Source organism: Micromonospora sp. HK10 (genome assembly GCF_000982955.1).
Lineage (GTDB): Bacteria > Actinomycetota > Actinomycetes > Mycobacteriales > Micromonosporaceae > Micromonospora.
This window is the reverse complement of sequence record NZ_KQ058794.1, coordinates 1-55237: the sequence shown is the minus strand read 5'-3', so window position 1 is coordinate 55237 and position 55237 is coordinate 1. Positions and strand designations below refer to the sequence as shown.

The 55237-nt window shown below is 74.1% G+C and carries 53 protein-coding genes (1 of these 53 cut by a window edge); 20 read left to right on the top strand and 33 right to left on the bottom strand.

The window, feature by feature from the left end:
* On the top strand, positions 1 to 587 hold the final stretch of the coding sequence (locus LQ51_RS11905) for a class I adenylate-forming enzyme family protein (RefSeq protein ID WP_046565192.1). Its footprint begins 1027 nt before the window's first position; 587 of the gene's 1614 nt are visible here — the last part of the coding sequence; the start codon falls outside the window, past its left edge; it ends in the stop codon at positions 585 to 587.
* Entirely contained in the window at positions 584 to 1807 is a 1224-nt protein-coding gene (locus LQ51_RS11900) for an MFS transporter (protein ID WP_046565105.1), read from the top strand. Before LQ51_RS11905 ends, LQ51_RS11900 begins: the two co-directional genes overlap by 4 nt.
* A 34-nt stretch (positions 1808 to 1841) precedes the next feature.
* Here the strand turns inward: LQ51_RS11900 and LQ51_RS11895 are convergent, their stop codons facing one another.
* The gene (locus tag LQ51_RS11895) at positions 1842 to 2393 is read right to left on the bottom strand and encodes a dihydrofolate reductase family protein (RefSeq protein ID WP_046565102.1); all 552 of its coding nucleotides are present in this window, start codon (positions 2391 to 2393) and stop codon (positions 1842 to 1844) included.
* A gap of 80 nt (positions 2394 to 2473) precedes the next feature.
* On the opposite strand from LQ51_RS11895, the gene LQ51_RS11890 reads away from it, so the two are divergent.
* Positions 2474 to 2896 (top strand): MmcQ/YjbR family DNA-binding protein, encoded by a 423-nt coding sequence (locus tag LQ51_RS11890; RefSeq protein ID WP_046565101.1) that lies wholly within the window; start codon positions 2474 to 2476, stop codon positions 2894 to 2896.
* Positions 2897 to 3587: 691 nt separating this feature from the next.
* Here the strand turns inward: LQ51_RS11890 and LQ51_RS11885 are convergent.
* Together LQ51_RS11885 and LQ51_RS11880 are read right to left on the bottom strand one after the other, a co-directional pair.
* Positions 3588 to 4859, bottom strand: a complete 1272-nt coding sequence (locus LQ51_RS11885; protein ID WP_046565191.1) for a cupin domain-containing protein — start codon at positions 4857 to 4859, stop codon at positions 3588 to 3590.
* A gap of 9 nt (positions 4860 to 4868) precedes the next feature.
* On the bottom strand, positions 4869 to 5156 hold the full coding sequence (locus tag LQ51_RS11880; RefSeq protein ID WP_046565099.1) for a hypothetical protein: 288 nt from the start codon (positions 5154 to 5156) through the stop codon (positions 4869 to 4871).
* A gap of 221 nt (positions 5157 to 5377) precedes the next feature.
* Here LQ51_RS11880 and LQ51_RS11875 point away from each other — a divergent pair, with 221 nt between their 5' ends.
* Positions 5378 to 6214, top strand: a complete 837-nt coding sequence (locus tag LQ51_RS11875; RefSeq protein WP_046565098.1) for a DUF72 domain-containing protein — start codon at positions 5378 to 5380, stop codon at positions 6212 to 6214.
* Here the strand turns inward: LQ51_RS11875 and LQ51_RS11870 are convergent.
* The 9 genes from LQ51_RS11870 to LQ51_RS11830 all read right to left on the bottom strand — a co-directional run bounded on the left by LQ51_RS11870 (position 6171) and on the right by LQ51_RS11830 (position 12207).
* Positions 6171 to 6599 (bottom strand): DUF2267 domain-containing protein, encoded by a 429-nt coding sequence (locus LQ51_RS11870; protein ID WP_046565097.1) that lies wholly within the window; start codon positions 6597 to 6599, stop codon positions 6171 to 6173. The genes LQ51_RS11875 and LQ51_RS11870 overlap by 44 nt on opposite strands.
* Positions 6600 to 6894: 295 nt before the next feature.
* Complete coding sequence (locus LQ51_RS11865) at positions 6895 to 7767, bottom strand: DUF72 domain-containing protein (RefSeq protein ID WP_046565094.1); 873 nt, start codon at positions 7765 to 7767, stop codon at positions 6895 to 6897.
* A 48-nt stretch (positions 7768 to 7815) separates the two neighbouring features.
* The gene (locus tag LQ51_RS11860; RefSeq protein ID WP_046565093.1) at positions 7816 to 8214 is read right to left on the bottom strand and encodes a TraR/DksA family transcriptional regulator; all 399 of its coding nucleotides are present in this window, start codon (positions 8212 to 8214) and stop codon (positions 7816 to 7818) included.
* A 243-nt stretch (positions 8215 to 8457) separates the two neighbouring features.
* Positions 8458 to 9087, bottom strand: coding sequence for a nucleoside/nucleotide kinase family protein (locus LQ51_RS11855; RefSeq protein ID WP_046565090.1), 630 nt, complete (start codon positions 9085 to 9087; stop codon positions 8458 to 8460).
* Positions 9088 to 9133: 46 nt separating this feature from the next.
* Entirely contained in the window at positions 9134 to 9742 is a 609-nt protein-coding gene (locus LQ51_RS11850) for a winged helix-turn-helix domain-containing protein (protein WP_046565089.1), read from the bottom strand.
* A 290-nt stretch (positions 9743 to 10032) separates the two neighbouring features.
* The gene (locus LQ51_RS11845; RefSeq protein ID WP_046565087.1) at positions 10033 to 10605 is read right to left on the bottom strand and encodes a winged helix-turn-helix domain-containing protein; all 573 of its coding nucleotides are present in this window, start codon (positions 10603 to 10605) and stop codon (positions 10033 to 10035) included.
* A 104-nt stretch (positions 10606 to 10709) separates the two neighbouring features.
* The gene (locus LQ51_RS11840) at positions 10710 to 11198 is read right to left on the bottom strand and encodes a rhodanese-like domain-containing protein (RefSeq protein WP_046565085.1); all 489 of its coding nucleotides are present in this window, start codon (positions 11196 to 11198) and stop codon (positions 10710 to 10712) included.
* A gap of 62 nt (positions 11199 to 11260) precedes the next feature.
* Positions 11261 to 11713 carry a cysteine dioxygenase gene (locus LQ51_RS11835; RefSeq protein ID WP_046565084.1) on the bottom strand — a complete coding sequence of 151 codons (453 nt, stop codon included), beginning with the start codon at positions 11711 to 11713 and terminating at the stop codon, positions 11261 to 11263.
* 116 nt (positions 11714 to 11829) lie between these two features.
* Positions 11830 to 12207 (bottom strand): cupin domain-containing protein, encoded by a 378-nt coding sequence (locus tag LQ51_RS11830; RefSeq protein WP_046565082.1) that lies wholly within the window; start codon positions 12205 to 12207, stop codon positions 11830 to 11832.
* Between the two features lie 68 nt (positions 12208 to 12275).
* Here LQ51_RS11830 and LQ51_RS11825 point away from each other — a divergent pair, with 68 nt between their 5' ends.
* Both LQ51_RS11825 and LQ51_RS11820 read left to right on the top strand, forming a co-directional pair.
* A complete protein-coding gene (locus LQ51_RS11825) occupies positions 12276 to 12668 on the top strand; it encodes an ankyrin repeat domain-containing protein (RefSeq protein ID WP_046565080.1) in 393 nt (130 codons plus the stop codon).
* Positions 12669 to 12729: 61 nt separating this feature from the next.
* Positions 12730 to 13653: a DUF3500 domain-containing protein gene (locus tag LQ51_RS11820; RefSeq protein WP_082159379.1), complete on the top strand. Its 924-nt coding sequence runs from the start codon at positions 12730 to 12732 to the stop codon at positions 13651 to 13653.
* Between the two features lie 28 nt (positions 13654 to 13681).
* On the opposite strand, the gene LQ51_RS11815 is transcribed toward LQ51_RS11820, so the two are convergent.
* The 5 genes from LQ51_RS11815 to LQ51_RS11795 all read right to left on the bottom strand — a co-directional run bounded on the left by LQ51_RS11815 (position 13682) and on the right by LQ51_RS11795 (position 19718).
* The gene (locus tag LQ51_RS11815; RefSeq protein WP_046565076.1) at positions 13682 to 14185 is read right to left on the bottom strand and encodes a DUF2231 domain-containing protein; all 504 of its coding nucleotides are present in this window, start codon (positions 14183 to 14185) and stop codon (positions 13682 to 13684) included.
* Between the two features lie 76 nt (positions 14186 to 14261).
* On the bottom strand, positions 14262 to 14978 hold the full coding sequence (locus LQ51_RS11810) for a GAF and ANTAR domain-containing protein (RefSeq protein ID WP_197087668.1): 717 nt from the start codon (positions 14976 to 14978) through the stop codon (positions 14262 to 14264).
* Between the two features lie 215 nt (positions 14979 to 15193).
* Entirely contained in the window at positions 15194 to 17488 is a 2295-nt protein-coding gene (gene secA2 / locus LQ51_RS11805) for an accessory Sec system translocase SecA2 (protein WP_046565074.1), read from the bottom strand.
* A 108-nt stretch (positions 17489 to 17596) separates the two neighbouring features.
* Entirely contained in the window at positions 17597 to 18685 is a 1089-nt protein-coding gene (locus LQ51_RS11800) for a zinc-binding dehydrogenase (protein ID WP_046565073.1), read from the bottom strand.
* Positions 18678 to 19718 (bottom strand): Gfo/Idh/MocA family protein, encoded by a 1041-nt coding sequence (locus tag LQ51_RS11795; protein WP_046565072.1) that lies wholly within the window; start codon positions 19716 to 19718, stop codon positions 18678 to 18680. Before LQ51_RS11795 ends, LQ51_RS11800 begins: the two co-directional genes overlap by 8 nt.
* Before the next feature lie 246 nt (positions 19719 to 19964).
* Here LQ51_RS11795 and LQ51_RS11790 point away from each other — a divergent pair, with 246 nt between their 5' ends.
* From LQ51_RS11790 to ctaD, 5 genes are all read left to right on the top strand, one after another.
* Positions 19965 to 20945 carry a glucosyl-3-phosphoglycerate synthase gene (locus tag LQ51_RS11790; protein WP_231605709.1) on the top strand — a complete coding sequence of 327 codons (981 nt, stop codon included), beginning with the start codon at positions 19965 to 19967 and terminating at the stop codon, positions 20943 to 20945.
* 28 nt (positions 20946 to 20973) lie between these two features.
* Positions 20974 to 22128 (top strand): glycosyltransferase, encoded by a 1155-nt coding sequence (locus LQ51_RS11785; RefSeq protein WP_046565068.1) that lies wholly within the window; start codon positions 20974 to 20976, stop codon positions 22126 to 22128.
* Positions 22129 to 22364: 236 nt separating this feature from the next.
* Positions 22365 to 22829, top strand: coding sequence for a DUF4383 domain-containing protein (locus LQ51_RS11780; RefSeq protein WP_082159376.1), 465 nt, complete (start codon positions 22365 to 22367; stop codon positions 22827 to 22829).
* Between the two features lie 91 nt (positions 22830 to 22920).
* Positions 22921 to 23652, top strand: a complete 732-nt coding sequence (locus tag LQ51_RS11775; RefSeq protein WP_046565066.1) for an ATP-binding protein — start codon at positions 22921 to 22923, stop codon at positions 23650 to 23652.
* 89 nt (positions 23653 to 23741) lie between these two features.
* Positions 23742 to 25745 carry an aa3-type cytochrome oxidase subunit I gene (gene ctaD, locus LQ51_RS11770; protein ID WP_046565064.1) on the top strand — a complete coding sequence of 668 codons (2004 nt, stop codon included), beginning with the start codon at positions 23742 to 23744 and terminating at the stop codon, positions 25743 to 25745.
* A 137-nt stretch (positions 25746 to 25882) separates the two neighbouring features.
* Here the strand turns inward: ctaD and LQ51_RS11765 are convergent, their stop codons facing one another.
* The gene (locus LQ51_RS11765) at positions 25883 to 27022 is read right to left on the bottom strand and encodes a SigB/SigF/SigG family RNA polymerase sigma factor (protein ID WP_046565062.1); all 1140 of its coding nucleotides are present in this window, start codon (positions 27020 to 27022) and stop codon (positions 25883 to 25885) included.
* Positions 27023 to 27255: 233 nt separating this feature from the next.
* Positions 27256 to 28668, bottom strand: a complete 1413-nt coding sequence (locus LQ51_RS11760) for a hypothetical protein (protein WP_156313049.1) — start codon at positions 28666 to 28668, stop codon at positions 27256 to 27258.
* Between the two features lie 227 nt (positions 28669 to 28895).
* Between LQ51_RS11760 and LQ51_RS11755 the strand changes: the two genes are divergently transcribed.
* Positions 28896 to 29120: a CDGSH iron-sulfur domain-containing protein gene (locus LQ51_RS11755; RefSeq protein WP_046565061.1), complete on the top strand. Its 225-nt coding sequence runs from the start codon at positions 28896 to 28898 to the stop codon at positions 29118 to 29120.
* 10 nt (positions 29121 to 29130) lie between these two features.
* On the opposite strand, the gene LQ51_RS11750 is transcribed toward LQ51_RS11755, so the two are convergent.
* The 3 genes from LQ51_RS11750 to LQ51_RS11740 are packed head-to-tail and all read right to left on the bottom strand — an operon-like array spanning position 29131 to position 33105.
* Positions 29131 to 30180 (bottom strand): iron-containing redox enzyme family protein, encoded by a 1050-nt coding sequence (locus LQ51_RS11750; protein ID WP_046565059.1) that lies wholly within the window; start codon positions 30178 to 30180, stop codon positions 29131 to 29133.
* A 50-nt stretch (positions 30181 to 30230) separates the two neighbouring features.
* Positions 30231 to 31988, bottom strand: coding sequence for a thiamine pyrophosphate-binding protein (locus LQ51_RS11745; RefSeq protein ID WP_046565057.1), 1758 nt, complete (start codon positions 31986 to 31988; stop codon positions 30231 to 30233).
* Complete coding sequence (locus tag LQ51_RS11740) at positions 31981 to 33105, bottom strand: baeRF2 domain-containing protein (protein ID WP_046565056.1); 1125 nt, start codon at positions 33103 to 33105, stop codon at positions 31981 to 31983. Before LQ51_RS11740 ends, LQ51_RS11745 begins: the two co-directional genes overlap by 8 nt.
* A 140-nt stretch (positions 33106 to 33245) precedes the next feature.
* On the opposite strand from LQ51_RS11740, the gene LQ51_RS11735 reads away from it, so the two are divergent.
* The 3 genes from LQ51_RS11735 (at position 33246) to LQ51_RS11725 (ending at position 36330) form a co-directional block, all read left to right on the top strand.
* Positions 33246 to 33794 (top strand): hypothetical protein, encoded by a 549-nt coding sequence (locus tag LQ51_RS11735; protein ID WP_197087666.1) that lies wholly within the window; start codon positions 33246 to 33248, stop codon positions 33792 to 33794.
* A 35-nt stretch (positions 33795 to 33829) separates the two neighbouring features.
* Positions 33830 to 34690 carry an alpha/beta fold hydrolase gene (locus LQ51_RS11730; RefSeq protein ID WP_046565054.1) on the top strand — a complete coding sequence of 287 codons (861 nt, stop codon included), beginning with the start codon at positions 33830 to 33832 and terminating at the stop codon, positions 34688 to 34690.
* A 161-nt stretch (positions 34691 to 34851) separates the two neighbouring features.
* Complete coding sequence (locus tag LQ51_RS11725) at positions 34852 to 36330, top strand: glutamate-cysteine ligase family protein (protein WP_046565051.1); 1479 nt, start codon at positions 34852 to 34854, stop codon at positions 36328 to 36330.
* Between the two features lie 11 nt (positions 36331 to 36341).
* On the opposite strand, the gene LQ51_RS11720 is transcribed toward LQ51_RS11725, so the two are convergent.
* The 3 genes from LQ51_RS11720 to LQ51_RS32710 form a co-directional block, all read right to left on the bottom strand.
* The gene (locus LQ51_RS11720) at positions 36342 to 36917 is read right to left on the bottom strand and encodes a GNAT family N-acetyltransferase (protein WP_082159374.1); all 576 of its coding nucleotides are present in this window, start codon (positions 36915 to 36917) and stop codon (positions 36342 to 36344) included.
* Positions 36918 to 37033: 116 nt separating this feature from the next.
* A complete protein-coding gene (locus tag LQ51_RS11715) occupies positions 37034 to 38164 on the bottom strand; it encodes a helix-turn-helix domain-containing protein (RefSeq protein WP_046565048.1) in 1131 nt (376 codons plus the stop codon).
* Positions 38154 to 38327, bottom strand: coding sequence for a hypothetical protein (locus tag LQ51_RS32710; RefSeq protein ID WP_156313048.1), 174 nt, complete (start codon positions 38325 to 38327; stop codon positions 38154 to 38156). The genes LQ51_RS11715 and LQ51_RS32710 overlap by 11 nt, the downstream gene beginning before the upstream one ends.
* Before the next feature lie 207 nt (positions 38328 to 38534).
* On the opposite strand from LQ51_RS32710, the gene LQ51_RS11710 reads away from it, so the two are divergent.
* Together LQ51_RS11710 and LQ51_RS11705 are read left to right on the top strand one after the other, a co-directional pair.
* Positions 38535 to 39887 (top strand): hypothetical protein, encoded by a 1353-nt coding sequence (locus tag LQ51_RS11710; RefSeq protein WP_156313047.1) that lies wholly within the window; start codon positions 38535 to 38537, stop codon positions 39885 to 39887.
* Positions 39888 to 39926: 39 nt separating this feature from the next.
* Complete coding sequence (locus LQ51_RS11705; RefSeq protein WP_082159373.1) at positions 39927 to 40454, top strand: NUDIX domain-containing protein; 528 nt, start codon at positions 39927 to 39929, stop codon at positions 40452 to 40454.
* 20 nt (positions 40455 to 40474) lie between these two features.
* Here LQ51_RS11705 and LQ51_RS11700 read toward each other — a convergent pair whose 3' ends face one another.
* The 4 genes from LQ51_RS11700 to glgX all read right to left on the bottom strand — a co-directional run bounded on the left by LQ51_RS11700 (position 40475) and on the right by glgX (position 47313).
* The gene (locus LQ51_RS11700; protein WP_156313046.1) at positions 40475 to 41089 is read right to left on the bottom strand and encodes a DUF6518 family protein; all 615 of its coding nucleotides are present in this window, start codon (positions 41087 to 41089) and stop codon (positions 40475 to 40477) included.
* A gap of 64 nt (positions 41090 to 41153) precedes the next feature.
* Positions 41154 to 42887: a malto-oligosyltrehalose trehalohydrolase gene (gene treZ / locus LQ51_RS11695; RefSeq protein ID WP_046565044.1), complete on the bottom strand. Its 1734-nt coding sequence runs from the start codon at positions 42885 to 42887 to the stop codon at positions 41154 to 41156.
* On the bottom strand, positions 42884 to 45190 hold the full coding sequence (treY, locus tag LQ51_RS11690; RefSeq protein WP_046565043.1) for a malto-oligosyltrehalose synthase: 2307 nt from the start codon (positions 45188 to 45190) through the stop codon (positions 42884 to 42886). The genes treZ and treY overlap by 4 nt, the downstream gene beginning before the upstream one ends.
* A 2-nt stretch (positions 45191 to 45192) precedes the next feature.
* Entirely contained in the window at positions 45193 to 47313 is a 2121-nt protein-coding gene (gene glgX, locus LQ51_RS11685; protein WP_046565042.1) for a glycogen debranching protein GlgX, read from the bottom strand.
* 321 nt (positions 47314 to 47634) lie between these two features.
* Between glgX and LQ51_RS11680 the strand changes: the two genes are divergently transcribed.
* Both LQ51_RS11680 and LQ51_RS11675 read left to right on the top strand, forming a co-directional pair.
* Positions 47635 to 49035 (top strand): glycosyltransferase family 4 protein, encoded by a 1401-nt coding sequence (locus LQ51_RS11680; RefSeq protein ID WP_046565041.1) that lies wholly within the window; start codon positions 47635 to 47637, stop codon positions 49033 to 49035.
* A 61-nt stretch (positions 49036 to 49096) separates the two neighbouring features.
* The gene (locus LQ51_RS11675; RefSeq protein ID WP_046565039.1) at positions 49097 to 49291 is read left to right on the top strand and encodes a helix-turn-helix transcriptional regulator; all 195 of its coding nucleotides are present in this window, start codon (positions 49097 to 49099) and stop codon (positions 49289 to 49291) included.
* A gap of 79 nt (positions 49292 to 49370) precedes the next feature.
* Here the strand turns inward: LQ51_RS11675 and LQ51_RS11670 are convergent, their stop codons facing one another.
* From LQ51_RS11670 to LQ51_RS33385, 4 genes are all read right to left on the bottom strand, one after another.
* Positions 49371 to 50654 carry a citrate synthase gene (locus tag LQ51_RS11670; RefSeq protein ID WP_046565037.1) on the bottom strand — a complete coding sequence of 428 codons (1284 nt, stop codon included), beginning with the start codon at positions 50652 to 50654 and terminating at the stop codon, positions 49371 to 49373.
* 231 nt (positions 50655 to 50885) lie between these two features.
* Positions 50886 to 52931 carry a sulfatase-like hydrolase/transferase gene (locus LQ51_RS11665; RefSeq protein ID WP_046565035.1) on the bottom strand — a complete coding sequence of 682 codons (2046 nt, stop codon included), beginning with the start codon at positions 52929 to 52931 and terminating at the stop codon, positions 50886 to 50888.
* Positions 52924 to 54339 carry a class I SAM-dependent methyltransferase gene (locus LQ51_RS11660; protein ID WP_046565033.1) on the bottom strand — a complete coding sequence of 472 codons (1416 nt, stop codon included), beginning with the start codon at positions 54337 to 54339 and terminating at the stop codon, positions 52924 to 52926. The genes LQ51_RS11665 and LQ51_RS11660 overlap by 8 nt, the downstream gene beginning before the upstream one ends.
* 4 nt (positions 54340 to 54343) lie before the next feature.
* Positions 54344 to 54493, bottom strand: a complete 150-nt coding sequence (locus tag LQ51_RS33385) for a hypothetical protein (RefSeq protein ID WP_167604403.1) — start codon at positions 54491 to 54493, stop codon at positions 54344 to 54346.
* A 181-nt stretch (positions 54494 to 54674) separates the two neighbouring features.
* Between LQ51_RS33385 and LQ51_RS11655 the strand changes: the two genes are divergently transcribed.
* Positions 54675 to 55070 (top strand): VOC family protein, encoded by a 396-nt coding sequence (locus tag LQ51_RS11655; protein ID WP_046565176.1) that lies wholly within the window; start codon positions 54675 to 54677, stop codon positions 55068 to 55070.
* The last annotated feature ends 167 nt before the right edge of the window (positions 55071 to 55237 follow it).

The following is a 55237-nucleotide window of genomic DNA, read 5'->3' as shown; positions in this document are numbered from 1 at the left end:
GCCGTCCCTACGGGGACGTGGCGGTGGAGATCCGCGACGCGGACGGACGGGTGCTGCCGGCCGGAGCCGACGGCGAGGTGTGGGTCCGCACGAAGCTGAGCTTCGCCGGCTACCACGGCCAGCCGGAGCTGACCGCCGAGACGCTGGTGGACGGCTGGGTACGCACCCGCGACGTCGGCCACCTGGACGACGACGGCTACCTGTATCTGGTCGACCGGTTCGCCGACCGGATCCTCACCCGGCAGCGCAGCTGGCCGATTTACTCCCGCCCGATCGAGGACGTGCTCGCCGCCCACCCGCAGGTACGCGCCGCCGCCGTGATCGGGGTGCCCGACGAGGTGGCCGGCGAGCTGCCGCACGCGTACGTGGTGCCGGCGCCCGGGGCCACGGTGACCGGGGACGAGCTGATCGCGCTGGTCACCCGGGAGCTGAGCGAGACCTGGGCCCCGGGCGCGGTGGAGTTCATCGAGGCCTTGCCGCTGAACCGGTCGGCCAAGGTGGACAAGCGTGCCCTGCGCGCCCGGTACGCGGCGGACCATCCGACCGACGCGGACGCGGTGGGCACGGTGATCGGCAGCCCGGCGTGAACCCGCGCCGGGAGCTGTACACGCTGGTCGGCGCCGACCTGCTGTCGAACCTCGGCACCCGGATCTCCGTGGTGGCCATCCCCTGGCTGGTGCTGGAGACCACCGGAAGCCCGACCCGGATGGGCCTGGTCGCCGCCGCCGAGACCCTGCCGTACATGCTCTCCAGCGCCCTCGCCACCCCGTGGGCGGACCGGTTCGGGGTACGCCGCACCGCGGTGACGGTCGACGCGGCCAGCGCCCTGGTGATGGCCGTGGTGGCGCTCGCGCCCTGGCTGGGGTTCGGGGCGCTGCTGGCCCTGGTCGCGGTGGCCGGCGGGCTGCGCGGCATCGGCGACCGGGTCAAGCACGTGCTGTTCAAGCCGGCCGCCGAGCGGGCCGGGGTGCCGTTGCTCCGGCTCACCTCCGCCTACGACGGGCTGGCCCGGGGGATGACGCTGTTCGGGGCGGTGCTGGGCGGGCTGCTCATCAACTGGGTGGGGATCACCCGGGCGATCTGGATCGACGCGGCCACCTTCGCGGCCTGCGCGCTGCTGATCGGGGTGCTGGTCCGCCCGCCCGCGCCGGCGCAGCCGGCTCCCCGGGAGAGCTACCTGCGCGCGCTGCGCGGCGGCTTCGGCTATCTGCGCACCGACCGAGTGCTGCTGACCATGCTGATCGTGGTCTCGGTGTCGAACATGTTCGCCAACGCCAGCGTGGCGGTGTGGATCCCGCTCTGGGTGGACCGGGTGCTCGGCGACCCGGCCGGCTTCGGCCTGGTGCTCGGGGTCTTCTCCGGCGGCGCGCTGCTGGGCAACCTGCTGTTCACGGTGGCCGGCACCCGGCTGCCCCGCCAGGCCACCTTCGCGCTGGGGCTGGCGCTCAGCGGCGCGCCCCGGCTGCTCGCGCTGGCGCTCAGCGACGACCTGGTCGTGGTGCTCGCCGTGACGTTCGTCTCCGGCATCGCGATCGCGGCGGTCAACCCGCTGCTCGGCGCCGCCCTGTACGAGCGGGTGCCGGCGGCGTTGCAGACCCGGGTGCTGGGCATCTCCGGCTCGGTGGCCTTCCTGGGCCTGCCGGTGGGTGCGCTGCTGGGCGGCTGGTCGGTGGCCGTGCTCGACCTGCGCCCGGCGCTGCTGGTGATGACCGTGGTCTGCCTGGTGCTGACCGTGGGACCGCTGCTGCTGCGCCGGCCGACCGCCGACCGGCCGGCGGCGGAACCGGTGGCCTCCACCCCGGCCTGACCGGTCGGCGCCGCTCCGGGCGACCGGCCCGGCGTCAGCGGTAGGTGAGCAGCACGACGCCGTTGCCGAACCGCCGTTCGGCCACCAGCTCCAGGTCGAGGCGCAGCCCGGGTGGGAAGAGCGGCCGGCCGGCGCCGAGCACGACCGGGTTGACGTAGAGCCGCCACTCGTCGACCAGGCCGTGCCGGGCGAACGTGGCGGCCAGCTCGGCGCCGCCGAGGGCCAGGTCACCGCCGGGCTGCTCCTGGAGCGCCCGCACCTGCTCCGGCACCACCTCGCGTAGCACTGTGGTGTTCCAGTCGGCGCGGTCCAGCGTGCGCGAGTAGACGATCTTCGGCATGTCCCGCCAGATGGCGGCGAACTCCCGCTCCGGTCCGCTGCTGGCCGGGTCGCGGTCGGCCGTGGGCCAGTAGCCGGCCATCAGCTCGTAGGTGCGCCGGCCGTCGAGGAAGGCGCCCATCCCGCGCAGCTCGTCGTTGAAGTGCTGGTGCAGCTCCTCGTCGACCCGGTGCCAGCTCAGGTCGCCGTCGGGCCCCTCGAAGAACCCGTCGAGAGACACCGACATGGCCACGATGATCCTGCGCATCTCTACTCCGTCCGGTTGCCGGGCCGTCCGGCCAGTCTGCCAGCCGCACCCCGCAGCCGCAGGCCGCGTATGGTCGGGCGATGGCGACCTGGGACGACGTACGCCGGATCGCGCTGGCCCTGCCCGAGACCAGCGAGCGGGGCAGCCACGACGACCTGCCGGCCTGGCGGGTACGCGACAAGATCTTCGTCTGGGACCGGCCGCTGCGTGCGGGCGACCGGGCGGCTCTCGGCGACGCCGCACCGGACGGTCCGGTCCTCGGCGCCCGGGTGCCCGACCTGGGCGCGAAGGAGGCGTTGCTGGCCGACGACCCGGCGGTCTACTTCACCACCCCGCACTTCGACGGCTACCCGGCGGTGCTGGTCCGCCTCGACCGGATCGAGATCGCGGAGCTGGCCGAGCTGATCACCGAGGCGTGGTACGCCCGCGCCCCGAAGCGCCTCGCCGCCGCCCATCGGACGGCCGCCACCGACGAACCCGACCAGGCCCGGCCGGCCGGCTGACCGCGCGGCCGCCCCTGGCCGGCCGCTGGCCGACGAACAGCCCAGCGCACGTCCGGCCCGGCGTCGTCCAGCCGACGGCCGACGGACGCTGGGCAACCGACCGGCGACCGGCCGGGAGGCGCGACGGCCAGGGTGATGAACAGCCCAGCGCACGTCCAGCCCGGCGTCGACCAGCCGACGGCCGACGGACGCTGGACAACCGACCGGCGACCGGCCGGGAGGCGCGACGGCCAGGGTGATGACCGGAGCCGCGCGACCGGTGCAGGCTCGGGCGGGTTGGCCGCCGAACCACAATCCGCTTCTCAGCGATATGCCTCAGCGGCATAAATATGACGCTGAGGCATATCGCTCACGAGTGGGGTCGGTCCTCTCGGGGTCACGCACCGTGACTCCCCGCCGCCCGACAACGCCGCGCTCCCCGAACCGGATGCGCGCCCCGAACCGGGCGCGCCCCCGAACCGGGCGCTCCACAACCGGGCGACCTCCACAACCGGGCGCGCTCCACAACCGGGCGCGCTCCACAACCGGGCGCGCTCCACAACCGGGCGCGCTCCACGAACGGGCGCGCTCCACGAACGGGCGCGGCAGGCATCCGACTCGGCGGCCGGCCAGACGCTGAGTCGGCAGAGGTCCGCGGTCAGCCGCCGGAGCGCACGGCAGCGCGGACCGCGACCTGCGCCCGAGAGCCCGCTCAGACCGGGGTGAGGACCGCCTCCTTGAGCAGGCGGCGGGCCAGGACCAGCCGGTCGGCGTCGTCGTCCAGGCCGGGCAGGTCACCCACCCGGGTGACGTCGCCGGTGAGCACCGCCCGCAGCGCGGGCTCGCAGGTGCCCGGCAGGGTGATGGTGCGGTCGAACAGGCGCAGCGCCACCGTGCCGTCGCCGGTCGGGGCGAGCTGCCAGCGCAGGCCGGCGCGGACCGCCACCCGGCTGTCCGGGCCGAGCGCGGCCAGCACGGCGGCCTGGGCGAGCGGCCGGATCGGCGCGGGGCGGGCGGCCGGCCAGGCCCGGGCGCGCAGCCGGGCGGCCAGCGACTCCGGGTCGGCTCGCAGCAGCCAGTCGCGCAGCGCCTCCACCGTCTCGGTCAGCTCCGGCTCGATGGCGTCCGGGTCGGCCACGTCGAGACCGAAGGGCAGACCGGCGCGCAGCCGCGGGTCCTCGGCTGCGAGGGCCAGCAGTTCCTCGACCAGCGCGTACCGGGTCAACGCCCGGATGCCCACGGTCAGGTGCAGCGAGCTGGACTCCTGCGCCTGGGCGCTGTGCAGCCAGCCGCGCGGCAGGTAGAGCGCGTCACCGGGCTCCAGCACCACGTCCAGCGCGGGCCGGCCCTCGGCGGTCGCGGCGACCTCGTCGGCCCGTCCGCCCCAGGGCTGCTTCTCCAGCGGATCCGGCAGCACCGGCGGGTGGATCCGCCAGTGCTTGCGGCCGTCGACCTGGAGCACGAACACGTCGTGGGTGTCGTAGTGGGTGGCGAACCCCTGGCTGCCGGCCGGGGTCAGGTAGGCGTTGACCTGCAACGGCTGCGCCAGCGCGAGGCCCAGGTCGCGGGCGAAGTCGACCAGCGCCGGCCAGGTGCGGTGCAGGCCCTGCAGGACCAGGGTGGCGCCGTCGGCGTACAGGGCCAGGATCTGCTCGTCGAGGACCTGGTCGCCGATCTCGGCGCCCGCGCCACCACCGCCGGTCCAACGCGCCGCCGGCACGAGCTGGCCGTCCTTGGCCACCCGCAGGAAGGGGGTACGCAGGCCGCGCCGGCTGAGCAGTTCGTCGGCGTCGGCCGGGCTGAGCAGGTCCCGGAAGCCGGCCGGGTTGGGCAGTTCGGCGGCGCGGGACAGCAGCGGGCTGCGCCCCCAGTGGTCGGCGGCGAACTTGGCCGGCTCGACCGCCACGCACCGGGCCAGCGCCGCGGCCGCGGCAGACGGAACCGCCGGGCGGCCGTGGCCGCCCGGCGGGACGAGGTGCGTCATGGTCATGTGTCAGGCGCTGCCGTCGGCGCCGCCGTCACGCTGGCCGGGCGTCGCGCCACCGTCGGCCGGGCCCTCGGCGCCGCCGTCCGCGCCACCGTCCTGCTGCCCGGGGGTCGCCCCACCGTCGGCCGGGCCCTCGGCGCCCTGGTCCGCGCCCTGGTCGGCGCCGCGCTCCGCGCCCCGGTCCGCGCCGCCGTCGGCACCGCCGTCCTGCTGGCCCGGAGTCGCGCCACCGTCGGCCGGGCCCTCCAGCCCGCCGCCGCCGGTGGTCTGCATGTCATCGTCGTTGAGTGCCATGGGTGCTCCCTCGGTGTGCCGCCCCGCCGTGCGCCGGGGTCCGTCGTGCAGCGGGTTCGTACCCCACGCGCGGTCTGCTCTAACCACACCGTAGACGCCGGAACCCGCCGGTACGGACGGTTCGCCGCGCCCCGCTCCAGGACGCCGGTACGCGCCCGCCGCGCGGACGCCGCCGACCGGTGCCAGGATGACGGTGCGGGCCGCACGACGGGAGGTGGGTGATGTTCCTGATCGGCACCTCCGGCTGGCAGTACCGGGACTGGCGGGAGCGCTTCTACCCTCCGAAGCTGCCGCAGCGGTGCTGGTTGGAGCACTTCGCGGCCGGGTTCGCCACGGTGGAGGTCAACAACGCGTTCTACCGGCTGCCCGAGCGGGACACCTTCGTGGCGTGGCGGGACCGGACCCCGGACGACTTCTGCGTGGCGGTGAAGATGAGCCGCTACCTCACCCACATCAAGCGGCTGCGCGAGCCCGCCGAGCCGGTGGCCCGCTTCCTGGACCGGGCCGGCGGGCTGGGCGACCGGCTCGGGCCGGTGCTCGTGCAGCTCCCGCCGAACCTGCGCGCCGACCCGGCGGCGCTGGACGGCACGCTGCGGCTGTTCCCGAGCGAGGTGCGGGTGGCGGTGGAGCCGCGGCACCCGTCCTGGTGGACCGACGACGTCCGGCGGGTGCTGGAGCGCCGCCGCGCCGCGCTGGTCTGGGCGGACCGGGGCAGCCGGCCGGTCACCCCGCTGTGGCGGACCACCGAGTTCGGCTACCTGCGACTGCACGAGGGACGGGCCCGGCCCTGGCCGCGCTACGGCCGCACCGCCCTGGCCACCTGGGTACGTCGGCTGGCCGACGCGTTCGGGGCCGACGAGCCGGCGTACGTCTACTTCAACAACGACCCCGGCGGCGCCGCGATCGTCGACGCGGTGGCCTTCGCGGCGCTGGCCCGGCGGGCCGGGCGGCCGGTGACCCGCACGCCGGCGGCCCGCCCCACCGGTGCGGTGGAGCGGGCCGGGACGGTGCCGGTCACGGGATCATCGCGCCCAGGTCCCGCGGCATCGACGACTTGACGTCCTGCCACTCGCCCTGGGTCACGTGCCGGCGCAGGGTGTCCAGCACCACCTGCACCACCCGCTGCGGGCCGCCCTCCACGTCGTACGGGAAGCCCTGCCGGACCTCGTAGAGGAAGTCGTCCCGGTTCAGCTTGATCGGCACGTTCTCCGGCTGCCAGCCGTCGAAGTAGATGCCCCGCAGCAACACCGGCAACTGCTGGGCGAACTCGGCGCTCTCCGACACCGGCAGCCGGTCACGCAGTAGGTGCAGCACCGTGCGCAGCGCCGCGTACGACTGGTTGCGCTGCTCCTTCGGCCAGCCGTACGCCGATTCGATCTCCTTGAGGATCACGTTGGTCTTGTCCAGCGAGGACTCGAACGCGGACATCACCTGCTCAGCCATCTGCCCACCCCCGTGTATCGGTTTCCCAGCGTCGGTCGTCGGCGCGTCGCGGCGGCCCGCTGGGCCCCCGCCAGAGCCGGGTCGGACTGAACCGACCGGGCCGCTCGCCGCGCCGGGGCGCGTCGGACCGCCCGACCACGTGCAGCACCCCGCCGCGGCGTCGATCCGCAACGATTCGCACCGTCATGGCCCACCTCCTCCTCGGCCGCGCGGTCGCGTCGATCGACGGACCGCACACACCGTCCATGCTGACGAGGGCCGGGGTGAGCCGGCCTCACCCGGGGCGGGTGAAGCCTCAGCCGGCGTCCAGCAGACCCGCGAGGGTGGTGGCGTTGCGCTGGGCGTAGTCCCGATAGCAGTTGTTCATGAGCACATGCGTGCGTTCCGCCTCGCCGGCCAGCTCGCGCAGCTTCGGCGCCCAGTCGCGCAACTCCCGGTCGGAGTAGTCGTAGCCGAACTTCTCGTGGATGTCCTTGCTGGTCCACTTGTCGCTGTGCCCGTGGAAGCGGACCACCGCGAGGTCCGCGGTGGCCGCCAGGACCGGAGGCACCGACGACCGGTGCCCCTGCGGCATGTCCACGCAGACGAAGGGCAGCCGGTGCGTGCGCAGGAAGCCGAGGGTCTCCTCGGCGTTGTCCCCGTCGAACCAGGAGGCGTGCCGGAACTCGACGACCGGCCGCAGCGGGGCGCAGCGCTTCGCCACCTCGAGCAGGTACTGCTTGTTGTCCCGCTTGATGGTGAACCAGGGCGGGAACTGGAACAGGATCGCGCCGAGCTTGCCCGCCTCGACCAGCGGGTCGAGGGCGGACAGGAACCGGGTCCAGACCTCCTCGTACGCCTGCGCCGGCAGGTCGTCCGGGTAGAGGTTCTTCTTCTCCGTCTCCGGGCGCAGGTCCTTGTAGAGCGCGCTCACCCGGGTCGGGTGCCCGGTGAGCAGGCTGAACGCCTTGACGTTGAAGGTGAAGCCGGACGGGGTCCGCTCCGCCCACAGCCGCGCGGTGCGTTCCGCCGGCGGCGAGTAGTACGTGGCGTCCACCTCGACCAGCGGGAACTGCCGGGCGTAGTACGCCAGTCGCTTCTCCGGGGTGTCCGCGGTCTGCGGATACCACCCGGAGTCGAGCAGGGTCCGGTCGGTCCACGAGGCGGTGCCCACCTTGATCTCACCCATCTGGCGAGTCCACCGCGTCTGGGACCGACCGGCAACCGGGGCGGCCGGTCAGGCCGCCCGCCGCTCCCGGGTCTGCTTGCAGGACACGCAGGCGGTGGCCGCCGGGAAGATCTCCAGCCGCTCCACCGGGATCGGCGCGGAGCAGCCCTCGCAGAACCCGTAGGTGCCCTCCTCGAGGCGGCTCAGCGCGTGCTCGAACTGGGCGCGCCGGTCCAGGATGGTGCGCAGCAGCGACTGGGCGGTGTCCCGCTCGGCGGTCTTGGTGCCGCTGTCGGCCTGGTCGTCGCCGGCGGTGTCGCCGATCTCGACCAGCCGCAGCACCTGGCTCTGCTGGACGGCCTGCTCGTACTCCGCGGTCAGCTCGTCGTACCGCGACTGCAGGGACTGCCGGATCCGGTCGACCTCCGCCTGGGAGCGGCCCGTGGTCACCGTGTCGTGGACGAGCATCGCTGCCTGCCTTTCCTGGGGCATCATGCCGGTCCGGGGCGCGAGCGCCCCGGACGTCTCCGATGGAAGCACGGGCGAGATCACCCGTGCTCTGTGAGCCGGGCGATTACCCATCCGGTCCGCCGATCAAACCGGCGCGGTACGCGTTCTTTCCGGCCGTTCGTGCCCGCCTGCGCCGGGCGGTCCGTACCGGTCCGTCCCGGCGATCGGCCGGCTGTCCGGAACGGGCGCCCGTGCGGGGGGTCAGCCGGCTTCGACCAGGGCCGGGCGGCGCGGGTCGTCGGCCCGGACCACCACGTCGGCGAAGGAGGCCGGGTCCACCTCGTCGGCGTAGCGGGCGAAGGCCGGCAGCGTCCAGCGCAGCTGCGGGTCGGTGCGCCGGTCCAGGGCCGGCGGGGAGAGCACGAGGTGCACGGTGACGTCGAACGGCAGCCCACCGCCGAGCAGCAGGGCGCCGCTGACCAGCACCACCCCGCCGGCCGGCAGCTCGACGTAGCCGGCCCGGCTGGCCCGGTCGGTGGCGACGTCCCAGAGTGAGGGCAGCAGCCGGCCGGAGCCGTCCGGGCCGGCCGGGTCGAGCACCTCGCGGCGCAGCCCGGCCTCGTCGAGCCAGCCCTCGTAGTACGCGTCGGGATTGGTCCGGCCGTGTTCGAGGCGGACCGAGGCGGGGCGGAGGAAGCCGGCCGCACGGACGTGCAGCGTCGGGCGGCCGGCGGCACGCAGCGGGTCGACCAGGGCGGCGGCCAGCGCCTCGGGCGCGGCGGCCGGCGGCCCGTCGACGGCCACCCGGAGCCGCCCGGGCACCTCGGTGCCGGCCAGCCGGTCGGCCAGCTCGGTGACGAGTCGCTCGGGGCTGATCGGACGGACGCGCATCCGTCCATCCTGCCTGCCGGTCCGGCCGGGCCGGCGGCCGGCGGGGTCAGCCGCTGCGGTCGACGGTGACCCGCGCGTCGTCGGCGAGCCGGTAGCCGACGCCGTAGACGGTGGTGACCAGCGGCACGTCCACCCCGACCTTGCCGCGCAGCCGGCGTACGTGCACGTCGACGGTGCGGACGCCGGCGTGTTCGTATCCCCAGACCGCGTTGAGCAGTTGCAGCCGGGTGAACACCCGACGGGGGTGGGCGACGAGGTGCAGCAGCAGGTCGAACTCGAGCCGGGTGAGCGGCAGCGGCTCGCCGTCGCGCAGCACCGACCGGGAGGCGGCCAGGATGTGCAGCGACGGGATGGTCGGTGCCAGGGGGCGATTCGGGGACCGCCCGGCCGGCACCGGATCCGGTCGCCGCTCCACCGCGGCGGGGCCGCTGGAGACCACGGCGTCGCCGCGTTCGAGCAGCTCCCGGGCGGCGTCCAGGAGTCGGCGGGCGGCCGGGGTCAGCGACTCCTCGCAGGCGAGCGGGATGTTGAGCGTCACGGTGAGCACGGGTCCGCCGGTATTGGCCGGTCGGCGCTGGCCGCCGGGGGGCCGGCCGGGGACCGCGGGCTGGGAGGTGTGCCATCCGGCGCGCGACGAGGCGGGGCTGACCGACATGGTCCTCCTTGGCTGGTCCGGGATTGTCCCCACGGCCCGGGACGCCGCTTCATCGATGCTTCCCGGCGCCTGTGCGAGGGTCAAGGGGCGGCTGCGTTGCATGAATGTGACAATTGACGAACACATCGGAGCCGGATGCTCGCTCTGCGTACGAGGCCAGATGATTACAGCAGAGCGGCGAGTTGACCCGTTACGGGGGGTCCTGCCAATTCACCGTGGGCGGTACGCCGCCAGGACGAGGCGCGGCGCACCCGGGGACCGGGTACGCCGCGCCGGGCCGCGACCGTTCTTCAGCAGCCGTGGTCGACCACGATCCGGGCCTCGTCGGCGAGCCGGTAACCCACCCCGTACACGGTGGTCACCAGCGGGGTGCGCAGGCCCAGCTTGGCGCGCAGCCGGCGCACGTGGACGTCCACGGTGCGGGCCACCGCGTGTTCGTAGCCCCAGACGCTGGCCAGCAGCTGCAACCGGGTGAACACCCGACGGGGGTGCTCGGCGAGGAAGAGGAGCAGGTCGTACTCGATCCGGGTGAGCGGGACCTCCCGGCCCTCCTGGCGGACCACCCGGGTGCCGGCGAGGATCCGTACCGTGCCGGGGTCGTCCGGCGTCTCCGGCGCGGGCGGCGCGGTGGCGGGTCGCCGGTCGGGCACCGGGCGGAGGGCGGGGTCCGCCGCCCGGAACACGCCCTCCCCGCTGGCGGCGAGCTCGTCGAGCAGGTCGACCAGCCGGGCCAGGCCGGGCGTGAGCGGGCCGGCGACGCCGAGGTCGACGGTGATGGTCAGGGTGGACGCGGTGCGCGGTCGGCCCGGCCCGGCCCGGTCGGGGCGGCCGGGTCGGCGCGGGGCGATGGCGACGACGGACATGGTGCCTCCTGAGCTGGCGGTCGCTGCGACGGCTTCAGCTCGGCGCGGCCTGCGCCGCGCCACGACCTGAAGCCGTCGCCCGCCACGCCGGATGGGCGTGGCGGTCAGCGGTACGCCCGGCCGGCGGTGACCGGGGGCGCGGCGGACGAGGGTCGGGGCGGCGGGGTGGGGCCGAGGGTGGGCAGCCCGGCGATGCGCCAGGCGGCGAACCCGCCCACCACGTCGGTGGCCCGGTGCAGGCCGAGGTCCTGGAGGGCGACGGCGGCCAGCGAGGAGGTGTAGCCCTCCTGGCAGAGGACCACCACCGGCAGGTCGTAGCCGACGGCCTCGGGCAGCCGGGCCGGGCAGCGCGGGTCGAACCGCCACTCCAGGACGTTGCGTTCCACGGCGAGGGCGCCGGGTACGGTGCCGTGCGCGGCGCGCTGGCCGGCGGGGCGGATGTCGACCAGCAGTGCGCCGCCCCGGTAGGCGAGGTGGGCCTGCTCCGGGTCGAGCCGGCGCAGCCGGGCGCGGGCGGCGGCGAGGATCTCGTCGATGCCGCGCGAGCCGGGTGGCGGGGCCGGACAGCGCGGGGCGGGGGTCGGGGTCGGCATCGGTGCGTCCTTTCGGGCGGAGGCGGTTGGGAGCGGGACGTGCGGGCGCTGCGGTGGCCGGCTCACCAGGCCACCCCGGCCTTGGCGACCTCGGCGACCCGGAGCCGACCGGCCACCAGGTGGTAGCGGGTCATCCGGCGCAGCGCCGGCCGGTAGACGTGCACGCTGACCGCCGGCAGCCGGTCGCGATTGGTGACCACGTGCACGTGGCGCGGGCCGAAGCGCCGCCCCGCGCCGAGAGCGAGCCGGTGCGGGCGCAGCCGGCCGCCGCTGACCGTCTCCTCGGTGAGGGTGCCCGCGACGACCAGGAAGGCGCCGGCGGAGCCGCCGTGGTCGTGCAGGTCGGTGCCCTGTCCGGGCAGCCAGCTCAGCGCCCACACCTCGTGCGTGTCGTCGGTGGCGAGCCGGGCGTACCACCGCTGGTCGCGGTCGAAGCACAGCGGGACCGGCCAACCGGTGGGATCGGCCCAGCGGGCGGCGACGGCGAGCAGGTCGGTCGGGTCGGTGCGGCTCATCGGCGGTACGTCCTCACGGGTACGGGCGGCGGGTGCCCCGTCACTCTAGACGTTAAAGCCTATAGGTTTAGTAGGTTATACCGCATGCCGGGACGGCCACCGCCGGGCGGACCGGGTCAGCGCAGCACCGGCGGGTCCACCCGGTAGCCCGGCACCGAGGGCCAGCGCACGGTGAGCACCACCGACTCCCGCTCCGCGTACCAGGAGTGGTCCACCCCCCGTCCCCAGACCACGTAGTCACCGGGAGCGCGCAGCAGCACCGTGCGGTCCGGCAGCTCGATCCGGAACGCGCCGCTGATGAGCACCAGCAGGGCGGTACGCCGCTCGGCGGTCGCCCAGCGGGACCGGGTCTCCCCCGCCGGATGCACCCCCCACTTCACCTCGACCTCCGTGCTGTGCCGCACGTCGCCCGGCGGCTTGAAGTGACCGAGCAGCCAGCCGGCATCGGTCACGCCGTCCACCGCCGCGTTGCCGACGTACACCCGGTCGTCCATCGTCGCCTCCCCTGCCGGCTGGGCAAGCTACCAGGCCGCACCGGCGGGAGTCCCACTAACCTGGACGGATGCCCGACGAACTCGACGCCGAGACGCTCGCCTTCGCGCACCGGATGTTCGACCTGGCGCGCGAGGGAGCCACCGGCGAGCTGGCCGGGCAGGTGGACGCCGGCCTGCCGGTCAACCTGACCAACGCCAAGGGCGACACCCTGCTGATCCTGGCCGCGTACCACGCCCACCCGGAGACGGTGGCCGCGCTGCTCGCCCGGGGCGCGGACCACACCCGCACCAACGACCGGGGGCAGACGGCGCTCGGCGCGGCGGTGTTCCGGCGCAGTCCGGAGGCGGTCCGCGCGCTGCTCGACGCGGGCGCCGACCCCGACCGGGGCGACCCGTCGGCGGTGGCGGTGGCCCGCTTCTTCGACCTGCCCGAGATGCTCACCCTGCTCGGTCGCGCCTGACCGCGCGTCGGGCCGGCGCGGGCGGTATACAGGGGCGGTGGAGGATCCCGTACCCGAGCAGATGCGCACGGCGGCCGGCGCGTTGCTGGCGGCGCTCGACGAACCGGCCCGGCAGCGCGCCCGGCACGACTTCGCCGACGACGCGGCCCGCCGCTGGCTGGAGTACCGGCCGCGCCCCCGGCCCGGGGTCGCCCTGGCCGGCCTGGACGTCACCGCCCGCAAGGCGGCGCACCGGCTGCTCGCCACCGCGCTCAGTCCGGCCGCGTACGCACAGGCCATGGCGGTTACCGCGCTGGAGGAGGTGCTCGACCGGGCCGAGGGCTGGCGGCGTGGCCGACACAGCGGTGACTACTGGGTGGCGATCTTCGGCGACCCGGCCCGCGACGACCGGTGGGGGTGGCGGTTCGAGGGCCACCACCTGTCGGTGACCATGACCGTGGTCGACGACCAGGTCTCCCCCGCGCCGCTCTTCCTGGGCGCGAACCCGGCCACCGTCCGGCACGCCGGCCGACCGGTGTCCCGCCCGCTCGGGCCGGAGGAGGACCTGGCCCGCGAACTGCTCGACGCGCTCGGGCCGGCCGGCCGGTCCGCCGCCATCGTCGCGAGGGACGCGCCGGCCGACATCATCAGCGCGACCCGGCCCACCGCGCCGGGGCGGCTCGAACCGCTCGGGGTGCCCCGGGGCCGGCTCGGCGCCACCGGCCGGGCGCTGCTGGACCAGCTCGTCGCGCTCTACCTGGACCGGCTCCCGCCCGAGCTGGCCGCCCGCGAGGCCGGCCGGACCGCCGGCGCCGAGCTGCACTTCGCCTGGGCCGGTCCGACCCGGCCCGGCCAGCGCCACTACTACCGGGTCCAGGGCGAGGACCTGCTGATCGAGTACGACAACACCACCGACGACGGCAACCACGCGCACACCGTGCTGCGCCGCCCGGCCAGTGACTTCGGCGCCGACGTCCTCGCCGCCCACCACGCCAGCGCCCACTGAGCCGGCGACGCGGTCGGCGCCGGCCGGGTCAGGCGCGCGGGCGGATGATCTCCACGGTGGAGCCGGGGATGTCCGGCAGCGCCTCGAAGCCGCTCGGCTCGGCGGCCCGGCGCCGGTCGAACTGGCGCATCAGCCGGGCGCCCAGCCGCACCCCGACCGAGCCGACCGCCAGGGCGAGCAGCTCGGTGGCCAGCTCGACGCCGGTCGCGCCCCGCTGCGGCGCCTGCGCCCGGATCAGGCAGATGAGCAGGAACAGCGCCGCCATCGCGGCGTTGACCAGGTTGAACGTGACGGCGGTGCGGCGGGTCCGGTCGGCCCGCACATCCCAGAGGTCGACCATCCCGGCGACCGTGGTGAGCGCGGCCGCGACCAGGGCCGCCACCGCCGTCCAGTAACCCACCTCGCCGAGGAAGGCCGGGCCGCCGGCGACATCGGCCAGGTCGAACACCGCCGCGCTGACGAAGAGCCCGAACGGGAACGTCACCAGCATCGGTTGGATGGGGTGCCCCTGCACCCGCAGTCGGCTCTCCATCGGTTCCTCCCCAGGTCTGCGCAGCTCACCAGTCCAGGGTGCTACCCGGGGCCCACCAGGGCGAAACGACTGTCGGTCAGTTGTCCCGGGGCCGGGAGACGGTGAGCACCAACCGCTCGGCCACCTCGCGCAGCGGTATGTCCAACGAGGAGGCGGCGCTGCGGAGCACGTCCAGCGCCTCCGGGGCGGCACAGCCACGCTGGGTCATGATCACACCGACGGCCTGGCCGACGACACCCTCCTCGAGCAGCGCCGAGTCGAGCTGGCCGGCCAGGGCCACCTGCCGCTCCCGGTCGCGGACCGCGGCCAGCAGCAGACCGGCGTGCTCGGCGAGCAGCATGGCGGTGAGCTGGTGCCGGGTGGTGAGGGCGGCGCCGGAGGCGGCGTACAGGTTGATCGCGCCGACGACCTGGTCGTCGACGTCGAGCGGCGCGGAGATCACCCCGTGCACGCCCAGCCCGCGCGCCCGGTCGGTCCAGCCGGGCCAGCGCGTCTCCCGGTCGAGATCCTGCGCGAGGATCATTTCGCGGCGCCGGATGGCGGCCAGCGCCGGCGTGTCCGGCCCGTGCCGCAGGTCGTCCAGCTCGGCCCGGGCCGGGTCGGAGGCGGCCACCCCGGCCGGCCCGCCGGCGCGCAGCGCGGTGAAGCCGCAGCAGTCCACCCCGGGCACGGCGTCCCGGGCGATCCGCACCAGCTGGTGCAGCGCCTCGTCGAAGTCCCGCACGGCGATCAGGCCGGCGGTCAGCTCGCGCAGCAGTCCGGCGGTCTCCAGCACGCCGAACGTATCGATCATGGAGCCCTGCGTGTCGAGGTTCACCGGGTCACGATCCCGGGCGACCGCGGATGCCGCCACGCGGTGTCACGGTCCGGCGCCGTTGCCTGTCGCATTCCGCTCTGCACTCCCTGACTTGAGGACCCGGCCTACTACCCTCGCAAACTCCTCCCGAAACCGCGCAAAGGGGTCCCGTCCGGCGCGGTTCACGCCGGACGGGACCCCGTGGCGACGGGTCAGCGCGACCCGGAGATCAGCCGGCGCCCCACCGAGGCGATCAGCCGGTCCAGCTCCGAGCCGAACGGGTTGTCGTGCACCAGGTAGGTCCAGGTGGCGGTCGGCCGGACCAGCTTCGCGGCGTCCGGCTCCCAGCCCTCCTCGAACTCGGTCTCCTCGAAGGTGGCGATGGTGCGCGCCTCGATCTCGGGCATCAGCGCGTTGAACGCCGGGACGGCGCTGCGGTGGAACTCGTCCAGCGGGTCGAGCCGGCCCAGCGCCCGCAGGTGCACGCCCTCGCGCACCTCCGACAGCTCGGCCAGGTGCTCCGCCCAGAGCCGGTCCAGATGGTAGAGCGCGATCGACCGGGCCACCTCGGCCAGCAGGTCCTCGTCCATCTCGCCGGCCTTCTCCGGCACCCGCTCCAGCAGCATCAACGCGGCGATGTCGCTGGTCAGCAGCCGCTCCCGGCGCTCGGCGAGCGCCTTGCGCTGCTGCTCGATCACCTGGCTGTAGCGCCAGGTGTTGCGGTGGATCTCGTGGTTGACGCCCTCGGCGACCCGCTGGGCGTGCTCGACGGCGTAGTCGACCTGCGGGTCGGTGACCAGGCCGTCGGCGTTCATCCGCGGCGACGCCGGGACGGTGTCACCGGCGTGCCGGACAACCAGGTCGTCCTCCAGGCTGACGAAGAAGACCGACCCGCCCGGGTCGCCCTGCCGGCCGGCCCGGCCACGCAGCTGGTCGTCGACCCGGCGGCTGTCGTGCCGGCCGCTGCCGATCACGTAGAGGCCGCCCAGCTCCGCCACGCGCTCCCGGTCGGCCTGGTCGCTGCCGCCCAGCCGGATGTCGACGCCCCGGCCGGCCATCTGGGTGGAGACCGTCACCGCGCCGTACGCGCCGGCCTCGGCGATGATCGCCGCCTCCTCGTCGTCGTTCTTGGCGTTGAGCACCACGCACGACACCCCGGCGGCGTTGAGCGCGGCGGCCAGCCCCTCGGACTCCTTGACGTCCAGGGTGCCGACCAGCACCGGCCGCCCCGCCTCGTGACAGCGGCTGATCTCGTCGACCAGCGCCTCCTCCTTCTCCGCCCGGGTGGCGTAGATCCGGTCCGACTCGTCCTCCCGCACGCACGGGGTGTTCGGCGGGATCACCGCCACCTCGAGGCCGAAGTACTCCCGCAACTGGTCGCCGACGAGCACCGCGGTGGCCGTCATGCCGCACACCGTCGGGTAGAGGGCGATGAACGCCTGCACCGTGATGGTGCCCAGCACCTCGCCCTCGGCGGTGGCGTCCAGGCCCTCCTTCGCCTCGACCGCGGCCTGCAGACCGTCCGGCCAGCGGCGGCGCTGGGCCACCCGGCCGCGCATCTCGTCGATCAGCTCGACCGAGCCGTCCCGGACGATGTAGTCGACGTCCCGGTGCAGCAGGGCGTGCGCGTGCAGCGCCACGTTCACCGCGGAGAGCTGCCCGACGTGCTCCTCGTCGTACAGGTCGATGCCGCCGAGCTTGGCCTCGACGGTGGCCAGGCCGGCGGAGGTGAAGGCGACGCTGCGGCCGTCCTCGGCGATCGTGTAGTGCTTGCCCTTGCGCAGCCCACGGACCAGCGCGGCGGCCGCGTGCACCGGGTCCTGCTCGCCGGGGACCGCGCCGGCGAGCACCATCGGCACCCGTGCCTCGTCGATGAGGATCGAGTCGGCCTCGTCCACGATGGCGGTCTTCAGCGCCGGCTGGACCCGGTCGGCCAGGTCCGTGACGAGCTGGTCGCGGAGGAAGTCGAAGCCGGCCTCGCTGACCGCCACGTAGGTGACGTCGCAGCCGTAGGCGGCGCGCCGCTCGGCCGGGGTGGAGGCCTCGTTGACCCAGCCGACGGTCAGCCCGAGCAGGGTGTAGACCGGCGCCATCCACTCGGCGTCGCGGCGGGCCAGGTAGTCGTTGACGGTGAGCACGTGCACCGGACCGTTGCCCAGCCGGACGTGCCCGTACGCGGCGATGGCGGCGGTCAGCGTCTTGCCCTCACCGGTGGCCATCTCGGCGACCTTGCCGGAGAGCAGCGCCATGGCGCCGAGCAGCTGGACGTCGTACGGCCGCTGGTCGAGGCCGCGGCGGGCCGCCTCGCGGCCGATCGCGCAGATCTCCTCGTACCCCTCGGCCTGCCCGGCCGCCTCGGTCAGCTCGGCGTCGGTGAGCTTCTCCAGCTCCGCCTCGCGGGCCTCGACGGCCGGCAGCAGCTTCTCCAGCGGAGCCAGGTCGACCGTCGTTCCCGGGCGCTGGAGGAACCGCCGGAACCTGGTCTTCAACCGTTGCGACACACCCATGAGCCGCAACGGTACGCGAACCGGAGCCGATTGTGACCCCCGCCCGGCGCGGGTGCCGGGCGCTGTCCGGATTCGTGACCGTTTCCGCAGCTCAGCGCGGTTTGCTGATCAGCCGGTGAAGACCACCTGAAGGTCGGCACGGCGTCGCTCGGCCAGGTCGGTGAGGAGCGCCGGCGCCTCCTCCAGCGGCACCACGGCCGTGACCAGATGCTGGCGGATCTCCTCGCCGTAGCGGCGCAGCAGCTCGATGGTCTCCGCACTGAGCCGCTCCCGGTCCCAGGTGGGGGCGAGCCCGCGCGGCACCCGGCCGATCTGGGCGCAGCGCACCGCCAGGCCGTTGTGGTGGAACTCCTCACCCAGCCGGACGGCGTCCGCGCCGGACTGGTAGAAGGCCAGGTCGATCACGGTGCCCTGGGGGCGGAGCAGGCGCAGCGCCAGCTGCAGCGCCCAGTCCTGCCCGCGGCACTGGAAGACCAGGTCGGCGCCGCGGTCGCCGGCGCCGTGCGGCCACCGGGTCTTGAGCACCACGGCCGGGTCGTCCGCCGCCGGGTCGAGGGTCTCCAGACCGAGCGCCTCGGCCACCCGCCGCCGGGCCGGGGTGGGATCGAGCACCACCACCGAGGCGGCACCGTGGCGGCGGGCGAAGAGCGCGGTGAGCAGGGCGACCACGCCGGCGCCGACCACCGCCACCCGCCGGCCCCGGACGCCGTCGCCGAGCGAGCGGACCCCGCCGCCGTACAGGTCGGCGGCGGCGTGCAGCAGCCCGTTGGCGCAGATCGGCCCCAGGTGCGCGACGTAGACGCCGAGCAGCGGATCGAGATCGTCGGGCAGCGGCACGAACCGCTCGGCGAGCGGGTCGACGACGTACCCGCTGCGGTGGCCGTAGGTCATCGCGCCGACCGCGCCCACGGCGACGGCCGGGGTGCGGCTCTCCACCACCCGGCCGACCTGCATGTAGCCGAGCCGGGTCACCGGGTACGGGGTGCTCGCGGCGCCCGGCTGGAAGAGGCCAAGATCGGCGTTCCAGGTGACGTTGAGGTAGGGATTGGTGCCCTTGACGTAGCTCAGCTCGGTGCCGGCGGAGACCCCGCTGTAGAGCGTCTCCACCCGGAACGCGCCGTCGCGCAGCTCGGCCGCGTCCTGCTCGACCAGCTCGACCCGGCCCGGACCGGTGACCACCACCACCCGGTCACGCATCGACCGCCACCCCCGCCGGCTCGGTCGGCGCCGCGTCGGCCACGGCCGCGGTGAGCCGGGCGGCCGGCCCGGTGGGCAGCGCCACGGGACGGCCGGTCCGGGCCGACTCGGCCACCGCGAGGGCGAGCCGATGGGTGCGCAGCGCCTCGGCGTACGGGACCCGGACGTCGTCGCCGACGCCGCGGACCGCGTCGACGAAGGCCCGGTCGACGGCCACCCGGGCCGCCTCCGGGTCGGCGGGCAGGTGCCGCTCGCCCGCGCCGTCGCAGACGGTCAGCCCGTCCTCGGTCAGCGACAGGGCCAGCCCGTCGGCGAGGATCTCCACGCCGGCCCGGTGCTTCCAGCCGAGCACGCAGGCCGCCGCGAGGGTGCCGACGGCGCCCGAGGCGAAGCGCAGCGTCGCCGCGGTGACCGAGTCGATGTCCGCGTCCGCCACCGGCGGTGGGCTGCCGTCGCCGTACGCGGTCACCTCGGTGACCTCGCCGACCAGCAGCCGGACCAGGTCCAGCACGTGCGCGGCCTGCTCCACGACCGGCCCGCCGGAGGAGTCCCGCCGGGCCCACCAGGCCACCGGGGGCACCTTGTCCAGCCAGGCGCCGTTGACCATCCGCACCGGCCGGCCGGCCAGCAGCTGCCGGGCCTGGTCGACCACGTGCAGGTAACGCCAGTGGTGGCCGACCCCGGTACGCAGTCCCCGGCGTTCGACCAGGCCGGCGATCCGCTCGGCGGTCTCCAGGTCCACGGCGACGGGCTTCTCCACGAACATCGGCACACCGGCCGCGATCACCGCCTCCTCCACCGGGCCGTGGGCGAACGGCGGCACGCAGACGTAGACCGCGTCGACGCCGGCCGCCAGCAGCTCGTCCACGTCGGCGAAGGTGCGCCCGCCGTACGCCTCGGCGAGGGCCGCCGCCGCGTCCGGGGCGACGTCGGTCACCCCGACCAGCGCCACGTCCTCGAAGCCGGTGAGCACCCGGGCGTGGCGTTGCGCCACCCCGCCGGCCCCTACCAGTCCCACCCGGCATGCGCGCATTGCTGGCCCTCCCGCCGCTGCTGACAGACTGCCGACAGCACTCCCCTGGTGGGAGCGCCGCCAAACGCGGACGCGGCCGTAATGCAACGTTCACCGGCAGGGAACCGACGGCGCCCAGGTCGTGATCACGCTGTTCGGCATGATCCGGTTAGCGGGGCCGGCCACTGGGCAAACCAGAAGCCGCGTTTCCGCCACGAAACTGGGAGTGTGCCCGTGCGGGACAGAGAAACGATCGTCTCACCGGTGGTGGAGGCCTGGGCCACGTACCGCACCACGTCGGCGGAGGACTGGGCCGCGCGGCGGCTGCTGCGGGCCAAGGGCGACAGCCGGGTCAGCGTGGTGCTGCCGGCGCGCAACGAGGAGGCGACCGTCGGCGCGATCGTGTCGACCGTCCGCGAGCACCTGATGGACCGTGTCCCGCTGGTGGACGAGCTGATCGTGGTGGACTCCCGGTCCACCGACCGGACCGCGCAGGTGGCCCGGGCGGCCGGCGCCGAGGTCGTCGGCCAGGACGCGATGACCCGCGGGCTGCCCCGGCTGACCGGCAAGGGCGACGCGCTCTGGGCCGGGCTCGCGGCCGCCGGGGGTGACGTGGTGGCGTTCATCGACGCGGATCTGCGGGAGTTCCGGCCGCACTTCGTCACCGGGCTGCTGGGTCCGCTGCTGACCGACCCGTCGGTCGACTTCGTGAAGGGCTTCTACCACCGCCCGCTGATCGGCACGGCCGGCGTGGAGGCCGACGGCGGTGGGCGGGTGACGGAGCTGATGGCCCGGCCGCTGCTCAACCTGTTCTGGCCGGAGCTGGCCGGTTTCGTGCAGCCCCTGGCGGGTGAGTACGCCGGCCGCCGCGAGGTGCTGGAGCAGGTGCCGTTCGTCTCCGGGTACGGCGTCGAGACGGCCATGCTCATCGACCTGCTGGAGCTGGTCGGGCTGGACGCTTTGGCCCAGGTGGACCTGGGTGAGCGCAAGCACCGGCACCAGGACACCGCGGCGCTGGGCCGGATGTCGGCGCAGATCCTGCTGACCGTCTGGACCCGCCTGCAACGGCGCGGCTGGGCGGCCCCGGGCGCGGTGCCCACCGCGCTGCTCACCCAGTTCCGGCGGGGCGGCTCGGAGGCGCTGCCCCACCTGGACCGCGAGATCGTGGTCAGCGACGTCTCGATCGAGGAGCGGCCGCCGCTGGCGCAGCTGCGCCACCGGGTCCCCCGGCGGCGGGTCGCGGCGTGACCGCCGCCGAGGGAAGGAGCAGTGCCCGATGACGCTCACCGTGCTGATGAACGCCGGCCCCTGGTTGTCGGTCCCGCCCCCGGGCTACGGCGGCATCGAGAACGTCATCGCCACCCTCGTGCCGGAGCTGCGCAAGCTCGGCGTACGGGTGGTCCTCGCCTCGGTGGAGAGCAGCACGCTGCCGGTCGACGAGCGGCTCTCGGTCTTCCCGGACGGCCAGTTCCACGCCCTGCAACGCCCGTACAACCAGGTGTGCGGGATCTCCCAGGCCCACCTCAACGGGGTGGTCCGCGCGCTGCACCGCCGCGACGACATCGACCTGGTGCACGACCACGTGGAGGCGGTCGGGCTGGCCACGCTGACCGCGATGGGGCCGGACGCGCCGCCGGCGCTGCACACCCTGCACTGGGACCTGGCCAAGCACCCCGAGCTGTACGGCAACCTGGACGGCGGCGGGCGGGTCCGGGTCAACGGCGTCTCCGCCGCGCAGCTCGCCCGGGCGCCCCGGGCGCTGCGCGAGCACTCGGTGGGCCATGTGCACCTGTCCACGCCGCTCGCGGTCGACGCGGACCGCCGGCCGGCCGTGGAGAAGGGCGACCATCTGGTCGTGCTGGGCCGAATCAATCCCGGCAAGGGGCAGGACCTGGGTGCCCGGCTGGCCCGGCAGGTCGGCTTCCCGCTGGTGCTGGCCGGGCCGGTGGGTCCGTACCACCGCCCGGAGGACCTGGCGGCGGCGGGCGACGAGGCCCGGCAGAACCCGGACGTGCGGTTCTTCTACGACGAGGTCGCGCCGTGGGTGGACGGTGACCAGGTCCGCTGGGTCGGCACGGTGGCCGGCCAGGAGCGCGACGACCTGCTGGCCGGGGCCCGGGCCGCGCTGTTCCCGCTGCGTTGGGAGGAGCCGGGCGGCACGGCGGTGGTCGAGTCGCTGGCCCTGGGTACGCCGGTGGTGGCCACCGCCCGGGGCTGCCTGCCCGAGCTGATCAGCCACGGCCGCACCGGGCTGCTCGCCGGTGCCGAGGAGGAGCTGGGCGACCTGGTGCTGGCCGCCGGTCTGCTCGATCCGGACGAGTGCCGCCGGGAGGCCGCGGCCCGGTTCACCCCGGAGCTGATGGCGCAGCGGTACGTGGCCCTGTACGAGCAGGTCCGGCAGGCCGCCACCCGCCCGCTGCTGCCCGCCTGAGCGGTCCGCGACCGGGGCGGTGTCCGGCCGGGACGCGCGACGCGGCTCAGTGGGCCTCGCGCCCGCCGGCTGGCGGCTCAGCGGGCCTCGCGCCCGCCGGCTGGCGGCTCCGCGACGCGGCCGGGGCATCCCCTCGGCGGGCGCGACCTGGACCGCGGCCAGCGCTGCGGCGCGCGGGTTTGCCCACGGTTGTACCGGGAACCCGCGCGCGGTCCGGGGCAGCTGAGGAGGCCGGCATGACGAACGCGATGGCGCACTCGCGAGGGCGACGCAACCCGGCCGACGGCCGGGCACCGGTGCGCCGGGCCGCGGCGACGGTCGGCGTGCTCTTCCTGATCATCGGGGTGCTGGGTTTCATTCCCGGCATCACCAGCAACTTCGGCGACCTGGCCTGGGCCGGGCACGATTCCGACGCCAAGCTGCTCGGGCTCTTCCAGGTCTCCGTGCTGCACAACGTCGTGCACCTGGCGTTCGGCGTGGCCGGCCTGCTGCTGGCCCGGACGATCTCCGGTTCGCGCGCCTATCTCATCGGTGGCGGCGCGATCTACCTGGTGCTCTGGCTCTACGGCGTGGTGATCGACCACGAGAGCGGGGCGAACTTCATCCCGCTCAACGGCGCCGACGACTGGCTGCACTTCTTCCTCGGGGTCGGCATGATCGCCCTCGGGCTGCTCACCACCCGCGGCCCGAATCGTCGCTGACCGGGCTCCGAGCGCCGGCGGGTCCGGTTTCGCCCGGCCGGGACGGGGTACCTTGCAAGTCCCGCCGATGAGATCGAAACGAGGGCCCCCGATGTCGACCCGGATCAGCTACGAGGTCCGCGACGAGTCGCCGGTCACCGTGGTCCGGCTGGCCGGCGAGCTCGATCTGTCCACCATGCGGTCGGTGCACGCCGTGCTGGACGGGTGCCTGACCGCGCAGCCCGACGCGCTCGTGGTGGACCTGGGGCGGCTCGATGTCGCCGACCCGCTGGCGCTCTCGGTGTTCGCGGCGGCGGCCCGCCGGGCGGCCGACTGGCCGGCGGTGCCGATGGTGCTCTGCGCCCCGCCGCCGGCGGCCGCCGCCTGGCTCGCCGAGAGCACCACGTGCCGGGTGGTGCCGGTCCGGCCGGACTGCGCCGAGGCGACCGCCCTGGCCGGCGCCGGGGTGGTCCCCCGGCTGCGAGCCCGCCTCGACCCGGTCGCCGACGCCTGCCGCCGCGCCCGGGAGCTGGTCACCGACGCCTGCACCCGGTGGAACATCCCGGAGCTGGCCGGCCCGGCCGCGCTGGTGCTCACCGAGCTGGTCGGCAACGCGGTACGGCACGCGGGCACCCCGATGCACGTGACGCTGACCCTGCGCAAGCCGTACCTGCGGGTCGCCGTGATGGACGGCAGCCCGGCCGCCGCGCGGGCGGTGGCCGACCACAACCCGCGCGCCGAGGGTGGCCGGGGATTGCTGCTGGTCCGCGAGCTGACCCAGCGTTGGGGCACGGTGCCCGCCGGCACCGGCAAGGTGGTCTGGGCGATGCTACCGGCGAACTGACCGAATTTTCCGCTCTCGCCTGGTTTTATGGGTAGCGGGTCGGGTACGCGCGCCCGTCCTTTCTGCCGTCACGACGGGGTGAGAAGCCAATGCCCAAGCGGGTAGTCACGGAGCCGGCACGAGACCGGGGGCCGGCGATCCTCGCGCCGGCCCGGTTCGGGGGTTACCCCGGTCCGGTACGGGAGGCGGTCAAGGGCAGCACCCTGTGGCGGCTGCTGCGCACGACCGACGCGAAGCTGATCGGCCTGCTCTACCTGGCGACCTCCTTCTTCTACTTCGTCGTGGGCGGCATCATGGCGATGCTGCTGCGGGGGGAGCTGGCCCGGCCCGGGATGCAGTTCCTCTCCCCCGAGCAGTACAACCAGCTGTTCACCATGCACGGCACCGTGATGCTGCTGCTGTTCGCGACGCCCATGGTGTTCGGCTTCGGCAACTACATCGTGCCGTTGCAGATCGGCGCGCCGGACGTGGCCTTCCCGCGGCTCAACGCGTTCGCCTACTGGCTGTACTTCTTCGGCGCGCTGATCGCCATGGCCGGCTTCTTCACCCCGCAGGGCGCCGCGGACTTCGGCTGGACCGCGTACACCCCGCTGAGCACCGCCCAGCACAGCCCGGGCGTGGGCGGCAACATGTGGGTGGTGGGCCTGGCCGTCTCCGGCCTGGGCACCATCCTCGGCGCGGTCAACCTGATCACCACCATCCTGACCCTGCGCGCGCCGGGCATGACCATGTTCCGGATGCCGATCTTCACCTGGAACCTGCTGCTCACCAGCGTGCTGGTGATCTTCGTCTTCCCGCTGCTGGCCGCCGCGCTCTTCGCCCTCGCCTCGGACCGGATCCTGCACTCGCACGTCTACGACCCGACCACCGGCGGGCCGATGCTGTGGCAGCACCTGTTCTGGTTCTTCGGGCATCCCGAGGTCTACATCATCGCGCTGCCGTTCTTCGGCATCATCACCGAGATCATCCCGGTCTTCTCCCGGAAGCCGATCTTCGGCTACACCGGTCTGGTGCTCGCCACCATCGCGATCACCGTGCTGTCGATGAGCGTCTGGGCGCACCACATGTTCGCCACCGGCCAGGTGCTGCTGCCCTTCTTCAGCATCCTCAGCTACCTGATCGCCGTACCGACCGGGGTGAAGTTCTTCAACTGGATCGGCACCATGTGGAAGGGGCAGATCACCTTCGAGACGCCGATGCTCTTCGCCGTCGGCTTCCTGGTGACCTTCCTGCTCGGTGGCCTCACCGGGGTGCTGCTGGCCAGCCCGCCGGCCGACTTCCACGTCACCGACTCGTACTTCGTGGTGGCGCACTTCCACTACGTGCTCTTCGGCACGATCGTCTTCGCCGCCTTCGGCGGCATCTACTTCTGGTTCCCGAAGATGACCGGCCGGCTGCTCGACGAGCGGCTCGGCAAAATCCACTTCTGGACCATGTTCATCGGCTTCCACGCCACCTTCCTGGTGCAGCACTGGCTGGGCAACGAGGGCATGCCCCGCCGGTACGCCGACTACCTGCCCGGCGACGGCTTCACCACGTTGAACGAGATCTCCACGCTCGGCTCGTTCGTGCTCGGCGCGTCCACCCTGTTCTTCATCTACAACCTCTGGAAGTCGTGGCGGTACGGCGCGCAGGTGACCGTGGACGACCCATGGGGCTTCGGCAACTCCCTGGAGTGGGCGACCACCTGCCCGCCCCCGCTGCGCAACTTCGACCGGATGCCGCGGATCCGCTCCGAGCGCCCGGCGTTCGACGCCAAGTACGGCCCCCTGGTCAGCGACCTCGGCCGGGACCTGCCACAACGGACGACCAAGCCGCCCCAGCACCTGGCGGAGGAGCTGCGCCACGTGCCGAAGGCGAAGGAGTCGCCGGCGGCCGAGGGCGCGCACGGCGCGCGCGAGGCCGCGGAGTACACGCCCGCGCCGCAGTCCGGCGCCCGGCCGGTCGAGGTGCCGGAGCCGGAGGAGGTGCTGCGGCCGAGCTTCGACGACGCCGACGAACCGGAGCAGACCCAGCTGGGCCCGCAGCGCAGCGAGCCCGGGAACCCCCGGTGGCAACACCCCCGCGGGCACGGCGACGGCACGGAGAACTGACCGGACGGCCTCGGCAGGGCCGGTGCCCGAGGGCGCCGGGCCCGCCGCGAAAGGGCCGGCGCCTTCGGGCGCCGGCCCTTTCCCGTTCGTCATCAGCCGGGCCGGCACCCTGCCGCCGGCGGCCGTCCGCCGTGGACTCAGTCGGCGGTGGGCGGCAGCCCGGCCGCGGCCAGCGAGCGGCGTACCGCGGGCTGCACCCGGGTGAGCCGCAGCGGCACACCGGTCCGGGCGGCCGCGTCCCGGCCGGCCATCAGCGCGGCGATCCCGCCGGCATCGAAGCCACCGGCCCCGACCAGGTCGACGACCACCTCGCGGGGCTGCCCGGTCACCGCCTCCAGCATCGCCTTGCGCAACTGGTCCGCGCCGTCCCGGTCGACCTCTCCCCCGACCTCGACCACCACCCGGTCACCGTTCTGCTTGACCGAGATCCTCGACTTGGCCGGCTCGGTCTCGGCCGCACCGTTCTGCCAGGGCGGCGGCGCGTCGGCGAGCATCGCCTGGCGCAGCCAGGTGAGCGCCCGGGACAGCAGCCGGGACACGTGCATCTGGGAGATGCCGAACCGGGCCGCGATCTCCGCCTGGGTCTGGTTGCCGTAGAAGCGCATCGCCAGGATCCGCCGCTCCCGCCAGGGCAGCCGGTGCAGCAGGCCGGCGACGGTCACCCGGTCGTCGACCGACTCCAGCGCGTTGTCCGACTCCCCCACCAGGTCACCGAACTCGGCCGAGCTCTCCCCGCCGACGGGCGCGTTCAGCGAGGCCGGGCTGTAGCCGGCCGCCGACTCCAGCGCCGCGAGGATCTCCTCCTCCGGCGTCTCCAGCCGCTCGGCCAGCTCGGCGACCGTGGGCGCCCGGGACAGCTCGCTGGTCAGCGCCGCGGTGGCCTGGCCGACCTCGAGGATCAGGTCGCGCAGCCGGCGGGGCACGTGCACGCCCCAGGTGCGGTCCCGGAAGTGCCGTTTGATCTCGCCGACGATGGTGATCGCCGCGTACGCGGTGAAGGAGCCCCGTTCCGGGTCGTACCGGTCGACGGCGTTGACCAGACCGAGGCGGGCCACCTGCTCCAGGTCCTCCAGCGGTTCCCCGCGACCCCGGTAGCGCCGGGCCAGCCGGCCGGCGAACGGAAGCGCGAACCGGACCAGGTCGTCGCGGGCCTCCTGGCGCCGCTCGGGCGGCAGCCCTTCGATCCGTGCCGCGTACGCCAGAGCCGCCGCGTCGAGGTCCTCCAGGCCCCGCTCGGTGGGTGGTGGTGTGGGTGTGGTGGTGGTCTGTCCGAACATCCGCGCCTCCCTCAGGAAGGTCCCCCGCCCGGATTGGGAAGACCGGTCGTGCGCGTGGTCGGGCCACGCACCGGGCCGGAAGTGGGTTACGTGACGGAACGCCAGGAACGGGCGGCGGCTCGCCACCCGGCATCGTGCGCCGTTCGCAGCGAGCGGTGTTCCCGCTCCGTAGGTACTCAATCACGGTCCGCAGGATCGCGAGGATGTTTCGCGGGGGTTGGTGGCGGGACCGTTCAGGAGACGAGCAGTCCCTGGGCGGCGCCCGCCTCGCGCAGCGCCGCGAGCGCCTCGGTCATCGCCAGCGGCGGCGCCACCGGCAGGTCGTACGGCTGGTTGCGCAACACCTCCGTGGCACGCCGGGTCGGTACGGTGGCGACCGGGTAGCCGCGCGCCGCGCCCCGGTCGAGCGCCCGGCGCCGCCGGCCGAAGCCGGCCACGGCGAGCCACTGCGGCAGCCCGGCCAGCGCCGGCGAGCGCACCCCGGGCGGCTCGGGCAGCACGTCCACGGAGCTGAACGGCTCGCTGCCGGCCAGCCAGTACTCCACCCCGTCCACCCGGCGCCGGGTCGCGTTCTCGCACCAGTAGGGCACCAGGCCGGCCCGGATCACCTGCCACGGGTCGAGCAGCCGTCCGCACTCCACCACCAGGCGGTCACCGGTCTTGCCGGCCCGGCGCAGCCACTGCCGGTACAGGTCGGCGGTGGCCGCGCTGAGCGCGTCCGGCTGCGGGGCGAGCACCCGGTGCACCGGATGCCCGTGCCGGCCGGCCCAGGAGTCCAGGCCGTGGGCGAAACCGGACTCGACGCCGTGCTCGGCGAAGGACTGCGGCGAGGTGACCTCCGGCGGCTCCCAGCGCGCGCCGTCGCCGCCGGCCGAGCGGAGCACCTGCCGCAGCGCGTGCGCGTCGGGGTGGAAGTCGACCGGGTCGAGGCCGCTGGCCGGGGAGCCCAGCTGGAAGCTGTGGCCGTTCCCCTCGTCCCGCACCGGCCAGGTGCGGGCGTCGTCCAGCAGCAGCACCGGGGCGCCGGGCTCCAGCCGGTCGGCGAGGAACCGGGCGTACGCGCCGGGCAGCGACCGCCAGCGCACCGCGAGGGTCACCGTGGCGCCGGCCGCCGCGCCCCGGCTGGCCGGGCAGTGCACCTGGCGTACGTGCACGTCGGGGTTCCCGGCGAGCAGCCGGCCGGCCAGCGCGGCGCCGTGGTCCAGCGCGGCCCGGGGCCGGTCGACCGTGCCGCCGGACCAGGACACCGTCGTCTCGAAGGTGGCCGGCAGCCAGGGCACGCCGAGCGCCACGGCGAGGTGGGTGGCCGCGCCGTGCGGGGCGCCCAGCACCGCGCCCGGCCACCGCCGGGCCGGGTACTGCTCGGCGACCCAGCCGGCGACCCGCTCGGCGTCCACCTCGGCGATCTGGGCCGGGGCCAGCGCGAGCCGGCCGGCGGCCCGCGCGGCGGCGGCCCGGCGGACCGGTTCGGGAGCGCCGGAGAAGCGGGCGAACCCGGCGGTGGGACCGAGGTCGGCGCAGTCGTCGCCGCGCAGGCCGCGCACGGTCGCGCCGAGCAGGATCCGGGCCGTGCTGCCGGCGGCCAGCACCCGGTCGGCGGCCAGACCGGCACCGCCGGTCGACCGTCCCAGGGGTCCCTTGGGCACCGACCCCACCGTGCCTCGTTCGCTCACCACGCGCCCCGACTTCCCGTCCCTATGTGGTCTAAACGGGCATCCCCCCACGGGCCGGACCAATCCCCGGGTGTCCGTCGGCGAGGCCCTGACCTCGCACGAGACCCAGCCACGTCGTGTCGCCGTGCCGGGCCGTCCAGGGACGCAACGGGAGGGCCCGGCCGGGTTTCGGCGGTACCGGTACGGGCACTTCAGCGCGCATGCCCGACGACGAGATCAGCCCGGCGGCGACGATCACCCCGTATCAGGACGGTCCGTTGCTGGTGCGCGGCGACTTCGCGCTGCTCACTCCCGACGGCGAGGCCATCGAGACGCGCCGGGGCACGATCGCGCTGTGCCGCTGCGGCCGGTCGGCCCGCAAGCCGTTCTGCGACGGCACCCACAAGGCCGTCGACTTCCGCGCCGGCACCGGCCGGGACAGCTGAGCCGGGCGGCTCAGGCGGCGACCGGCTCCGTGACGGCCGACGCGCGCAGCGAGGACCGCCCGGCCGCCCAGGCATCCAGCAGGTGGGCGGCGAAGCGGCGGTCGACGGCGAGCGCCGCGGCGGCGCCGAACAGGACGTCACCGGCCAGCGCCGGCTCCGCGCGGACCAGGCCACCGCAGAGGTCGTACGCGGCGATCTGCTCGTGCACCGCGTCGGCCTCGACGTGCTCGTCGTAGAAGCGGGTGGCCGTCTCGTCCAGCCCGAGCCGGCGCAGCCCGTTGCCGTAGCGGCGGTTCGGCAGCGAGGAGGTCATCTCGAAGGCGGCCAGGTGCCCGAGGAGCGCGCCGCGCAGCCGCCGGTGCAGGCCGAACAGCGACATCAGGTTGTTGGTCGCCAGGGTCACCGCCGGCACCCGGTCCAGGTGGGCGCCGTACCCGGTGTCCAGACCGAGGCTCGCCATGGTGGTCCGGAACAACTCGGCGTGCATCCGGTCCAGCCGGCCGTTGCCGTACTCGTCCATCTGGATCTCGACCAGGGCGGCTTTGGCCGGGCCGCCGAGGCGGGGCAGCGCCCAACTGTGCGGATCCGCCTCCCGCAGGTGATAGACCGAGCGGTGCACGACGAACTCGCGGAACTGGTCGAGACCCGCCCGGCGCTGGAGCGCGCCGGCCAGCGCCGGCCCGTCGTCGGCGGCCACCAGCTCGACGAGCGCCGCCGGCACCGCCCCGGGCAGCGGCGCCGGCGGCGCACCGGCCACCTGGCGCAGCGCCACCTCGAACGGGCGCTCGGCGCGGGCCCGCACCGCCAGCAGGGCGGGCTGCCACTCCCACGCCTCGTCGACCTCCTGCCAGCCCCGGTAGTGCAGCTCGTAGCAGAGGAAGAGGGTGAGCTGGAGGTCCTCGTCCCCGATCGGGTCGACCACCGACGCGAACCCGGCACCGAGGCCGGCCGGCAGGTCGTGCGGCGCCTGCCGCAGCGCGGCGAGCAGCGCCGCCGACACCGGGCCACGCGGCGCGGGCAGCGGCGCGGGGCCGAACCGACGATCGGCGGCTGCGGACATCTGACCTCCTGGAACGGTGGGTGCGGACCTCATGCCCGGCGCCGCCCCGGCTAAACGAGGTCGTCCGCCTCCACGGTCATCTGGGTCTCCAGCACCCGCTCCCGCACCCGGCGGGCGGCGTCGCCGTCGGCGAAGAGGCCGCGCAGGTCGGCCAGGGCCGGCTCGGGCGGATCCAACGCCACCGCCGGGTCGACCACCGCCTCCAGCACGCTCGGCCGGTCCGCCGCCAGCACCTCGTCCCAGGCCGGGCCGACCAGTTCGGGGCGGTCCACCCGGACCCCGTGCAGGCCGAGCAGCCGGGCCCAGCCGGCGTACGGCACGTCGGGGCGCCGGGCCGCCGGGCCGGTCTGCCGCCCGCCGCCCGTCCCCGACTGGTCCCGGTTGTTCAGCACCAGCACCACCAGGCGCGGGTCCCGCCACTCGGGCCAGTGGTGCGCCACCGTGATCAGTTCGGCCAGCCCGTTGAGTTGCATCGCCCCGTCGCCGAGCAGCGCCATCACCGGCTCGTCCGGGCGGGCCAGCTTCGCCGCCACCGCGTACGGCAGGGCGCAGCCCATCGAGCCCAGCGTGCCGCAGAGCTGCGCGCGGACGCCGGGCGGCAGTTGCAGGTGCCGGGCATACCAGTAGATGACCGAGCCGACGTCGACGGCGAGCGCGGCCCGCTCCGGCATCCGGGCGGAGAGTTCCCGCAGCACCAGCTGCGGGTTGACCGGGTCGGCCGGGGCGGCGGCCCGCTCGGCGGCGGCCTCCCGCCACCGGTCCACCGCGCCCTCCACCACGCCCCGCCACTGCTGCTGGGGCCGTTCACGCACCCGGGCCAGCAGGGCCCGCAGGGTCTCGGCGGCGTCGCCCACCAGCGCGACGTCCACCGGGTAACGGGTGCCGATGCGCCGGCCGTCGATGTCGATCTGGATGGTCCGGACCTGGCCCGGCAGCGGGTACCAGTCGGTCCACGGGTCGGTCGTGCCGACCAGCAGCAGGGTGTCGCAGCCCCCCATCAGCTGGGCGGCGGCCGTCGTGCCGACCTCGCCGAGCACGCCGGCGTGGAACGGCAGCCGCTCGTCCAGCACCGGCTTGCCCAGCAGCGAGGTGGCCACCCCGGCGCCGAGCCGGTCGGCCAGCTCGACGATCTCGTCCGCGGCGTGCTGCGCGCCCTGACCGACCAGGATCGCCACCCGCTGGCCGGTGATCAGCAGCGAGGCCGCGGCGTCCAGGTCACCGTCGTGCGGCAGCACCCGGGCCAACGGCTCACCGGGCGTTGCCGAAACCACGCCGACGGTCTGCGGCAGCGGATCCGGCACCGCCGCCAGCTGCAACGCGTGCGGCAGCACCACGCAGGTCGGGCTGCGGGTCGCGGCCGCCGTCCGGAACGCCTGGTCGAGCAGGCCCGGCACCTGCTCGGGAGTACGCCCGTACCGGACGAACTGGTGGCACACGTCGCCGAAGAGCCGGCTCAGCCCGATCTCCTCGTGTGCGCCGCCGAGCGGCCCGGTGACGTCCTCGCCGACGATCGCCACCACCGGCTTGCTGTCCAGCTTCGCGTCGTAGAGGCCGTTGAGCAGGTGCACCGCGCTCGGCCCCTGGGTCGCCAGGCAGACCCCGATCTCGCCGGTGAACTTCGCGTGCCCGGTGGCCATGAACGCCGCGGTCTCCTCGTGCCGGGCCGGCACGAACTCCGGGTCGCCGCCGGCCGCGTCGAGCGCGGCCACCAGCGGGGCGATCGCGGCACCCGGGTAGCCGAACGCGCGCGGCACGTGCCAGGCGCGCAGCCGCTCGACGACCAGGTCCGCCACCGTACGATCAGCCATTGCCCCGCCCCGGGGTGCTGGCGTCGACGTAGCGCAGCACCGCGCCGACCCCGTCGGTGAGTTCCGGCGCCTCCTCCGGCGCCAGCACGGTCAGCTCGGCGTCGGTGCCGACCAGCGCACGCAGCAGCGCCGCGTCGGCGCGTACCTTCTGCGGGTCGCGCACCGACATGTCCCGCAGCTGGGCCGGGTCGGTGGCGATCTCGGTCGGGTCGGGACCGACCCAGAGTTCGCCGTCGGCCGACGGGTCGTCGACGATCAGCATCGTGTCCACCTGGTTGCGTTGCAGCGCGGAGACCACCGCGGCCAGGCCGGCGCCGACGTCCTCCTGCGTGCCGAACCGGTCCAGCGCGGCGGCGATCCGCTGGTCGGCGACCTCCGCGATGGTCTGCACGGTGAGGTCGTCCACCATGGTGTCGTCGGCGCCGGCGTTGCGGGCCCCGGCGTCGGTGCGGACCAGCAGGTCCTGCCAGCGCTCCGGCAGTTGGGCGGCGATCATGCCGGTGGCCCGGATGTCGCCGGCCACCACCACCACGTCCGCGCCGACCCGGTCGGCCAGCTCGGCGGTGGCCGCCGCGGCGTCGCCGGCGTTGTGGTGCCAGGCCTCCATGGCGGCGCGCTGGTAGCGCGACTGGGACCAGCCGCCCGGCTGCACCCGGCGCAGTTGCCAGCTCTCCCGCCCCTGCACGGTGGCCCGCCGGGGCACCCCGCCGGCGCTGACCGCCACCGCGTCCGCCCCGGTGCGGTCGGCCAGCACCCGCACCCAGGCGATCTGCTCGCCCCGCTGGGCGACCAGCGGCATGGTGTGCGGCAGCGCGGACCAGGAGGCCAGGTCACGCAGGGGCGGCGCGGAGAGGTACTCGGTCAGCACCACCCGCCCGCGGGTGGCGAACACGGCGATGCCGTAGTCGCCGGGCATCGGCTGGTGCCGACGGACGACCTCCTCGACCGCCTCGACGGTCACCTGGTCGGCGCCCTGCTCCAACAGGTCCCCCTTGAGGGCCCGCCAGCGCAGGTCCACCTGCGGGCGCGAGTCGTGGGTGTCCCGGGAGGCGTCCATGTACACCGAGCACCACGGCCCGGGACGGTCGTAGAGCGGGCGCAGGAAGGACAGCTGCATGCTCGACCCCTTTCCAGCTCGGCCGCTCGCATACCCGCGCCGTCCGGGATGTCACCTGACCGGCCGAGGCGTGACCGGCGTTCATTCACGTCGTTCAACCCGGAGGATCGATACCATCAGTGAACGGAACGGGACTCTGGGTGGTGAACATGGACACGGAGCTGCGCGCCCGGCGCGTCGTCCACCCCACGGAACGCGTCGTCACCGGCCGGCTGGTCCGGCTCATGGACGGCTACGCCCGTGAGGTGCGGGTGGGGCAGCCGGTGCTGGTCGCGGTGCTCACCGCGGCCGGCGTGGCGGGGCTGCTGCTGCGGGTGGTGCGCGCGCTGTTGAGCAGCGGCGGCGGGGCCGCCCGGCGCAGCTTCAAGGAGCTGAAGAAGGGGCCGGAGTTCCTGGTCACCCCGGTGCGGGTGCGCGACGTCGCGGACCGGCTGCTGGAGGTCGAGCTGCACGGCCACCTGCCGCAGAGCGCCCTGCACCCGGGCGACCACGTGCAGCTCACCCTGCGCCCGCAGCGGGACCCGGACCTGCCGCCCCGGATCGAGCGGATCGTCAACCTGACCACCGGTCAGCTGCTCACGCCGCGCACCGCCACCGTCTGGTCCCACCTCGGCCCGCCGCTGCTGCTCCAGGCGGCCCTCGGCGCGTCGGTCCTGCTGGCCGTCGCCGCCTGCTCCGTGGTCAGCTAGGTTTCCACCGCGCCGGGCCGGGGCACCGTCGCCGCATGTTCCCCGGCTTCACCCTCGACGAGATCGACGTCGGCCCGGTCCGCCTGCGGGTCCGGTACGGCGGCTCCGGGCCGGCGGTGGTGCTCCTGCACGGCCACCCGCGCACCCACGCCACCTGGCACCGGGTCGCCCCCCTGCTCGCCGACGGGCACACCGTGATCTGCCCGGACCTGCGCGGGTACGGCGGCTCCTCGAAACCGCCGAGCGACCCCGGGCACACCGTCTACTCGAAGCGGGCCATGGCCGCCGACGTGGTGGCGCTGCTCGACGCGCTCGGGCACCGGCGCGCCGCGGTGGTCGGCCACGACCGGGGCTCGTACGTGGCGATGCGGACGGCACTGGACCACCCGGACCGGGTGAGCCGGCTCGGGGTGCTCGACGGGGTGCCCATCGGCGAGGCCCTGTCCCGCTGCGACGCCCGGTTCGCCGCGCGCTGGTGGCACTGGTTCTTTCTGGGGCAGCTCGCCAAGCCGGCCGAGCGGGTGATCAACGCCGACCCGGACGCGTGGTACGGCGGCTCGCCCGAGGCGATGGGCGGGCAGGCGTACGCCGACTACCGGCGGGCCATCCACGACCCGGCCACGGTGCACGCGATGTGCGAGGACTACCGGGCCGGGCTCGGGCCGGACCGGGCCGCGGACGACGCCGACCGGGCCGCCGGCCGGCGGATCGGCTGTCCGGTGCTCTTCGCCTGGTCGGAGCGGGACGACCTGGTCGACCTGTACGGCGACCCGGCCGCGATCTGGCGGGACTGGGCCGACGACGTACGGGCCGCGTCGATCCCGTCCGGGCACCACATGGCCGAGGAGGCGCCCACGGAACTGGCCGCCCTGCTCCGCGACTTCCTGGCCGGCTGACCCGGGCGGTCAGCCGACCGGAACGGGGACGGTCGGCGCGCGCCGGACGCGGACAGGCGTCACGTGGACCGCCGCTGGGTAGGTACAAGGTGTTTCAACTCTTCCCCGCTGCCGCCGGCACGTGCGAGGTTAGGGGAACCAACGGTGACAGGGCGGTGACCATGGGCGAGGACGTCAGCGTACGGACCTTCAGCCGCGAGGACCGGGCCCGCTACCGCGACAAGGTGCGGCGCTGCCTGGACGTCTTCGCCGAGATGCTGCGCGAGTCGCGTTTCGACGTGGAACGGCCGATGACCGGCGTGGAGATCGAGTTGAACCTGGTCGACGACGAGGCACAGCCGGCGATGCGCAACGCCGACGTGCTGGCGGCGGTGGCCGACCCGAGCTTCCAGACCGAGCTGGGCCAGTTCAACGTGGAGATCAATGTGCCGCCGCGCCGGCTGACCGGCACCGGCACCGCACAGTTCGAGGAGCACGTCCGGGCCAGCCTCAACGCCGCCGAGGAGAAGGCCCGGACGGTCGGCGCGCACATGGTGATGATCGGCATCCTGCCGACGCTGCGCCCGGAGCACCTGACCGCCGAGACGCTCTCGGCCAACCCCCGCTACGCGCTGCTCAACGAGCAGATCTTCGCCGCCCGCGGCGAGGACCTCCGGATCGCGATCAGTGGTGTGGAACGGCTGACGGTCACCGCCGACACGATCACCCCCGAGGCCGCCTGCACCAGCACCCAGTTCCACGTCCAGGTCAGCCCGGCGCAGTTCGCCGACCACTGGAACGCCGCCCAGGCGATCGCCGGCGTGCAGGTGGCGTTGGGCGCCAACTCGCCGCTGCTGTTCGGCCGGGAGCTGTGGCGGGAGACCCGGGTGCCCCTGTTCCAGCAGGCCACCGACACCCGCGCCGAGGAGATCAAGGCCCAGGGCGTACGCCCCCGGGTGTGGTTCGGCGAACGCTGGATCACCAGCGTCTTCGACCTGTTCGAGGAGAACGTCCGCTACTTCCCCGCGTTGCTGCCGGTCTGCGACCCGGAGGATCCCGCCGAGGCGCTGGCCAGCGGCGGCGTGCCCGGGCTGGCCGAGTTGCGGCTGCACAACGGCACCGTCTACCGGTGGAACCGCCCGGTCTACGACGTGTTCAAGGGCCGCCCGCACCTGCGGGTGGAGAACCGGGTACTGCCCGCCGGCCCGACGGTGCTGGACACCGTCGCCAACGGCGCCTTCTACTTCGGCCTGGTCCGCGCCCTCGCCGAGTCGGACCGGCCGTTGTGGTCGCAGATGTCGTTCAGCGCCGCCGAGGAGAACTTCACCATCTGCGCCCGGCACGGCATCGACGCGCAGGTGTACTGGCCCGGGCTGGGCTACCTACCGGTGACGGAGCTGGTGCTGCGCCGGCTGCTGCCGCTGGCGCACCACGGTCTGGACCGGTGGGGTCTGGACCCGGACGAGCGGGACCGGCTGCTCGGCATCATCGAGCAGCGTTGCCTGACCGGCCGCAACGGCGCCACCTGGCAGGTGGAGACGCTGCACCGGTTGGAGTCCGCCGACCACCTGGACCGGCCGGCGGCGCTGCGCGAGGTGGTCCGCCACTACGTCGACCTGATGCACAGCAACCGGCCCGTGCACGAGTGGCCGATCCCCTGACCGGTCCGGGCTCACCGCGGCGACGGGTCGTCGCGCAGCCGGCTGTAGAGCCAGCCGTCGCGCCAGGCGCCGGCGCGGAACTCGCAGGCGCGGATGACGCCTTCGAGCTGGAACCCGGCCTTCTCCAGCGACCGCTGCTCGGCGACGTTCTCCGGGTGGGTGCCGGCCTGGATCCGCTGCGCCGGCGTGTGCGCGAACAGGTAGTCGCAGAGCAGGGCCTGGGCCCGCCACCCGACGCCCCGGCCACGCCACTCGGGTAGCAGGGCGATGCCGATCTCCCAGTACGGCGCGCGTCCGCCGTAGAGACCCGACCGGTAGCTGACGATCCCGGCGGCGGCCTCCTCGGGCTCGACCTGGACGACGAGCCGGCCGTCCCGTTCGCCCAACCAGCCGTCCTCGGCGTAGCGGCGGGCCGGTGCGCCCGGGTCCCGGAAGCCGTCCCAGTCCAGCCCGATCAGGCCCGGCTCGGTGCGGAACCGGCGGAGCATCGCCAGGTCCGGTTCGTCGACCGGCCTGAGCCGTACCGTCGTGCCGGCGTACTCGCTGAGAATGCCGGCCGGGGTCGGCGGCGGCGCGGCGTGCTCCATCGGCGCCACGTTACCGGCGCGCCGCCCGATGCGCCGTCCGGCGCCTGCCGGCGGCTCGGACCGGGGGCGTCGCTGTGCTGGCGGGACCGGGGTGCGCTGGCCGTGCCGCTGCCGGGTCAGCGCATCAGGCCGACCGACGCCGCCAGCCGGGCCACCCCGGCCGGCGCCGGGTGCCGCCGGGCGATCTCCGCGACGAGGGTACGGGCCACCGGCCGCCACCGAACCTCGGCCGGCGCGACGCCGTCCGCCTCGACCAGCGTCCGTCCCGCCCCGCGCAGGTCCCCCACCTGGAGATACGCCCGAGCGACGTCGAGGAGGTACGCGCCCCGGTACTCGGCCGGTAGTGCTCGCCATCCGTCGTCACGGTTCACCCGCTCGTGCCGGCACAACGCCGCCCCGGCGTCGCCCAGCTCAACAGCGGCCACCACCCGGGCCAGTTCCACGGCGGCCGGTCCGAAGGAGGTCCGGTGCCGGTCGTCGTCGCCGGGCGGACGGGTGGCGATCTCGGCGGCCCGGTCGATCAGACCGCCGGCGCCACGGGCATCGCCGGAGCTCGCGGCGGCCAGCGCGGCCTGGAGCAGCAGCGTCCCGTCCAGCGCACTCGCGGGCACGTCGCGCGGCGCGGCAGCGAGCGTCACGGCCGACGCGAGCCGGTGGCGACCGAGCGCACGCAGCGCCTGCCCGACCGACACGGCCGCCGCGCCGATGAGCAACGGCTCGTCGCCGGCAGCGGTCATCGCCCGATCGGCGGCCAGCCAGCCGAGCTCGGCCTCGCCCAGTTTGACCAGCGCCGACGAGGTGATCCGGTAGACCTGGACCGGCAACTCCGGCAGTTCCGCCCGTAGGCTCCGAGCGGCATCGAGCAGATCCGGCAGCAGCCGCACCAGGTGGGCGTAATGCGCGTACCGGTAGGTGAGCCAGGCGTGCTCGACATGCCGCTGCAGCTCAGCCGCCGGCAGCCTCCGGCCCGCGTCGTAGCGGGCGAGGGCGGCGCGGATGCGGTCGACGCCGGCCGGCGTCCGGCCCTCCGGCTGCGGGCGCTCCTCACCGAGCAACACCGTCGGATGGATCCGCAGCACTTCGGCGATCTCCTGGACCACCGAGTACCGGTCCAGGGCACGGACGCCGCGCTCGACCTTGTCCACCCAGCTCTTCGACTTGCCCAGCCGGTCGGCGAGCATCTGCTGGGTCATCCGGCGGCGTAACCGCCAGCGGGCCAGCCGCCGACCGATCGGCTCATCCGTCATGCCGCCACCGCCGGTCCGGGACCGCCAGGGTGGTGTCCTCCACGGGTATGCGTTCCGCCTCGGCCTGCTCCAACAGCCGCCGCTTCGCGGCCTCCCGTTCGGCCGCCTCGACCTGCTCGCCTCGGCTCACCAACTCGCCGCCGTGCATCCTCACTCCCGTCAACCGGTGCACGCTCATCGGTCAGTGCCCAACACCCTGACCTCAGTTGCCACCCAAGCCGGCGCATCGTCGATGGACCAGAGGGCAAGCAATGTGCGCCGTTGCGTTGACCCAGGCGGGGTTGCGCGCGGTTGCGCGGGACCCCCAGCAGACCGCCGTAAGCCATACGCTCATCACTGCGGGTAATGACCGATGCACGGAGGCATAACGGTGGCGAGACCAGTGACAAACGCGGCGTTCGAGGCCCTGCTGCATGCCGCCGGTTACGGCGGCGCTCATGCGGCTTTCGCCCGCCAGCTCAATCACGCTGGTCGTCTTCACGGCACCTGGCGATACGACGCCGCCAGCGTCTACTGGTGGCTGCGCGGTCGCCGGCCGGGCGAGGAGGTCCAAGCCGCTATGGCGGAAACGTTGACCCGTAAGCTCGGTCGCTCCGTCGATGTGTCCGAGCTGGGATTCCACGGCGGCATCGGAACCTGCGTCTACCCCGCTTCCGTTGGCCATGCGATCGACACCGCCGAGCAGACGTGGACGGCGCTGGCCAAGCACCTGCACCACCAGGGCGGCGGTGGGTTCGACAGCAACAAAGCGCTACAGGCCGCGCTCGGGTGGCGGTACGACCTGCCGGATAAGGCTGTCAGCCGAAGCGGTCGCCAGCCGGTCCATCCCAGCGACATTGAAGCCCTGTATGCGCTGGCGGACCACTTTGCCGACCTTGACCGACGCCACGGCAGTGGGCCGCTACGCACCCGGGCGCTCATGGCCGAATTCCTCGTCAGTCAGGTTGCCCCCATGCTGCGAGGCACCTATACCGATGCCGTTGGGCGCGACCTCATGCGCGCGTGCGCGGCGCTCTCCGGTCAGCTCGCTTTCATGTCGTACGACGCGGGTGACCAGGCCACCGCTCAACGTCACGTGACCATCGCCCTGCGGCTCGCCAAGGCCGCCGACGACCGTCTGTACGGCGCTCATCTGCTGGCGAACCTCGCCACTCAAGCTCTGTACCTGGGGCACGCCCGGGATGCGGCCCGGCTTGCCGAAGCAGCCATCGACGGGGCTGGCCGCGCACCCGCTACCGTCCTTGCTCGACTACACGCCACTGCCGCCACCGCTTACGGGCATTCGAAGGAGCGGCGCGCTTGTCAGACCGCACTCGCCAAGGCCGAACGCGCGCTCGACCGGACGGGTACCGAGGTTGGCCCGCGCTGGGTCAACTACTTCAGCCCGGCCCACCTCGCCGGGGCCGCGCTACGGTGCCTAGCCGACCTCCACCTCTACAAGCAGGCCCTCCGACACGCACCGGACGCGCTGACCCTGGCCAGCCAAAACAGCCGTACCCGTGCTCTCCATACCGCTCTGATCGCGACAACTCATGCCCGCGCCGGCGACACTGATGCCGCCTGCGACTGGGGCCGAAGGCTCCGACAACAGACGGCGGGCGTCCGCTCTGCACGGGTTCACCAGCGCGTTCGCGAACTCACCGCCGCGCTCAACCCGCAGCAGGCGTCGACCCAGGTCGCAGAAGTGCTCACTGCTCTCGGGGTTACGCCAGCGCACACCTGACGAGGGGCATCCAGCGAAGCATCCGCTACCGTCACCCGGGTGACCTGGACGGAGCCCGCCACCTGGTACGCGAATCTGGCTTCCTTCCACGCGGCCGCGGCAGCCTTCATCACCGACCCGGATGGCAGGGTGCTGCTGGTCAAGCCGGCGTACCGCGCCCACTGGGCATTCCCAGGCGGTTACGTGGATGAAGGCGAGTACCCGCACGAGGCCTGCGCCCGGGAGGTCCGAGAGGAGTTGGGGGTCGCCGTGCAGGTGGGCAACCTTCTCGTTGTGGATTGGGCGCCGCCCGCCGGACAACGACCACGCGCCATCATCAGTTTTACCTTCGACTGCGGAGTCTTCACCAGCCTCAGCGGCTTCCGCTTGCCGGCACATGAGTTGGAAGACGTTGCCTTCTTCGGGCAACGGGAGGCCGAGCAGCGTTTGCCGGAGAACGTCCTACCACGCGTTCGCGCGGCGATACATGCCCGAGCCGAGCTGACTCCGGCATACCTTGCCGGCGGCTCAACCATGGTGCCGCCCCGAAGCGGCGCAACAGGTGGTGACCGCCGACCCACCTCGTGACCGGCGCCGCCAGCCGCCGGTCACCCGATGGCGCTCGCGGCGGAGCCGCCGACGACGGCGAACGCCACCAGGATGACGCCGGCCAGCGGCAGGGCCACCGCGGCGGCGAGCGCCCGCTGACGGTTCGACCGGCCGACGAGCACGAGGAGCAGGAGGGCGAGCGCGAGGTCGATGGCCACGTTCCAACCCGCGCCCGGATAGCCGGGGTCGTTCGCCCGGCCGGCGAACCGGGCGGCCTCCTCGACGAACACAGCGGCCGGCAGCGCGGCCCCGATCACCTGCCGCCAGCCGTCGCGGCGGCTCCAGGTCCCGCCGACGCCGAACACCACGCCCGCGACCACCCCGAACGCCATCCAGAGCACCGACGAGGGCGCCCAGAGCACGGCCAGGTCGTCGCCCTGGACGAGCGTCGCCGCAAGGTAGTAGCTGGGTACCGCGACGACGAGCAGGACCGAGGCGGCCAGGGCGGCGCGCAGCGGGCCCGACCGGACCCAGCGGCCCAGGAAGAAGGCGGCGACGGCCCAGGTGGCCGTGGAGTTGCCCAGCTCGGCGAACGGATAGGGCAGGTACTTGATCCACAGGAAGTCGAGCGAGCCGAGCGCGACGCCACCGGCCACCGAGATTCCCGCGACCATTCGATGACCGGGATTCACAGCGCGCAGCATACCCAGTATGCAAACGGAGTCGCGAACCGCCCGCCTACACCGCCACGATCGCGGCGGACTCCGGCGGCAGCTCGATGCCGTCACGCATCACGGTGACCCCCTCGGAGGTGGCCAGCAGCACGCTGCGCACCACCCCGGGCAGGTTGATCCGCTGTGGCTTGCCGGCCAGGTTGGCCACCACCAGGCACTCGCCCCGGCGCATCAGCAGGAACTGGTCGCCGTGCCGCACGTCGACGTGGCTCAGCCGCGGGTCGGACAGCTCGGGGCGGCTCTTGCGCAGGGCGATCAGCCGCCGGTGGAAGTCGTACATCTCCCGGTGCTCGGGCTTGTCCAGCTCGGCCCAGTCCAGCCGGGACCGGACGAAGGTCTGCGGGTCCTGCGGGTCGGGCACCTCCCCCGGCGGCCAGCCGTGCGCCGCGAACTCCCGCCGCCGCCCGGTCGCCACCGCCTTGGCCAACTCCGGCTCCGGGTGGCTGGTGAAGAACTGCCACGGGGTGCTGGCCGCCCACTCCTCCCCCATGAACAGCATCGGGGTGAACGGCGCGGTCATCAGCAGGGTGGCGCCGACCCGCAGCAGCCCCACCGACAGGGTCGCCGAGATCCGGTCCCCGGTGGCCCGGTTGCCGATCTGGTCGTGGTTCTGCAGGTACGCCACGAACCGGTGCCCCGGGGTGCGCTGCCGGTCCACCGGCCGGCCGTGGCTGCGGTTGCGGAAGCTGGACCAGGTGCCGGCGTGGAAGAAGCCGCCGGTCAGCACGTCGGTGAGGCAGTCCAGCGAGCCGAAGTCACCGTAGTAGCCCTGCCGCTCCCCGGTGAGCAGGGTGTGCAGCGCGTGGTGGGCGTCGTCGTTCCACTGGGCGTGCAGGCCGTACCCGCCGGCCTCCCGCGGGGTGATCAGCTTCGGGTCGTTCAGGTCGCTCTCGGCGATCAACGACAGCGGCCGGCCCAGATGGGTGGAGAGGCTCTCCACCTCGGCCGCCATCTCCTCGAGCAGGTGGGTGGCCCGCGAGTCGGGCATGGCGTGCACGGCGTCGAGCCGCAGCCCGTCGACGTGGTAGTCGCGCAACCACATCAGCACGCTGTCGACGATGTAGCGGCGCACCTCGTCGGAGTGCGGCCCGTCCAGGTTGACCGTGCGGCCCCACGGGTTGCTCTGCTCGGCCAGGTACGGCGCGAAGCGCGGCGCGTAGGCCCCGGAGGGCCCGAAATGGTTGTAGACGACGTCGAGGATCACCCCCAGCCCCTTGGCGTGCGCCGCGTCGACGAACCGCTTGAGCCCGTCCGGCCCGCCGTACGGCTCGTGCGGCGCATACCAGCAGACGCCGTCGTAGCCCCAGTTGTGCTCGCCGTTGAAGGCGTTGACCGGCAGCAGCTCGACCAGGTCGACGCCCAGGTCGACCAGGTGGTCGAGGCGGCCGATCGCCGCGTCGAAGGTGCCCTCCGGGGTGAACGTGCCGACGTGCAGCTCGTAGAGGACGCTGCCGGGCAGTTGCCGCCCGGTCCAGCCCTGGTCGGTCCAGTCGAACGCGGCGTGGTCGTAGCGGCGGCTCGGCCCGTGCACGCCGTGCGGCTGCCAGGCCGACCGGGGGTCCGGCAGCGGCTGCTCGTCGTCGTCGAGCAGGAACGCGTAGTCCGTGCCCGGCCCCGCGCCGGGCACCTCGACCCGCCACCAGCCGCCCGGCCCGGAGCGCAGTTCGTGGTCGGCGCCGCCGGGCAGGCGCAGCCGGACCCGGGCGGCCTCGGGCGCCCACACCGTGAACTCGGTCATGCGGCAGCCTCCACGGAGTCGGTGGGAGCCAGCAGGGCGACGGGATAGGTGCTCAACAGATCATGAAGGAGCAGCTCAGCCCCACTGTAGACCCGGCCGGTGAACAAGTCAGTGACCGGATGAACAGGAAGTGACAGTCTCGTGTCACGCCACCCGCCGGCCCGCGCCAACCCCAGTGGCAGCCGGGTCGCCACCGCGATCGCGCCGCCCCGGTCGAAGGCCACCGCGTGCCCGCCGGCCGGTCCGCGTACCGACACCGGGCGGTAGCCGGTGAACAGCTCGGGATGGTCGCGACGCAGCCGCAGCGTGCGGGAGACCACCATCAGCTTGGCCGCGCCGTCGGCGGCCACCGCCGGCCGGTCACCGGCGTCGAGCCGGGCCAGCAGGTCCCGGCGTACGGGGAAGTCGACCGGGCGGCGGTTGTCCGGGTCGACCAGGGAGTTCTCCCACAGCTCGGTGCCCTGGTAGGTGTCCGGCACGCCGGGCATGGCGAGCTGCACGAGCTTCTGCCCGAGCGCGTTGGACCAGCCCGCCGGGGTGATCTCGTCGGCGAACGCGGTCAGCTGGGCGTGCAGCTCCGGGTCGTCGTACATCCGGTCGACCAGGGCGTGCAGCTCGTGCTCGAAGGCCGGGTCGGGGTCGGCCCAACCGGTCGAGACCGACGCCTCCCGGGCGGCCTTCTCCGCGTACGCGTGCAGCCGCTCCCGCTCGACGGGCCAGGCGCCGACGGCGGTCTGCCAGAGCAGGTGGGCGAAGGCCGGGTCGGGCAGCGGCGCCCGGGACGTCCAGTCGGCCACCCGCTCGGCCCAGCGGCCGGGCAGCTCGGACAGGACCGCGAGGCGGGCCCGGACGTCCTCGCCGCGCTTGGTGTCGTGGGTGGACAGCGTGGTCATGCTCGCCGGCCAGCGGACCTGGCGGGCGGCGGCGAAGCGGTGGAACTCGGCCGGCGGCACGCCGAAATGGGCCGGGCTGCCGCCCACCTCGTTGAGCGCGACGAACCGGCTCCACCGGTAGTACGCGGTGTCCTCCACGCCCTTGGCCATCACCGCGCCGGTGAACTGCGGGAACCGGGCGGCCAGCTCGTGTTCGGGGTCGCGCAGCCGGGCGGTGACCGCGTCCAGGACGGCGGTCAGGTCGGGGCGGCGGCGGCCCGCCTCGGCGCGCGCGGCGGCGAGGTGCCGGGCCCCCGCCGGTGGGTAGCCGCGGTAGACCGGAAAGGCGGCGGCCAGCTCGGCCAGGGCCGCCCGGACCTGCTCGCCGGGCAGGTCCGGGACGAGCGCGGCCAGCCGGTTCAGCTCGGTGGCGAGCAGCCGGGTGGCGGCGGCCAGCTTGGTCTCGTGGGTGAGGTCCTGCCAGGAGGTGTGCCGGCCGGTGAGCCGGCCGTCCAGCGCGGTGAAGTCCGCCTCGGCGGCCGGATCGACGAAGAGCCCGCACACCGCGGCGAGGGCGTCGTAGCCGGTGGTGCCGTCGACCGGCCAGTCCGGCAGCTCCTCGCCGTACTCCAGGATCTTCTCCACCACCAGCCACGCGGCCGGCGCGGCGGCGCGCAGCCGGGCCAGGTAGCCGCCCGGGTCGCGCAGCCCGTCCGGGTGGTCGACCCGGATGCCGTCGACGTCGCCGGCGTCCACCCAGCGCAGGATCTCCGCGTGCGTGGCCTGGAAGACCGCCGGGTCCTCCACCCGCAGCCCGGCCAGGTCGGACACGGCGAAGAACCGGCGGTACGTCAGCTCGCGGTCGCCACGCCGCCAGCCGACCAGCTCGTAGTGCTGCCGGTCGTGCACCTCGCGTGGCGTCCCGTCGCCGGTGCCGTCGGCGACCGGGAAGCGGTGCTCGTGGTAGCGCAGCTCCCCGTCGACCAGCTTCAGGTCGTCCAGGGCGTCGGGGGCGTCGGCGAGCACCGGCAGCAGCAGCCGGCCCCGGTCCCAGTCGATGTCGAACCAGTCCGCGTACGCCGACGCGCGCCCCCGGCGCAGCACGTCCCACCAGGCCGGGTTGGCCGCCGGCCGGGCCACCCCGGCGTGGTTCGGCACGATGTCCACGACCAGGCCGAGTCCGGCCGCGCGCAGCGCCCGGACCAGCCGCTGCCGGCCGGCCTCGCCGCCGAGTTCCGGGCTGACCGACCGGTGGTCGACCACGTCGTAGCCGTGCTGGGAGCCGGGGGTGGCGGTGAGCAGGGGCGCGCTGTAGAGGTGGGTGACGCCGAGGTCGGCCAGGTAGCCGGCGAGGCCGGCGGTGGCGTCGAGGTCGAAGCCGGGGCGGACCTGGACGCGGTAGGTGCTGCGCGGGTGGGGGGTGTCGGGCATGGTCAGGCCGTCCTCTCCAGGACCAGCAGCGAGCGGTCGGGGACGCAGACGCTGCCGCCCGCCTCGACCGCGAGGGTCTTCTCCGGATCCGGTTCCGCCGTGCTGATCACCAGCTCCCACCGCTGCCCGAACTCGGGGCCGGGCAGCGTGAAGTCCAGGGGCGCGTCGTGGGCGTTGAACAGCAGCAGGAACGAGTCGTCGCGGTGGCGCTGGCCGTACTGGCCGCGTTCCGGGATGCCGTCGCCGTTGACGAAGAGGGCCACCGAGCGGCCGAAGTCGTTGCCCCAGTCCTCGCCGGTCATCTCCCGGCCGTCCGGGGTGTACCAGGCCAGGTCGGGCAGGTCGGTGCCGGCGGCCCGCCCGCCGACCGGCAGCCCGGTGAAGAACCGCCGGCGGCGGAACACCTGGTGCCGCGCCCGGAACGCGGTGAGCCGGCGGACGAAGTCCAGCAGCTCCTCGTCGGCGTGCTCCCAGTCGACCCAGGCCAGCTCGCTGTCCTGGCAGTACGCGTTGTTGTTGCCGCGCTGGGTGCGGCCCAGCTCGTCGCCGTGCCCGAGCATCGGCACGCCCTGGCTGAGGATCAGCGTGGCCAGGAAGTTGCGCCGCTGCCGGGCACGCAGGGCCCGTACGCCCGGGTCGTCGGTCTCCCCCTCGACGCCGCAGTTCCAGGAGCGGTTGTGGCTCTCCCCGTCCCGGTTCTCCTCGCCGTTGGCCTCGTTGTGCTTGTCGTTGTAGGAGACCAGGTCGGTGAGGGTAAACCCGTCGTGGCAGGTGACGAAGTTGATGCTGTGGAACGGCCGCCGCCCGTCGTCCTGGTAGAGGTCGGCGGAGCCGGAGATGCGGGAGGCGAACTCGGCCAGGGTGGCCGGCTCGCCGCGCCAGAAGTCCCGCACGGTGTCCCGGTACTTGCCGTTCCACTCGGTCCACTGCGGCGGGAAGTTGCCCACCTGGTAGCCGCCCGGGCCGACGTCCCACGGCTCGGCGATCAGCTTGACCCGGCCGACCACCGGGTCCTGCTGCACCACCTCGAAGAAGGTCGACAGGCGGTCGACCTCGTAGAACTCCCGGGCCAGGGTGGCCGCGAGGTCGAAGCGGAAGCCGTCGACGTGCATCTCGGTGACCCAGTAGCGCAGCGAATCCATGATCAGTTGCAGCGAGTGCGGGCTGCGCACGTTGAGGCTGTTGCCGGTGCCGGTGTAGTCGACGAAGTAGCGGCGGTCGGACTCGGAGAGCCGGTAGTAGCTCGGGGTGTCGATGCCCTTGAAGCTCAACGACGGGCCGAGGTGGTTGCCCTCGGCGGTGTGGTTGTAGACCACGTCGAGGATCACCTCGATGCCGGCCGCGTGCAGCGCCTTGACCATGCCCCGGAACTCCTGCACCTGCTGCCCGAGGCGGCCGAGCGCCGAGTAGCCGTGGTGCGGGGCGAAGAACCCGATGGTGTTGTAGCCCCAGTAGTTGCGCAGACCCAGGTCGGCCAGGCGGTGGTCGTGCACGAACTCGTGCACCGGCATCAGCTCGACCGCGGTCACCCCGAGCCGGGTGAAATAGTCGATCATGACCGGTGAGGCGATGGCCGCGTACGTGCCGCGCAACTCCTCGGGGATGCCGGGGTGGCGCATGGTCAGCCCGCGCACGTGCGCCTCGTAGATCACCGAGTGGTGGTAGGGCGTGCGCGGCGGCCGGTCGTTGCCCCAGTCGAAGTACGGGTTCACCACCACCGACTTCGGCATGAACGGCGCCGAGTCGATCTCGTTGCGCCGGTCCGGGTCGCCGCCCACCTCGTAGTCGTAGACGGCCGGACCCCAGTCGACCTCCCCGTCGACCGCCTTGGCGTACGGGTCGAGGAGCAGCTTCTGCGGGTTGCAGCGCAGCCCGTCGGCCGGCTCCCACGGGCCGTGCACCCGGTAGCCGTAGCGCTGGCCCGGCCCGATCCCGGGCAGGTAAGCGTGCCAGACGTAGGCGTCGACCTCGCGCAGCTCGACCCGGCGCTCGGCCCCGGTGTCCCACTCGTCGAAGAGGCAGAGCTCGATCTTCTCCGCCACCTCGGAGAAGATCGCGAAGTTGGTGCCCATCCCGTCGTAGGTGGCGCCCAGGGGGTAGCTCTCGCCCGGCCAGACCTGCATGTCGCTCCTTCGGCCATGATCGTGAACGCACCGGACGGGCGGGCCGGCCGATGCGCACGCCGCTATTGCCCCGCCGTACGCGCTGTCAATCCACCCGTTCGGACGGTAGCCCGAATCCGCCCGTCCCGGCCCCGACCGGCGGTCAGGTGTCTTCCGTCACCAACGCCCTTTTCGAGATGCGGCTCGATGCCGGATGGCGTTTCCTTGTTGGTGGACGTGCGCGCCCGCGCGGGTCCACCCCCGGCCTCTCGGCCACCCTCACCGCACCTCCACGCCGCCACTGTCGCCGGCGTGCGTCAGCATGCACGGACGGAGATCGATGTGACCATCCTGCGGGTCGGCGAGCAGCCCGCCACCGCGACGGACCGGACCCACCACCGGGCCACCCTCACCTCCCGCCCCACCATTCCCCCGCAGCCGGGCGTGCCGCCCCGGACCCGCCGCATCCTGATGCTGTCCTGGGAGTACCCGCCCGTGCTCGTCGGCGGCCTCGGCCGCCACGTGCACGCCCTCTCCGTCGCCCTGGCCGCCGCCGGCCACGAGGTCACCGTCGTCACCCGGCACGCCGACGGCGCACCCCTGGAGGAGTACGCCGACGGCGTGCGGATCGTCCGCGCCGCCGAGGACCCGGTCACCTTTCCACTGGCCACCGGTTCCCTGCTGGCCTGGACGATGGCCTTCAACCACACCCTCACCCGGGCCGCGCTGCGCGCCGCCGAGTCCGGTGGGTACGACGTCATCCACGCCCACGACTGGCTGGTCGCGCACACCGCCATGACGCTGCGCGAGCACCTGGACATCCCGCTGGTGAGCACCATCCACGCCACCGAGGCGGGCCGGCACCAGGGCTGGCTGCCCGAGGAGATGAACCGCACCATCCACGGCGTCGAGCACTGGCTGGCCAGCGAGTCCGGCCGGGTCATCGTCTGCTCCGGGTACATGCGCGACGAGGTGGGCGCGCTGTTCGGGGTGGCGCCGGCCCGGGTCGACGTGGTGCCCAACGGGGTGGAACCGCAGCGGTGGCGGGTGCCGGCCTCGGCGGTCGCCGCCGCCCGGGCCCGGTTCGCCGGGGACGGCCCCCTGATCACCTTCGCCGGCCGGCTGGTCTACGAGAAGGGCGTGCAGCACCTGCTCGCCGGGCTGCCGCGGCTGCGCGACCGGCACCCCGGCCTGCGCGCGGTGATCGTGGGCGACGGGCCGTACAAGGCGACCCTGGAGGCCGAGGTGCACCGGCTCGGGCTGGCCGCCACGGTGAGCATGCCGGGCTTCCTCGGCGGCACCGAGCTGCCGGCCGTGATGGCCGCCGCCGACTGCTTCGCGGTGCCGAGCATCTACGAGCCGTTCGGCATGGTCGCCCTGGAGGGCGCAGCGGCCGGCGCACCGCTGGCCGTCTCGCGTACCGGCGGGCTGGCCGAGATCGTCGAGCCGGGCGTCACCGGGATGACCTTCGCCCCGCAGGACCCGGACGGTCTCACCGAGGCGGTGCACGCGCTGCTGTCGGACCGGGAACGCGCCCGCGACCTCGCCCGCCGGGCCCACGCCATGGTCCACGAGCAGTACGGCTGGTCGGCCATCGCGTCCCGCACGGCCGCCGCGTACGCCGCCGCGATCGCGGGCGATCCCGGGTTCACCGCCGCCCGGACGGAGCAGCGGATGGCCCTCGGCCGTTCCCTGCCCGCCCTGCCGGAGGGCAACCTGCTCGCCGCCGCAGGCCTGCGCTGAGCCCGACCCGACGGCCGCCGACCCCTACCGGGGCCGGCGGCCGTGCCCTAGCGTCCGAGGCATGACCAAGAGGCTGCGGCTGCTCGGCACGGCTGAGATTCGCGTGCTTCTGGGCGGTGTGTCACGCCAGCGTGCGTACCAGATCACCACCCGCCGCGACTTCCCCGAGCCGGTCGCCACGCTGCAGATGGGCAACGTGTGGCTCGCCGAGGACGTCGAGAAGTGGATCGCCGAGAAGCGACCCGAGATGGACTAGTGCCAGCGGCGTCGCCGGCGTACGCGAAAAGGCCGCCGACCCCCTCGCGGGGGCGGCGGCCTTCGTCGTCTGACCGGCGTCAGCGCTGGTCGGCGGGGACGTAGTCGCGCTCGGCGGAGCCGGTGTAGATCTGCCGCGGGCGGCCGATCTTGGTCTCCGGGTCGTTGATCATCTCGCGCCACTGGGCGATCCAGCCGGGGAGGCGGCCCAGCGCGAAGAGCACCGTGAACATCTTGGTGGGGAAGCCCATGGCCTTGTAGATCAGGCCGGTGTAGAAGTCCACGTTCGGGTAGAGCCGGCGGGAGACGAAGAAGTCGTCGGCGAGCGCGATCTCCTCCAGCTGCACCGCGAGGTCCAGCAGCGGGTCCGGCTTGGCCATCCGGCCGAGCACGTCCTGGGCGGCCTTCTTCACGATGGCGGCGCGCGGGTCGTAGTTCTTGTAGACCCGGTGGCCGAAGCCCATCAGCTTCACGCCGTCCTGCTTGTCCTTGACCTTCCGTACGAAGGACTGGACGTCGCCGCCGTCGGCCTGGATCTTCTGGAGCATCTCCAGCACGGCCTGGTTGGCGCCGCCGTGCAGCGGGCCGAAGAGCGCGTTCACGCCGGCCGACACCGAGGCGAAGAGGTTGGCGTTGCTGGAGCCGACGAGGCGAACCGTCGAGGTGGAGCAGTTCTGCTCGTGGTCGGCGTGCAGGACGAAGAGCATGTCCAGCACCCGGGCCATCACCGGGTCGACCTCGTACGGCTCGGCCGGCACGCCGAAGGTCATCCGCAGGAAGTTCTCGACGTAGCCCAGCGAGTTGTCCGGGTACAGCAGGGGCTGCCCGATCGACTTCTTGTAGGCGTACGAGGCGATGGTGGGGACCTTCGCCATCAGCCGCACCGTGGACATCTCCACGTGCTCGGAGTCGAACGGGTCCAGGCTGTCCTGGTAGAAGGTGGAGATGGCGCTCACCGCGGAGGAGAGCACGGCCATCGGGTGCGCGTCGCGCGGGAAGCCGTCGAAGAAGCGGCGCATCTCCTCGTGCAGCAGCGAGTGCCGCCGGATCCGCTCACTGAACTCGGTCAGCTGCGTCTGGCTGGGCAGCTCGCCGTAGATGAGCAGGTACGAGACCTCCAGGAAGGAGGACTTCTCGGCCAGCTGCTCGATCGGGTACCCCCGGTACCGCAGGATGCCCGCGTCACCGTCGATGTAGGTGATCGCGGACGAGCAGGACGCGGTGTTGACGAAACCGGGGTCGTAGGTGGTCATCCCGGTTTCCTTGAGCAGACTGCCGACCTTGATGCCGGCGGGGCCCTCGACCGCGGACTGCACCGGCATCGACAGCTGGCCACCGGGGTGGTCGAGCTTGACTTCCGTCATCTGTTCCTCGCTTCGCCGGCAAGATCTTCGTTGAGTTGCCTTCGCTTTTACCGTAGTCACGGTCAGAGGGACACCGCTCGTCATGGTTCTTCGGTGAGGTATGCGTCACCCGATTCCCGACTTGCCGGCTCGGAAACCCGATGGAAGCGCGCCCACCGGGGGTCGACGCAGGTGGCCCGGGGGCCGTCGACCCGGCCGCCACGGCGCTCCCGGCACCGACGGGCCGGGCGCTCAGGAAAGGGCGAGCCGGCGCAGGCCGCCGGCGCCGTCCACCCGGTAGAGGTCCAGCTGGTTGGCGCCGGCGGCGAAGAGCCGGTCGTCGGGGAGGAAGGCGGCGAACCGCCGGCCCCCGGCGTCGGGCGGGACCACCGGGACGACCGCCCCCACGGTGCCGTTGACCGCCACCGCGAGCCGGGTGCCGTCCGGCACCGACGCCGGCACGGTGCCCCAGACGAGGGCGGGCAACTGGCCGTGGGCCGGGTCCACGGCGCGGAACGCGTCGAGGTTCGCCACGGTGGCCGTACCCCCGGCGGGCCGGTCCCCGACCCGGGTGCCCACCAGCGGGTCCGGGGCGGGCGTGGGCGGCGGGGCCGGCACCCCGCCGGTGATGGTCAGCGGCTGCCCCGGCCGGTCGTAGAAGCGTTTGTCGGCCCGCTGCCGGGGGGCCAGCCGCGCCGGGCTGCCGTCCATCCGCCAGGGCACCCGGATGTGGGTCTCGTCGAGGATGGTGGGCAGCAGGTCCACGTGCTCCCAGTTGCGGTCGTCGACCCGGCCGGCCCGCTGGCCCGGCTCCTTGACGAACAGCGGCACCCAGGCCACCTGGTCGGGGGCGTGCTGGATGGCGTCCAGCCCGCGCCCCTGCCAGTCCTGCCGGAAGCTCACCCCGTGGTCGGCGGTGACCAGCACCAGGGCCTTGTCGTACAGGCCGGTGGCGCGCAGGGTACGCAGCGTCTCGCCGATCAGCCGGTCGGTGTAGCCGAGCTGCGCCAGATGCCGCTCCCGGGCCAGCTCGACCCAGCCGGCGCCGTCGTTGGGCAGGTCCTCCGGCGCGGCGTACTGCGCGCCGGACGGCAGGTACCGCCACGGCGAGTGCGGCATCAGCAGGTGCAGGAAGTGCAGGGTGGGCTGGGCCGACGGGCGCAGCCCGGCCAGGAACGTGGTGAACCGGGCCGGTTGGTTGTCGTCCAGGGTGTCCCAGCGGAACTTCGGGTCCGCCGGGACCGGCTCGGCGGCGTCGAGCCCGGCCTCGGCCCGGGTCAGCTCCCGGTACGAGTCCTCCGGGTCGACCCGGCTCTCCACCGGCGCGGTGACCTGGCCCAGCAGCCGGCCGCTCTCCCGGACCAGCACCCCGAGCCCCTGCGGCCGGCTGGCCGGCTGCTCGCAGCGGCTGGGCGGGCAGAGCCGGGTGATGCTCTCCTCGGCCTTGATGTCGTACAGGCCGCCGAGGGCGGTGAACAGGTTGTCCGGGTACTGCGAGTAGTGCGGGGCCAGCCCCTGCGCCGGGTACCGGCCGGTCAGCATGGCCGGCAGCGCGTACGGGGTCCAGCCGCTGACCCCGGTGGCGTTGCGGTACCAGGTCGAGCCCGCGGCCAACTCGGCGAAGTGCGGGTAGCGGGTCGCGTCGATGGTGCCGCCCGGGCCGAGCAGGGACACCAGGGGCAGCTCGTCCAGCACGATCATCACCACCGGAGGGTGACCGGCCGCGCTGGCCACCCCGGCCGCGCCGTCGTGCCCGCGCGGCAGCACCACCGCGGAGGCGGGCGAGGCGAACAGGAACAGCCCGACGAAGACCAGGGGGCCCACCGCGGCCACCCGCAACACCCGCCCGAGGGCCCGCCACCGCCGGTGCGCGAGCGCCCCAGCCACCCCGGCCACCCCGGCCACCAGCAGCAGCGGTACGCCCCGCAGCGGCGTGCCGTGCCGCCCGACCTGGACCGCCAGCGCGGCCAGCAGCAGCCCGACCAGCAGCGTGTGCACGGCCGCCCGGACGGCCCGGCCGGCGGCCAGGCTGGCCGCGCCGAGCAGGGCGAACGGCACGGTCGGCGCGATCGCCACCAGGGCCACCAGCGCCAGCGCGTCCAGCCGGGTGGCCTGGTGGAACAGGAAGAAGTCGGGGCTGTGGCCGAGCACGTCCAGCAGCGGCTGGGTGACCACCAGCCCGACCAGCGCGACCACCTCCGCCAGCCGGCCGGCCTCGGCCCGCCAGCCGGTCCCGCTCCGCGGCCGCCCGGGCGGGGCCGGTACGGCCTCCGCCGGGGCGAGGGTCCGCTCAGCCACCCAGGGCCACCTGGTAGAGCGTCCGGGTGCCCGACGGCAGCTCGACCCGGCGGACGAGCCGGCCCCGGGCCGCGAGCAGCGACTCGAAGGTGTCCCGGCGGTAGTCGGGGAAGAGCCCGTCCGGCTTGTTGTCGAGCAGCCGGCGGGCCATCGGGTCCTCGGGGTGGACGAACTCCACCACCAGGGTGCCGCCCGCGGTGCCGAGACCCACGAGCTGGTCCAGCACCTCGGCGAGCGGGACGTTGCGGCCCAGCGCCAGGTGGTGCACGAGCGCCAGGGCCAGGACCGTGTCGGCCCCGGACCGGTCGGCGAAGGCGGCCCGCTCCACCCCCCGCCAGCCCCCGCCGGGCGACGGGTCGGCCAGGTCCATGACCAGCGGCAGGATCCGCTGCTCGCCCTCGTCCCGCAGCGCCTGGTAGAGCGCGTCGACCACCGCCGGGTCCTGCTCGACCGCGACCACGTGATCGGCGTGCCGGGCGGCGATCCGGGCGTACCGGCCGTCGTTGGCGCCCAGGTCGAGCGCGAGGCCGCCACCGGTGGCCGCCACCGCACGATCGACGAACTGCTCCTTGGCCTGCCGGTCCGGCACCGAGTACGCGCAGGTGCGCTGGTAGTCGACCCAGTGGCTGTCCGCGGGCCGGTGGTCCAGCCGGCGGACGAGCTTCGTCAGCCCGCGTACCGTCGCCAGGGCCAGCTCCCGGGTGTAGCCGGCCGCGCGGAGCTGGGCGCGGACGTCGGTGGTGCTGGCGCCCGCGTTGCGGGCCTGCATCGCGCCGTGCAGGTGGACGTGGGTGAGCACCCCGGCCCGCAGCCGGCGGGTGCCGGCGAACAGCCGGCGCATCTGCTCCGGCTCGATGCCGTCGATGCGGGCCCGCAGCCACGGCTGGAAGTCCAGCCCCAGGTGGGCCTGGAGCAGCAGCGGATAGAGCAGGGTCTGGCAGAACTGCCGGTACCCGGCCCAGGGCTCCCCGTCGCGGGCCGGCTCGAACGAGCCCACGTCGATGAAGACCGGCGTGGCGCCCCGCCACTGGAGGTTGTAGGCCGAGCCGTCCTTGAGGGTGAACCCGGCGGCCAGGGCCGCCGCGAGAATCTCCAGGTGCAGCAGGGCCGCGTCGCGCAGCATCCCGTACGACCACTCGTAGGGGTGGCTGACGAACGGGATGCGCTCGTGCCGCAGCACCGTGGCCCACGGCAGGTCCACCGGGGTGGGCAGCAGCTCCTCGGTGCCGCAGACCCGGCCGGTGGCGAGCAGGTCGCGGAAGAAGTCGCTGGCCGCGAGGGCCCGCCAGTCCCGGGCGGAGCGCTCGTCCAGGCCGCGGAACACCTCGCCGTGACGGTGGAAGACCCGGTTGCCGGGGTCCCGGAAGGAGCCGGGTTCGACGCGTACGCCGGTGTCGGAGACGACCACGCGGTCAGCCCTGATCGGTCGGCTGACGCCGGAACCGGGCGACCAGCCGCCGCCAGTAGAGCTTCGCGGCCACCGCGGCGCCGGCGACCCCACCGACCACCGCCTGCACGATCAGGCTGCCGGACCCCGCGTCCAGGTAGGCCAGGTGCGTCACGGCTGACTCCCTTCCCTCGCCGGTCGTCCAAACCCATGCCGAAATAAGGGCTTTCGCCCCTCTTAGGCGGACTTGTCCCCACGGTACGCCCTCGACCCCCACCGTGCGGGCCACACCGGCCACACCACCCCCGTCCGATCCGTTCAAGACGGCCGGCACCACCGCTACCTACCGTGGCGGCATGACACCGCACTTCGACCTGATCGGCCTGATCGTCACCGACATGGGCCGCACGCTGGAGTTCTACCGCCGGCTCGGCCTGCCGGTCCCGGCCGGCGCCGAGCACGAGCCGCACGTGGAGATCACCCTCGACAGCGGCCTCCGGCTGGCCTGGGACACCGTCGACACGATCCGCGGCTTCGACCCCGGCTACACCCCGCCCAGCGGCGGCCCGCGCGCCGCCCTGGCGTTCCGCTGCGCCGACCCCGCCGAGGTCGACCGCTGGTACGCCGACCTGACCGCCGCCGGCCACCACGGCCACCTGCCGCCGTTCGACGCGTTCTGGGGCCAGCGCTACGCCGTCGTACACGACCCCGACGGCACCCCCGTAGACCTCTTCGCCCCCCTAACGCCCTAACCCCACGCACCCCGCCCCGCCGCCAACCCGCGTTGATCATGAAGATGTTGCGCCAGCAGAGATCAACTCCGCCATCAACTTCATGATCGACAGGGCGGGCGGGGGGTGTGCCGGGCTGCGGAGGGGGGCGCCGGGCGGCGCGGGGCCGGGCGGCGCGGGGTCGGGCG

Excerpts from the sequence above, each read along its gene's own strand:
- LQ51_RS11895 (WP_046565102.1), bottom strand. The coding sequence starts at position 2,393 with ATGCGCAGGATCATCGTGGCCATGTCGGTGTCTCTCGACGGGTTCTTC.
- LQ51_RS11890 (WP_046565101.1), top strand. The coding sequence starts at position 2,474 with ATGGCGACCTGGGACGACGTACGCCGGATCGCGCTGGCCCTGCCCGAG.
- LQ51_RS11885 (WP_046565191.1), bottom strand. The coding sequence starts at position 4,859 with ATGACGCACCTCGTCCCGCCGGGCGGCCACGGCCGCCCGGCGGTTCCG.
- LQ51_RS11880 (WP_046565099.1), bottom strand. The coding sequence starts at position 5,156 with ATGGCACTCAACGACGATGACATGCAGACCACCGGCGGCGGCGGGCTG.
- LQ51_RS11875 (WP_046565098.1), top strand. The coding sequence starts at position 5,378 with ATGTTCCTGATCGGCACCTCCGGCTGGCAGTACCGGGACTGGCGGGAG.
- LQ51_RS11870 (WP_046565097.1), bottom strand. The coding sequence starts at position 6,599 with ATGGCTGAGCAGGTGATGTCCGCGTTCGAGTCCTCGCTGGACAAGACC.
- LQ51_RS11865 (WP_046565094.1), bottom strand. The coding sequence starts at position 7,767 with ATGGGTGAGATCAAGGTGGGCACCGCCTCGTGGACCGACCGGACCCTG.
- LQ51_RS11860 (WP_046565093.1), bottom strand. The coding sequence starts at position 8,214 with ATGCTCGTCCACGACACGGTGACCACGGGCCGCTCCCAGGCGGAGGTC.
- LQ51_RS11855 (WP_046565090.1), bottom strand. The coding sequence starts at position 9,087 with ATGCGCGTCCGTCCGATCAGCCCCGAGCGACTCGTCACCGAGCTGGCC.
- LQ51_RS11850 (WP_046565089.1), bottom strand. The coding sequence starts at position 9,742 with ATGTCGGTCAGCCCCGCCTCGTCGCGCGCCGGATGGCACACCTCCCAG.
- LQ51_RS11845 (WP_046565087.1), bottom strand. The coding sequence starts at position 10,605 with ATGTCCGTCGTCGCCATCGCCCCGCGCCGACCCGGCCGCCCCGACCGG.
- LQ51_RS11840 (WP_046565085.1), bottom strand. The coding sequence starts at position 11,198 with ATGCCGACCCCGACCCCCGCCCCGCGCTGTCCGGCCCCGCCACCCGGC.
- LQ51_RS11835 (WP_046565084.1), bottom strand. The coding sequence starts at position 11,713 with ATGAGCCGCACCGACCCGACCGACCTGCTCGCCGTCGCCGCCCGCTGG.
- LQ51_RS11830 (WP_046565082.1), bottom strand. The coding sequence starts at position 12,207 with ATGGACGACCGGGTGTACGTCGGCAACGCGGCGGTGGACGGCGTGACC.
- LQ51_RS11825 (WP_046565080.1), top strand. The coding sequence starts at position 12,276 with ATGCCCGACGAACTCGACGCCGAGACGCTCGCCTTCGCGCACCGGATG.
- LQ51_RS11820 (WP_082159379.1), top strand. The coding sequence starts at position 12,730 with ATGCGCACGGCGGCCGGCGCGTTGCTGGCGGCGCTCGACGAACCGGCC.
- LQ51_RS11815 (WP_046565076.1), bottom strand. The coding sequence starts at position 14,185 with ATGGAGAGCCGACTGCGGGTGCAGGGGCACCCCATCCAACCGATGCTG.
- LQ51_RS11810 (WP_197087668.1), bottom strand. The coding sequence starts at position 14,978 with ATGATCGATACGTTCGGCGTGCTGGAGACCGCCGGACTGCTGCGCGAG.
- secA2 (WP_046565074.1), bottom strand. The coding sequence starts at position 17,488 with ATGGGTGTGTCGCAACGGTTGAAGACCAGGTTCCGGCGGTTCCTCCAG.
- LQ51_RS11800 (WP_046565073.1), bottom strand. The coding sequence starts at position 18,685 with ATGCGTGACCGGGTGGTGGTGGTCACCGGTCCGGGCCGGGTCGAGCTG.
- LQ51_RS11795 (WP_046565072.1), bottom strand. The coding sequence starts at position 19,718 with ATGCGCGCATGCCGGGTGGGACTGGTAGGGGCCGGCGGGGTGGCGCAA.
- LQ51_RS11785 (WP_046565068.1), top strand. The coding sequence starts at position 20,974 with ATGACGCTCACCGTGCTGATGAACGCCGGCCCCTGGTTGTCGGTCCCG.
- LQ51_RS11780 (WP_082159376.1), top strand. The coding sequence starts at position 22,365 with ATGACGAACGCGATGGCGCACTCGCGAGGGCGACGCAACCCGGCCGAC.
- LQ51_RS11775 (WP_046565066.1), top strand. The coding sequence starts at position 22,921 with ATGTCGACCCGGATCAGCTACGAGGTCCGCGACGAGTCGCCGGTCACC.
- ctaD (WP_046565064.1), top strand. The coding sequence starts at position 23,742 with ATGCCCAAGCGGGTAGTCACGGAGCCGGCACGAGACCGGGGGCCGGCG.
- LQ51_RS11765 (WP_046565062.1), bottom strand. The coding sequence starts at position 27,022 with ATGTTCGGACAGACCACCACCACACCCACACCACCACCCACCGAGCGG.
- LQ51_RS11755 (WP_046565061.1), top strand. The coding sequence starts at position 28,896 with ATGCCCGACGACGAGATCAGCCCGGCGGCGACGATCACCCCGTATCAG.
- LQ51_RS11750 (WP_046565059.1), bottom strand. The coding sequence starts at position 30,180 with ATGTCCGCAGCCGCCGATCGTCGGTTCGGCCCCGCGCCGCTGCCCGCG.
- LQ51_RS11745 (WP_046565057.1), bottom strand. The coding sequence starts at position 31,988 with ATGGCTGATCGTACGGTGGCGGACCTGGTCGTCGAGCGGCTGCGCGCC.
- LQ51_RS11740 (WP_046565056.1), bottom strand. The coding sequence starts at position 33,105 with ATGCAGCTGTCCTTCCTGCGCCCGCTCTACGACCGTCCCGGGCCGTGG.
- LQ51_RS11730 (WP_046565054.1), top strand. The coding sequence starts at position 33,830 with ATGTTCCCCGGCTTCACCCTCGACGAGATCGACGTCGGCCCGGTCCGC.
- LQ51_RS11725 (WP_046565051.1), top strand. The coding sequence starts at position 34,852 with ATGGGCGAGGACGTCAGCGTACGGACCTTCAGCCGCGAGGACCGGGCC.
- LQ51_RS11720 (WP_082159374.1), bottom strand. The coding sequence starts at position 36,917 with ATGGAGCACGCCGCGCCGCCGCCGACCCCGGCCGGCATTCTCAGCGAG.
- LQ51_RS11715 (WP_046565048.1), bottom strand. The coding sequence starts at position 38,164 with ATGACGGATGAGCCGATCGGTCGGCGGCTGGCCCGCTGGCGGTTACGC.
- LQ51_RS11700 (WP_156313046.1), bottom strand. The coding sequence starts at position 41,089 with ATGGTCGCGGGAATCTCGGTGGCCGGTGGCGTCGCGCTCGGCTCGCTC.
- treZ (WP_046565044.1), bottom strand. The coding sequence starts at position 42,887 with ATGACCGAGTTCACGGTGTGGGCGCCCGAGGCCGCCCGGGTCCGGCTG.
- treY (WP_046565043.1), bottom strand. The coding sequence starts at position 45,190 with ATGCCCGACACCCCCCACCCGCGCAGCACCTACCGCGTCCAGGTCCGC.
- glgX (WP_046565042.1), bottom strand. The coding sequence starts at position 47,313 with ATGCAGGTCTGGCCGGGCGAGAGCTACCCCCTGGGCGCCACCTACGAC.
- LQ51_RS11675 (WP_046565039.1), top strand. The coding sequence starts at position 49,097 with ATGACCAAGAGGCTGCGGCTGCTCGGCACGGCTGAGATTCGCGTGCTT.
- LQ51_RS11670 (WP_046565037.1), bottom strand. The coding sequence starts at position 50,654 with ATGACGGAAGTCAAGCTCGACCACCCCGGTGGCCAGCTGTCGATGCCG.
- LQ51_RS11655 (WP_046565176.1), top strand. The coding sequence starts at position 54,675 with ATGACACCGCACTTCGACCTGATCGGCCTGATCGTCACCGACATGGGC.